A 54114-nucleotide genomic window follows, 5' to 3' on the forward strand; every position below is an offset into this window, starting at 1 on the left:
CATACAATCCATGCGAACCACCGAACACCCACATCCACAAACATACAATCCATGCGAGCTACCACGTCCCCAAACACACGATGAGATACAAATCATGGAACCACAACGATCGGATGTATTTTCTCTAACCCAGCCCAGCGTCTGTTGCTTTCAGCAACCTCCTCTGGCTGGGCTGTGGCACCTAAGCCCCTCACGGGGCATTATCAGCCGAGATCGGCTGATGGAGAATACGCCATCACTGCGGCTGCCATGATTCGGATTGTATCGAATCAGGCTGGATGGATCGATTTGGGACGCCCTGTATTCGCCTGGGCCGGCTTGAGCCGGCCCTTAAAACCATGGAACGGCAACGCTCTCCCGAACACGGTTCGGGGTAGAGGAAATCCTTTATAAATCAAAGCACGAGGTGATTGATTAAAAATAAAAAGTAAAAAAATCCCGTCTTCAACGCACGCAGCGAACATAGCCTGTACCGCCGATGCTAACCGTGTTGACGCTGCCATTACTGAAATCCACGCTCCACGCATTGGACGGGGACGGTTGATAAACAGTCGACGACCAAAAATAGTTCGCTGGCGTTCCCGGAAAAGCCGTCAGATCAATGGTGGCTCCTGAACTCACAGTCACGTCGACTAAAGTAGAAAGCTCCTTGATGGTCGGCATCCGCCAAGAGCCAGCGGCTTGACTCCCAATGACCAACTGAGCGCAATAGGCCTGCGCCGAACCGGCCGCAGCCGATGCGCTCCAAGTTCCTGTGCTATAAGCTCGCTGCCAAATAAGACCTGTCACGGTATCTTTGACCTGGGTGCTTCCGGCTGTCAGTGTCGATCCGGTTTCGTCCGTATAGCGACCCACCGGTGCACTCCCAAGCAAGCTTTGCGCCAAAAGAACCAGCATCATGGCCACGCTAAGATTTATTTTTAATGGCATCCTCATTTCCTTTTCGTTGAGGCTTCAACCAACGCACCAACGCGCGGGCTCGAATTCGCCCAAACGGAGTTGGCATTTCCAAGGCCAGAGCCACTGGCAACCCTTTTTGAAACGCTACATCCAACAGGCTTTGTAAACGCCGATACAAAACGCCCACGCGAAGCCGTCGACCTTTTCGATGATTAGGAGTGGGTAACCCCAAGCGTTCCCGATCTTGAAAGCGAGGAACTTCTGCGTAGCGACCTACCTTGACCACTAAAACACTTTTTTTGAGACCTTCCTGCAAACGATCCACCTGATCACGCCAACAAGCATCTATCTTAAAAAATGGAAAGCGCGGTTCAAAGCCCAGCGGAGACTTAAAATGAAACCGAGAAATCGTATGTTTTTGCCAAAGCCGCTTCAAGGCCGAACGACTGTCTGAGTGCACCAGGTGCCCATGATAGCTCATCCAAGTCGCTCGCAAGCGTTTAACTGCCTCCGATTGAATGGGCCAAGAGTCAAAACCTCTTAAACGTGAGCCCCGTAAAGGCTCCTCCAACTCTGCGAGGCGACGATCGGCCTGCTGTAAAACGCGGCGGCGCGAAAGAACGTAGTTAGGCCGAACGATATAGCCGACAAAGTCAACTCCCTCGCTCACCGGCCGCACAAGGGCGTCTTCATGTGCCACAAGATGCAGGCGTTCTGCTAAAAACTTTCGAATGGATTCTTCCAAAGAACGAAGCTTTTGAGCCGATAAATCTAAGATCACCCAGTCGTCCACGTAGCGCACATAGTGTCGTACTCCTAACGTACATTTCACAAACTGATCTAAGGCGTTTAGATACACGTTGCCAAAGAATTGGCTTGTCAAGTTGCCAATCGGCAACCCTCGATCGGGGCCTGAAGCGCCTAAACGCTTGTGCTGTGGAACGCGTTCAAAACGTTCTCGAGGCCCTACTCGTTGAGCCAAAGGAACTGGATCGTGATTCACAATTGTTCGAACCAAGGATCGAATGGATTCTGCATGTTCCATCGAACCCAGCTTTTTATCTAACAGACTCAGAAGCGTCGGCCGATGAATTGATGGAAAAAAAGCACGAACGTCCATTTTTAAAGCGTAGGCGCGTACTTTTCCTCCACGAGTCAGATGACGCATCTTTTGCTGAAGAGCATGCATGGCCGCGTGCGTACCCTTTCCAACGCGGCAGGCATAAGAGTCTGAAATAAAACTTTTCTCAAAAATCGGCTCCAGTTGAGCATGAAGCAGGTGATGAACCACTCGGTCTCTAAAGTCAGCAGCGTGTATCTCGCGATACTTGGGGCGGTCGGTCACAAACACCGTTCCGGGACCCGGAAGGTATCCTGAGTGAAGGCGTTTGGTTAAATCAAACACTCTCTCTCCATAGCGCATTCGAAACAAAATGGCATCGAGCCTCCCACGCTTGCGTTTCATGCAAGCCTGAGCGGCACGGTGCACATCCTCATACGAAGGCCATGAACTCATACTTTTGTTTCTCCCATCTTCAACGCACGCAGCGAACATAGTTTGTATTGCTGATGTTATTCGTGTTGACGTTGCCATTATTGAAATTCACGTTCCACGCATTGGACGGGGACGCCATTCGTTCGCGTGAGTTGCTTTTGCGCAGAGGTTTTTGAACAACCTCTGCTAGCCACACGGTGTCTTGTCAACAAGCGAACCGTTTGGCGCTTTTTTTTGCCAAGAACCCGGGTTCCTGGCGAACCCACCGCACGGGATCGAATAAGCACGCCCTTTTTCATACCGACTTTTGCAAACCGGCACTGGAAGGTTCTGGCTTTGACATTTTCAGTTTCTTCCGCCAACCCACTGCCTGCCGAGTTAAGTCTATCACCTGCTTCATGATCAACATAAATTCATTAAACGACGAAAATGCTTTTACCTCCTTGCCCACATTCATTAATAGCCTCATTGTCTCAACTTCTTCACAAAGCCTTGTCACTTTCTGTACGCGCTCCTCCGGCCGCATCGCTTCGCTGATGAGAATTAGAACGCTCAGCGCTTGATTTCGTAACTGCGTCCCTAATACGTAGCGATGGTATTGAGGAAATCCACGAACTACTAAATCCAATTTAACCACCAAGTCAATTGCCGTTCGATAGATCGGCAAACTTTCGTAATAACTCTTATCCACTCTTTCTCCCTTCGGTTCTTAGTAAAAAGTAAAAAATCCCGTCTTCAACGCACGCAGCGAACATAGCCTGCACCGCTGATGCTACCCGTGCCGACGTGGCCAGCATCGAAATACACGCGCCACGCAACGGACGGGGACGGCGCATAGACCGTTGAGGTCCAGTAAGAACTAGATTGCGTCCCAGGAAAGGTCGTTGTGTCAATCGAAGGGCTGCTGGTCGTGTAGTCCACCAAGGTCTGCAGTTCAATGCGTGTTGGTAGGCGCCAATGGTTGAATCCACCGGTTGCTTGGCTCGCACAATAAGCCTGAGCCGATCCAGCGGCTGCAAAAGCGCTCCAAGGATAAGCGCCCGTGCTCCCCGTCTGTTGCCAACGTAGGCCAGTATACGAATCTGTCACAACGCCATTCGACACGGAATAGCGTCCACCTTGATTCGCTAGGTTGGCGTATACCCCTATGATTTGAGCCCATTGAGACCACTCTGAGCCTTGAGGGATCGTACAACTTAACGATGGGCTCAGGCTGAGAGTTGAGCTTGAAGAAAGTGGTAGACTCAGTGATAGACTCTCGGTCAGACTATTCGTCCAAGAATTTCCAGGACTTAAGCTACTGGAAACACTCAAATCGTGCGAATCACTTTGGCTCAAACGAAGGGTCCGACTCTTTGTTCGCGTTGACGGAGCCGAGAAAGACCCGGTTTCACTCTGAGCGATCGTTAGGCTCGGCTTCGTGAGCGTATCGCTGCTAGACACACTGCAAGTTAAAGTACTGGACTCACTCAAATAACCCGAGTCACTTTGGCTCAAACGAGGGGTCCCACTCTTTGTTCGCGTTGACGAAGCCAAAAAAGACTCGGTTTCATTCTGAGCCCTCGTTGGACTCAGCTTCGTGAGAGTATTGCTGCTAGACACACTGCAGGTTGCGGTACGAGGGTAAGCCAGCATCGCGAAGTTTTCATCATACACACTCGTTTTACCCGTCCAGTCGGCGTAAATATTCAAAAGCACAATATGGCTTCGGGTGATTTCAGACGCGTGACCCTCAGGCAAACGGGTCTGATTCGCGAAAAAGGGCACCATAGCCCCCTCCGACGAACTGATATTGCAGCTCACTCGCTCTAACATCGTGTTCAGATACAGCGAACAGTTAGCCACAAAAGTCCCGGTATAGTCCGGCTGCGCTTTGATTTGAGGCGATAGAGCTTCTAAAACGCCCCGAACACCCTGCCCGGACAGCACTTCCGCGTCAACCTGAGTCAACGAGCGATTCTCAAACAATTGCGCCCAAGGGTCTGGAATCGTGTTGTTAACCCAAGTAAGGTTCATTTGGACAGCCCAACTCGAGAAAGCCATAAACCCAAAACACCCCAAAAACAGGATTTTACAACGCATTTCTTTCTCCCGTGGAATCCAAACCCAAAGCTTGCGAGATCTCTTCTGCCAGATTTAACTTGCCGTTGATTTGCGTTCTTTGAAGCTCGTAGTGTTCAGACGTACTCCGCCTTGTAAATGGCAATTCTAAGGGCTCCGGTATTTCTCGAATCGTCGGCTTTTCAAATGATAGCTTTAAAGGTTTCGGCAGGGCTTGAATGGCTGGAATCGTGCTCGTGGAGCTGCTGGCAGAACTGGATCTCGAAGAACTCCGGGATTCTAGTTCCACGCCTCCTGAGAGGCCCAACAAATCCAATGGCAAATCCATAGAAGGCTCCTCGAGGAGGGGCTTCGTCAATGAAGCAGGCTCGGGCAGAGGCTTTTTGACGAACACGCCATCGTACACGTTTTTGACTCGCAGGCCAATATCAAACAAGGTCTTCACCATCATCAAGTATTCGGTCGCCACCACAACCCATTGCGTGACGGATCGAACTTGTTGCTGCGTTTCCTCGGAAGCTGCAACAGAAGCAATCGCTTGCGTGGTCAGCGCTAAAGCTTGCAAGCCAGCTATGCCGCTAAAGAAATATTGGACATGGGGGTTGCGATTCGGACGTAGCCCAATTTGACTGAGCGCATACGCATCGTACACCCCTGCCGCAACCCACAAAAGCCGGCTGCAATCGGCTTGCAGAGACTGATACGATTTGAGAACCCCCACCGTAACGGAAGTGAAAAGCTCCGCGATAATATAGCCTTGGCGCGCCGGACCATAGGTATCAAAAAGCTCGCCATATCGATCAACCCAACCGCTGCCTGGCCAAACATCGACCCACTCTCGCTCTTCGATTTCCCAGTGCGCCCTAAAGAACCAGGGCAAGGTAGGCACTCCGGCCGCACCGACTCCCACCAAGGTTGCGATCAGCGAACAAGCGCCAAGGGTTTTTTGAGAAGCATCTCCTTGCCGCATGAGCGAGACCGAAGAGGTCGTAGTCGGAGAGATCAAGAATAAAACGGGCAAGATCAAGCTGCCCGGCAGATGAGCTTGGAAAACTCCGATCCGATAAGCAACGGCTCCCCAAACACTTGAAATGCCGAGCAACAGCGCCCAGTTCCCTAAAACGGCTCCTGCATGGTACTGCAGATCATCCGAACCCAGCGCGATCCGGGTCGGGCTGTCCTGCCAATCCAAAGCTCCTGTCTGTGCAGGCAAACGATCATCGCAGGCCAGAATGCCGAGCGTCAAACCTGTCCGAGCATTTTGAGCGACTTGAGTCAGCCCTACGGCCGTCACGGTGCCCAGCAAAGTCGAAACCGCAGCCCCCGTTTTGGCCGATTCTGTCACCTGCGGAGGAATGGCAGGCGGTGGTAAATCCAAGTGATTTCGAGCAACCACCTCCCACATGGGAAAAGGCTCTGCACAAGGCAGTGGTTCAGCCAGAGAATAGGCAACCTGTAGGCTGGCCAATGCAGAGAAAAAGAGGCCGTATTTCATTCCATAATCCCATTCGAGCAATCAATGGGGGGTTTTTAGCATCTGAAAGACTCGAGTGCAAGTTGAGGCAAACTTCGAAGTCTCATCGCCCTGCCGTTCTCAGGCCTATTAAGCCCGGATACTCGATTGATTAATCGGCGCAAGCATGAGAGAATAAGGCCCTATGCGCTACGCGATTGGCATCGATGACTTTAAGCAACTCAGAACTTCGCTGGATGACACAGGAACCCCGCTTTTCTATTGTGATAAAAGTCTTTTTATTCGCGACGTCATCCGAGACGGCTCTGCGGTTCTTTTACTGCCCAGACCCCGGCGTTTTGGCAAATCGTTGAACCTCTCCATGCTCAAGTATTTTATGGGCAGCGAAGAACCTTTGTTTGACGGCCTAGCGATCGAACAATATCCCGAGATTTTAGCCGGCTGGCGCGGTAAATTCCCCGTGGTCATGTTAGGGTTCAAGGGCCTCAAAGCCGACACCTTTGAAAATTTACAAGCTTCTTTGAAGACCTGCATACTCGATTGCTTCGAACAGTTTGCTTATTTGAGTGACTCTAAAGAATTGAGCGACTTGCAGCATCGGAAACTAGCTCCCTTCTTGAATGGGAGTTTGGATGCCATTCAGCTGACGAATTCACTGAAATATCTGACGGAGTTTTTGGAAAAGCACCACGGTCAAAAAGTCTGGGTGCTGATCGACGAGTACGACACGCCCTTGCAACATGCGTACTTAAATGGGTTTTTTCCGGAAGCGGTGGCGTTGTTTAAGCAAGTCCTGGGAGCGGTCCTCAAATCCAATACGTCTTTATACAAGGCGGTGATCACCGGCATTACGCGGATTTCCAAAGAAAGCTTGTTTTCAGACCTGAATAACATTCGAGTTTATGACATTACCCAAAACGCTTATGCAAATTATTTTGGCTTTACGGAAGAAGAAGTAGAAGCCGTTTGTCCATCGGAGCATTTGTCGGAGCTGAAATCCTGGTACAACGGTTATTCGTTTGGGAAGAACCGCCTGACCATCTATAATCCTTGGTCAGTCTTAAACTTCTTGAGCAACGATTTTGATTTAAAGCCCTATTGGATCAACACGTCTGGGAATGATTTGATCCAAGATTGCTTAACGGCCGATAAATTGCCGGATGTACACAAACTCATCCAACGGGAGAGTATCGGTATTCCCCTTGAGCCATACACGGTCATGAGCGACCTGAGAGAAAACGCTTATTCGTTTTGGAATCTATTGTTTATTTCGGGTTACTTAACGCTGGATGCGGAAGGCAAGATGATGATCCCGAACCGAGAGGTGACCTATTTCTTTGAAAAGACGGTGACTGCTTGGTTTGGGGGTAGGCAAAAAGAGCGTTTCTTAAACGAACTCTTAGAAGATTTGATTTGGGGAAATGCTCTTGAGCTGCAAAGTAAATTGCAACAGTTGATTTTGGAAACCCTGAGTTTCCATGATGTCACCGAACGCAAACAAGAATCGTTTTACCACGGTTTCTTGCTAGGCATGACGCTGGGTCTGCGGGGCCGTTACATCGTCAAGTCGAATCGAGAAAGCGGCTACGGGCGTTATGACTTGGGGTTGTACCCCCTAAACCCTCAGAAAGACCCAGGGATTTTGATCGAAGTCAAAATGGGCCTAGAGGCCTCGGCAGGCTTAGAGCAGATTGAAGAGAAAGCCTACTATCAAGACTTACAAACGGCCGGTTGTTCCAAGATCCAGACTTACTCGATTGCGTTCGATGGCAAACGCGTGAGCAGTTTGTACGCATGCAAAGGCAGCGATAGAGTGTTGCACCCACTCCAGAGTTAATTTGAGCCTGAGGGCCTGTCAATCAAACTCGATTGTGCTAGACTTCGAGCCTACTATGTTCGGTCGCATTCTGGATGGAAAACGCATTGCAGAGTTTCATTTGCTGGAGCTTAAAAGTCGAATTGGCTCTGCGCCACAAAAACCCTGCCTCTGCGTGATTCGCGTTGGAAATAACCCTGCTTCCGAAGTCTATGTGGCTCGAAAAGTCAAAGCAGCCTTAGCTGTTGGCATTGAAAGTCGATCCATCCATCTTTCCGAATCGTCGTCTCAGGCCGATTTGATTCAAGAAATCAGCCTGGCCAACCAAGACTCGTCGATTCACGGCATTCTCGTCCAACTGCCCTTGCCGTCTCATCTATCCACCCAAACCATCCTTCAATCCATCAACCCACTCAAAGATGTAGACGGATTTCATCCAGAAAATTTTGGACTTCTCTCCCTGGGAGCTCCGCGTTTTGTGCCTTGCACTCCCAAAGGGTGCCTGGAACTTCTGAAAGCCATTCCGGTCGATTTACTCGGCAAACACGCCGTGGTGGTTGGCCGCAGCAACATTGTTGGCAAACCCATGGCTCAACTCCTTCTGAATTCGCAAGCGACGGTCACTGTTTGTCACAAAAATACGCTTAATCTCGCGTATTTTACCTCTCAAGCCGATGTCTTGATCGTGGCTTCGGGTGTGCCAGGCCTGATCGGGCCAAACCATGTTAAAGAGGGTGCGATTGTTCTCGACGTTGGTATCAACCGCCTCTCAGATGGAAAACTGGTAGGCGATGTGCATACGGAGCAAGTTCTGCCAAAAGTTTCCTGGATAACACCCGTACCGGGCGGTGTAGGTCCGATGACCGTCGCCATGCTGATGGAAAATACGTTTCGAGCCAGCCAGTTATAGAGCTTGATTTTCCCAGAGCTTTACCCCACCCGTAAGCCCAGCAATGTTATGAGCCAGGATGACGTTGGGAGGCAGCTCAAAAGACACATTTTCCGCATTTCCTCCACCGATGTAGAGGCGGTCAAAATTGAAGATGGCGCTCAGCAAAACAATGGCCTCATGCAAATACTTGTTCCATTTCTTAACTCCGTGTTTCTCGAGAGCCTTTTTCCCCAGGCACTGCTCGTAAGTCTTCTCACCTCGAAAGGGGTGATGGCCCAACTCGAGATTGGGAATTAACACACCATTCATAAACAGAGCGGCTCCCATGCCCGTGCCCAAGGTGATGACCATCTCAAACCCTTTGCCGGAGACCAAACCATAGCCCTGAATATCTGCGTCATTGGCCACTCGTGCGGGCTTATGAGTCAATTTTTCCACTTCACTTTGCAAAGGAAAACCGACCCAGTCTCCATCTAAATTAGGAGCCGTTCGCACAATGCCCGACTGAATCACCCCTGGAAAACCAACCGATACGCGATCATAGCCAGCCTGCATGCGAAATAGCTTTTTCAGGCACTGCCAAACAGCTTCTGGGGTCGCTGGCCTGGGAGTTGCGGTTCGAGTCCGCTCGGAAACGGCCTCGCCTTTGGAATCAATTTGCATCATTTTGATGCCGCTCCCACCAATATCAACAGCCAGTGTCCGGGTCATCTGCCTAGGCTATCATAAATTTGTGTCTTACTCCATTTCTTGATACACCGAAGTGTATGCAGGAAAAGCGCATCGGTATTTTAAACGCTCAAACCACCATTAATACACTCAGAACCTTGGCCATGGACGCCGTTCAAAAAGCCAACTCCGGGCACCCAGGAACGCCCATGGCGCTGGCTCCTGTTGCCTACTCTCTTTGGCAATATTGCTTGCAATACGACCCCGCCAACCCTACCTGGATCAATCGAGATCGATTTGTCCTATCCAACGGACACGCTTCCATGCTCCTCTATGGCCTCCTGTATCTTGCCCAGGTTAAAGGCAGCGTTCGCTTGGAAGACATCCAACAATTTCGGCAATTGGGCAGCCGATGCCCCGGGCACCCGGAGTACCTTCACACGGCAGGCGTGGAAGTCACCACCGGCCCCTTAGGTCAAGGGCTCGCCAACAGCGTAGGCATGGCCTTAGCAGCGCAGTGGAAAGCCGCGCGTTACAATAAGGCCGATTTCGAGCTCTTTAACTACCAAGTTTATGCAATTTGTGGCGATGGCTGCCTCATGGAAGGCATCAGCAGCGAAGCGGCTTCCCTCGCCGGTCACTTGCAACTTCCAAACTTGTGTTGGATTTACGATAACAACCACATCACCATCGAAGGCTCCACGAATCTCGCTTTTACGGAAGACGTCCAAAAGCGATTTGAATCGTACGGTTGGGTGGTTCGACACGTCGCGGACGCGAATAACCTGGAAGCTCTTCACCACAGCTTGACTCAAATCCGAAACGAAACGAAACCTTGTTTGCTGATCGTTGACAGCCAAATTGGCTACGGCGCTCCGCACAAGCAAAATACCGCGGCGGCTCACGGAGAGCCTTTGGGTCAAGAAGAAATCAAACTGACCAAAAAAGCTTACGGTTGGCCCGAGGAAGGCGCCTTTGAAGTTCCGAAAGAGGCTTTAGACGATTTTGCTCAAGGGCTCGGGGCCCGAGGACACGCTCAAACACAGGCCTGGGACGCGCTCAGAAGCGCCTACGCAAAAACATATCCCGAATTGGCTACCGAACTAAGCCTTTTGGAAAACCAGCAACTTCCAGCCGACTGGGATGCCAACTTGCCCATTTTTCCAGCCGATTCCCAAGGAATGGCAGGCCGCGCAGCGTCTTCGAAGGTTTTGAACGCCATCGCAAAACAAATACCTTGGTTTTTGGGCGGTTCTGCGGATTTAGCGCCTTCCACCAAGACTTGGATCGAAGCCAGTTCGCCCATCAGCACCGGTGCCTTTGAAGGTCGAAATCTTCATTTTGGAATCCGAGAGCACGCCATGGGCGCTATCCTCAATGGGCTCGCACTCTCACACCTCTTGCCCTACGGGTCGACGTTCTTTACTTTCAGCGACTATCTGAAACCCAGTTTAAGACTCTCTGCACTGATGGGCCTGCCAGTCACCTATGTGTTTACGCACGATTCGATTGGCGTTGGAGAAGACGGCCCCACGCATCAGCCGATTGAGCACCTCATGGCTCTTCGAGCCATCCCCGGATTTACGGTTTTAAGACCCGCCGATGCGAACGAAGTGACCGAGGCCTGGCGCTCTATTTTGAGCGCGAGAGCCCCCACTGCCATCATTTTGACGCGACAAAATTTGCCTACACTGGATCGCTGCCGCTACGCCCCTGCCACTGGAGTTTCGCAAGGAGCCTATGTCTTAGCAGACTCCGAGAACCCACAAGTCATTTTGATGGGGACAGGCAGTGAAGTCTCTTTGTGCATTCAAGCCTTTGAAATACTCAAAACACAAGGGATCTCATCTCGGGTTGTCAGCATGCCCTCCTGGGAAATCTTTGCCCGGCAACCCGCTGAGTATCGAGAATCAGTATTCCCGAGCGCTTTAAGAGCACGCGTTGCGGTGGAAGCCGGCGCCACTTTAGGCTGGGAGCGCTATGTCGGTTTAGACGGAGCCATCTTAGGGATGCACGATTTTGGACAATCGGCTCCTGCTGACGTTTTGCAATCGCATTTTGGATTTACAGCCTCAAACATCGTGGAGCTTGCTCATGAGCAAATACGGAAACCTCGCCATCGCCTCTGATCACGCAGGATACCAACTCAAAGAACAGTTGATTGGCTTTTTGGCCAACGATGCTCATATTCTAGACCTCGGAACGGATCACACCGATGCCGTGGATTACCCCGATTTTGCCCTTAAATTGGGAAAAGCCATCCACGAAGAAAAAGCGCGTCGAGGTATTTTGATTTGTGGAAGCGGCGTCGGTGCTTCGATGGCAGCCAATAAGATCTCAGGCATTCGAGCCGGTCTTTGCCACGATACTTACTCCGCACATCAGGGGGTTGAGCACGATCACATGAATGTACTGGTTTTGGGTGCTCGCGTGATTGGCCTTGAGCTTGCGAAGGAAGTGGTCACGAGATTTTTGAATGCCACCGAATCGCAAGATGAACGGCATTTAAGAAGGCTTCAAAAAATGACTCAATTAGAGAATCCAACTTAAAAAGGCGAAAGCGTTTAAAATCCCGTTCCTGTCTCTTTCCAGGGATTCTTGAGCGGCTGCAACATTTTCTTCAAAAATGGAATATGAGGCTCGGTTTCAGCGCGTCCATGCTGAATGGCTCGCAGCAAGTCTTGAGGAGATGGAACGACCTTCATGGGCGATAACACCCGATGATACGCAATGACACAATCGGAGGCTTCGTACCCTTCTTTGCTGGTCTCAGCCGCGATCGCCATCATCGGAAGAAACATCCAATGACGCTTCCAATTCGGTGAAAACCCGTCCAGACTCAAGACAAAAGGATCCACCAACGAACGCCTGGCTTCCGCGGCTGGGAGATTGTCTGAAAACCCGCCATCCATCAAACGACTCACACCATGTTGGCGCATCATCTCACGCACCAAAGAAAGCATCGAAGCATCCTGAGGACATACCTCGTAGTGAAAAAGCCCTGGAACGGCGGCCGAGAATCCAACGGCGTCCAATACATCAAATTCGGCCGTCAGCTCATCGCCTCCCAAGTAAATCGCCTTCAGAGGCCGCTTAGCAAATTGAACCAGTGCTTTAACCAAGCTGGACTTTCGATTTCTGAGGGCTCGCTCTGGGTTAAACCACGGAACATCTAGGCCTCTCCATTGCGAATCCGCGATCCCGGAAACAGCCACACGCAGGGGAATCGGCAGTTCTTTCAAAGCGAGAGTCCGCGGCTCTTGAGGCGATCGAAACGGTTCTCTCAAAACGTCTAAATTAAGCCGAAACGTCGCCGGAAAACCGAATTGGCTTCCCTCTAAAGTAGGAGAGATGAGACGATTCCATTGCAATCGACTCCCCATTCGTTTCATCTCTTCGAGATCAAACGAACGACGAAATGCTCGATAAAGGCCTAGGATAGCTCCCATCGAACTGCCTGCAATGGCATCCGGCCGAATCCCGGCTTCTTCCAAAGCCGCAAAAGCCCCGATGAAAACATAAGACGTCCCACCTCCGCCCGACAGCGCCAACCCCAATGGCCGTGTCTGAACCGCGGCGTCGAGCGAAGTTTCGGACATTCGCCCCCGATACAACAAAAGCAAACGCTCTCGCTCAGCGCTCAGAAGCGATTGGATTTGCCCAATCTGCCGTCCCCGAATCAGCGTTTCATAGAGGCGTGTACGAAACAGATCGGTCGCCGTTCCGATTGGGACCCAGCCACCGTCCCAAACTTGAGAGACCCGAGCCAAGGAAAGAGCCCACCGCAAAATAGCCTCTTCTGCATCGGTAATTCGGTAAACACCCTGGAGTTGTTCTCGAACAATTTGACATTCTAGATGGGCGAGCTGCTTGATAAAAGCCCTATTGTCTGTGGACACCGCTTGGTTATAACGAACTTTGACTCATCATGACAACCCTCTCTTTTCTTTCCTTTCTTGACTTAAGGGCTCTGAAAGGTCCAAACCGGGGTATGCGTTATTCGATCCCAGAAGGTTATTGGCGCTTTGTCGGCCGATACGAATCTGGCTTCATCGCGGATGAACGTATCTTAAACCCCGAGCAACAAGAACGCTTTCTTCCATACAGCCCTAAACCAACCGTTCTTCGAGAAGGGCCTTTTATTCTGTTGGATGACCCGGAACTCTCAACCGCAGAAGGTTTCATTGCTTACACCGGAAAAGAGGCTTATTGGCTAAATTTAAGCCAAGGGCTCAAGCAGTCCTTGAAGTCTCAAGATTTAATTGTTATCGGAAACACAACCTTGGAAGTTTTATAAATCATGTCTCAAATGTCACTTTTCGAAAGCCTTTCAACCTCGAATTCGCCCGCACAAACGAGCCTCCCTTGGACTGATTTGCCCTTTTTGGTGGTCGATACCGAAACAACTGGGCTCGACCGAAATCAAAATCGCGTGATTGAGATTGCCTGGGTTTTCTTTGACAGCCGTCAAGAAATTCATGGAGAGGCTCGCTTTTGTCAGATTGATGAACCCGTTCCGGAACTCATCACCGGTCTGACCGGGATCAGCACCGACATGCTCACAGATCAACCCTACTTTGCGCAGCATGTGGATGATTTTCTCGAATTTGCCTCGAAAGCCGCTTACATCGTCGCTTACAACGCAAGCTTTGATCGCGAATTTTTGGAAGCCGAATTTCGAAGAGCCAACCGCGAACTTCCGGCTTTCACCTGGGTGGATCCTTGTGTCTTTATTCGTGAATTTGACCGATATCAAAAGGGCAAAAAATTAACCGACGCCGCTTTACGCTGGGGGGTTCGTTTGGACGGTGCTCATCGCGCGCTAGCCGATGCTAAAGCAGCTGGGCATCTTTTGCTGAAACTCATGCCTCGTTTAAAAGCGAACTCCTTATCGGAGCTCATCACTTTGCAAAACGCCTGGCAAATCGATCAAGAGCGACAATACCAAGCTTACGCGGCTCGAAAAGCAAAATAGCCGTCCGAAGATACGCGTCCAAGAATGGTGTTTTTTCAGCATTGCAAACTCGGACTTTTGTCGATTGCTTAATCGGCCGAGGCATGAGAGAATGAGCCTCTATGCGTTATGCGATTGGCATCGATGATTTTCAGCAACTGAGAACTTCGCTGGATGATACCGGAACCCCGCTTTTTTACTGCGATAAAAGCCTTTTTATTCGCGACGTCATCCGAGACGGTTCTTCGGTTCTTCTATTGCCCAGACCCCGACGTTTTGGGAAGTCGTTGAACCTCTCCATGCTCAAGTATTTTATGGGCAGTGATGAGCCTTTGTTTGAGGGTCTTGCCATTGAGCAGTACCCAGAAATTTTGGCAGGGTGGCGCGGTAAATTCCCGGTGGTGACGCTAGGATTTAAAGGCTTAAAAGCAGATACTTTTGGCGATCTGCAGGCTTCTTTAAAAGGATTGATTGCAAGCTGTTTTAGAGACTACGAGTACTTGACGGAGTCTGTTCAACTGTCTGATCTGAGCAAAAAAAGCATCTTGCCGTATTTTAGCCGCGACTTTCCCACCATCGATCTAGGCCCTTCCTTGATGCATCTCACCAAGCTTCTTGAGAAACACCACGGTCAAAAAGTTTGGGTGCTGATCGATGAGTATGACACGCCCTTGCAACATGCGTACTTAAATGGGTTTTTTCCGGAAGCGGTGGCGTTGTTTAAGCAAGTCCTGGGAGCGGTCCTCAAATCCAATACGTCTTTATACAAGGCGGTGATCACCGGCATTACGCGGATTTCCAAAGAAAGCTTGTTTTCAGACCTGAATAACATTCGAGTTTATGACATTACCCAAAACGCTTATGCAAATTATTTTGGCTTTACGGAAGAAGAAGTAGAAGCCGTTTGTCCATCGGAGCATTTGTCGGAGCTGAAATCCTGGTACAACGGTTATTCGTTTGGGAAGAACCGCCTGACCATCTATAATCCTTGGTCAGTCTTAAACTTCTTGAGCAACGATTTTGATTTAAAGCCCTATTGGGTCAACACGTCTGGAAATGATTTGATCCAAGATTGCTTAACGGCCGATAAATTGCCGGATGTTCGCAAGCTCATTCAAGGGGAGAGCATTGATATCCCAATTGAGCCGCACACGGTGATGAGCGACCTGAGAGAAAACGCTTATTCGTTTTGGAATCTGTTGTTTGTTTCGGGCTATCTAACCTTGGATGCGGAAGGCAAGATGATGATCCCGAATCGAGAGGTGGCCTATTTTTTCGAGAAAATGGTCACTTCGTGGTTTGGGGGCAAGCAACGGGATCTTTTTCTGGTCTATTTGTTGAATGATTTGATTCAGGGCAACGCCATCAATTTGCAAAAGCGATTGCAGCAATTGATTTTAGAATCGATGAGCTTTTATGACGTCAGCGAAACCAATCAAGAGTCGTTCTATCATGGCTTCTTGCTGGGTATCACGTTGGGTCTGCGAGGGCGCTACACGGTCAAATCGAATCGAGAAAGCGGCTACGGGCGCTATGACTTGGGGCTGTACCCCCTAAACGCTCAGAAAGATCCGGGTATTTTGATCGAAGTCAAAATGGGCCTAGAGGCCTCGGCAGGCTTGGAGCAGGTTGAAGAAAAAGCCTACTATCAAGACTTACAAACGGCCGGTTGTTCGAAAATCCAGACTTACTCGATTGCGTTCGATGGGAAACACGTGAGCAGTCAGTATCGTGCATTCATCTGCGAACAGCAAACGTTTTAAGTCTTATGCCGACTCAACTGTGACACCGAGTTCCAAAGCTCGCGAGGTGTTGAAAACAGCACGCGACCCTGTGTGCCGCAAGAAATCTTGCAGAGTTCATTGATATGGTGGGTGCTTGCTTGTTACTGTGTCATCATGATTCGATGGATTGCTGTCTTATTGGTCTCTAGCTGTATTTCTTGTTCCTCAAATAAGTCGAGTTCATCGACCGAAAGCTCAAAGCCCAATTATTGGTCTTTATACAATCCTGCGTCTCAACAATCGATTTTATGGGGGAGCGATATCAGCAACGAAGCTTTTGTGAATGCTTGGCTTGAAGAGGGGTTATTGAGTCAAGAAGACAACCAATTGACAGGTCCAATCCAAAGCATCGGGCAGACCAACTGGGAGGCTGGGATGGCATACTTGCAGTCCACTGCTTTCAAGAGTCAATTGCCTACGATCACTTCCTACACCTGTTACGATAGCAACCAGCAAGATTCTTTTGGAAACTACCTCAATCGAAACTGTATCCCAGTTGTGGGCTCTAAAAACTTTTTTCAATGCACAGTCTACGCTCAAAATACGTGTCCTACCTGCTCTCAAACGCTTCAACCGATCACTCAGACTTGCTTGATCAACCCAACCAAACCGGGAGGAGGTGTCTGCAGTCAAGGAGAACTGCCCTCAGGGTGTGACCAACCAGGGCCCAACTGCAACCCCTGCACAACTTCCAACGTGTTTGCAGGTTCTTGTACGATTCAAAATCAGACCCAGCAAAGCGGGCATGACCCCGTTTCTTCTGGGCCCTTTGTCGACGCTTGTTATCTGGATGGGGAAGGCCCAAATCCCGCTGTCCAACACAGTTCTGGATTTTATTGCTTAGGCTGGAAAGCAACGACTTACGACCTTCGTAAAGTGAATCTTCAGATGAAAAACCTTTATGGGAATAACGAGATTATGGGTTGCATGTCCCCAGGTACGGCGATGAGCGCGAATACGCGCTGGGGAGGACTTGGGATTGGTTCTTCTTGCGTTGCCGAAGATCCAGGCTTCCCGAACACCGGGGAGACAGCCATTTTGTTGCCGACTTATTTGGATCCCGTGATTTTATTTTCCAATCCTTTCAGCAATGACAACCTGAGTGGGATCCTCAACCCTTCTCAGAGCACGACTTACCCGAATGTGCCTTTTCCGCCCACTGGAATGGAAAATCAGTACTCGATTTACTCTGCTTGGGTGGGATTTTGCCAGCAAAACCCCAAATTCTGCCAAGCTCCAGCACTTGGAACGAGCACCTCAGGCTTAGCGCACCTCGTAGGCCAGGCGGGTCCGGTCTCGACCTCAGACTATGTGCTGGTTTTAAAAAAGAATAATCCAAAATCCTATTACACTTGGCAATACGATGATGGAGCCGGAACCCTTGTTTGCCAAGATCCAACCAGTCAAGTTTTGGCCTATTTCTGTGCGGGCACTCAGCTCAGTTCAAGCGCTGCAAAAGCCGTTTTCGCGAATGCTTCCGCTTCTCGACGCAGCTCGCGCTTTGCAGCGGTTAATAATTGCCCCTACGATATCTGGGTACAAATGAAATCGGCACCGGCTCCTGCCAATATTTGCCTATCATCGTTCGCTGTAAACGATGGGAGCGATTGCTTGCAAAAAATCTCTCCAGGAGGCACCTACGTGTACGATACGCCAGAGGCGGGTAAGCAAAGTGTGAATCTTTGGTCCAAAACAGGCTGCGATGCGACTGGGTTTAACTGCATAACGGGGGAAACAGGCGACAACAATGGTCATGAACGTTCATACGGTTCACAGCCCGATCTTGAGACAAAAGTGGAAGCTTCGTTTGGGTGCACGCTACCCCAGGCTCAACGCAATGGCTGCCAACAAGCAGGAGGGAAAGCATTGATTCCAGCCACTTTCTACGACATTACCTTTGTGGATGGCTATACCAGGCCCGTTTCATTTCAAATGATTCCAGGTCCAGAAGATTTGACAAATTCAAACTGCATGACACCTTCCTCTCCCAAAATCGACATCCGCGAATGCCCGATCGAAGCCGATCTCTCAACCAGGCCTTTTCCTTAAAGGCCCTCTCTAGTCAATTCGCTTAAAATCGATTATCACACCGCAGAATCATGCAAATTGCGCTTTGCCAGTTCAATCCAGTCGTTGGAGCGATTCGTGAAAATGCGGAGCGCTTGTTGTCGTGGGCCCATCGAGCCCTTCAACAAGAAGCTGAGTTGGTGGTGTTTCCGGAACTGGCTTTGTGCGGTTACCCGCCCAAAGATTTGGTTTTTTTACCGGATTTCCATCAAGCGGTGCAATCTGCTCTCAAGAGCTTGGCAGAACGCTTGCCCTTGCCGGCGATTCTAGGCGCACCAACGCCGAAACGTTGCAATGCTGCCTATTTTTGTTTTCAAGGTGAGGCAAAACCCATCGCCTTCAAACGATTGCTACCGAATTATCAAGTTTTTGATGAGGCTCGCTACTTTGTAGCCGGATCTGCTCAGCAAACAGCTCCTTTTAGCTGGAAGGGCAAACGCTTGGGTGTTCATATCTGCGAAGATGCTTGGTCTGAAGTGATAGGCTACTCAGAAAACCCGCTGCAAGACTTGGCTCTCCAAAACTGCGACGCATGGATTCATCTCTGTGCGTCTCCCTATGAAACCGGGAAACCCGCATTTCGCCAAGAGCTGTTTCGAAAATTAGCGATTCAGTATGCAAAGCCGTTCGCCGTCGCAGGACAGGTCGGCGGAAACGATGGGCTGATTTTTGATGGGGGTTCCATGGTTTTTGGAGCTTCGGGGCAAATTCTTTGGATGGCTCAACCTTTTGAAGAGCATCTAGGGGTGTTTTCATGCTGATTAGAGCTTTGCTTATGGGGATCCGGGATTTTGTCTCCAAAACGAAATCTCCGGGCGTGATTGTGGGCCTGTCGGGAGGCATTGATTCGGCAGTGGTTGGCACGCTCGCGGTACGTGCATTGGGCTGTGATCGGGTTTTAGGCGTTCGTTTGCCCAGCCGATTTTCTTCTGAGCACTCTTTAGAAGATGCCCAAGAGCTGGCCGATAATTTGGGAATCCAATTGAAAACGATTTCCATCGAAGAGACGGTTCATTCTCTCAGACAAGTCCTGGGGCTGAAAAGCAACCTAAGCGACCAAAATTTGCAGGCACGTGTTCGTGGAATCATTTTAATGGCGCTGGCCAACGAAACCGGTCGCCTACTCCTTTCCACCAGCAATAAAAGCGAACTCGCGATGGGCTATGGAACGCTCTACGGTGATTTGTGCGGCGCGCTCATGCCGATCGGAGATCTCTACAAAACAAAAGTATGGAAAATCGCCCGAGCCCTCAATCTCGAGAAAAACGATATTCCAGAGCGGAGCATTCTGAAGGCTCCAAGCGCAGAATTGGATGAGAATCAGTTGGACCAAGATTCTCTGCCCCCTTATTCGCGCTTGGATATCATTCTGGAACGCTATCTAGACCGTTATGAATCTTGCGAACAAATTGAACGGGAAACTCACTTTTCCAAAACTGAAATTGAACAGACCATCGATCAAGTGCATCGAATGGAGTTTAAGAGGAAACAGGCGCCACCCATTTTGATGGTGTCTCCGGGTGTGTTTGGCGAAGCCAGGCGTTGGCCGATAGTAGGTCATCTGCAAAACCATAAGCTCGCATCACCAACGATTCGTCTCCCTGAGATTGCCACGCCGCGGAACTCCTCCCAGTGACGCGTGACATACCCCTATAGCCGATCTGTACTCTTCAGCAGCTCACGGTACTGATTGCTGACGCGCTTGCTATTAAAAGCAATTGAGTAAGCTTGTATCTTGGAACAACCCGCCGTTTGTAGATCTTGATAATACGCTTTTACAAGACAAAATATTCCCACTCATTGAGACGATTTCAAAGCGGGCTAGCAGATCCGAGGCGAATTTGCTACAAGGCTCTCTTATGAATCTTAAATCCGAGGCTCACCTCCTCAAACCAGTCGTTCAGGTAGGAAAAAATGGCATCACAGAAGCTGTTTTATCCGAAATCGACGCTGCATTGAAAGCCCATGAACTGATCAAGGTTAAATTTCAAGGAGCCGCTCTTTCGGTTTTAAAAGAAGATCTGTCCCCTTGGATCCAAGCGTTGAGCGCACAGCATATCAACACGCAAGGCCATATTGTGACACTTTATCGAAAGCAGCCCAAGAAGAAAGCATGAAGACTCGATTTCTAGGCTACCAGGTCCCCTATGCCGAAGGCATGCGGATTATGCGGGAGGCCATTGACCAAATCGAGGTCGAAGGAAATCAGCTCCTTCTTCTTGAACATCGAGATACGATCACCTATACCCGTCAGCACGGCCTCAAGCACGTGTTTCGCACCCAAGAAGAGCTGGCTCAGCTCGGTATTGATTTATTTGAAACCGATCGAGGCGGCGATGTCACCTTTCATGGAACAGGCCAATTGGTTGGATACCCTATCCTAAAACTCTCACCGAACTGGGGCGTGGTGGATTACATTCGAGCTCTAGAATCCGCTTTAGTCAAGACCTGCCAGACCCTGGGTGTTTCAGGAGCTCATTGTTTGCCCGGTAAAACCGGTGTTTGGGTCAACAACCAGAAACTGGCAGCGATTGGCGTCGGAGTCTCTCAGCAAGTCACGCGTCACGGGTTCGCCCTGAACGTCTCAACTCATCTCGAACGCTTTACAAGCCATATGACTCCTTGCGGCCTCGAAGGCCATGGGGTTACTAGCTTAGAACGCGAGCTCAATTCAAGCGTGTCGATTTCCCAAGTACTCGAAATTTGGAAGACTGCGGAGACTTTGAGCAGTCTCTTGGCATTTTCAGGGAATCTGCTAAGATAGGCCCATCATGAAACAAAACGCTCATCCAGACTACAGTGCGGTTACGATTGCATGCGCTTGCGGAGCCAAGTACGAAACCCGTTCCACCAAGAACTACAACATCGATATTTGTTCGGCTTGCCATCCGCATTTTACCGGTAAGTCTAAGGTTTTAGATACAGAAGGTCGTGTGGATCGATTCCTTAGGAAGTATCAAACCAAAAAATAACATGCTTTCGCAAATCCTTTTCATGGTAACCAAACCTTTGGTCGGTGGGCAAGCAGTGGTGGAAGGCGTCATGATGCGCTCTCCTAATAGTTTTGCCGTTGCGGTTCGCAGACCCGACCACTCGATTGTTGTGCGAGAACGCCAGTGGTTGTCTTTTTCTGAAAAGCTACCGTTCTTGCGTTGGCCTCTTCTCAGAGGAGCCACTTTGTTGATTGAAAGCCTGTACAACGGTTTAAGCGCTTTGCAATTCTCAGCCGAGCAAGCTTTGGAAAAGGATCCTCTCACACGCCCCGCCATAGTTGAACCAAGCAAGAAAATGGATTGGGCTTTGATGAGCACGATGGCTTTCAGTCTGACTCTGGGCTTGGCTCTTTTTAAAGGCGTTCCTCATGTGATCGCCTTCTTGCTGGGAGAGCTTTTCGGGCAGAATGGCGAAAGTGCCCTTCCCGTTACCTCCGTTTGGTTTCACTTGGTCGATGGCTGCATCAAAATGTCCTTATTTGTCGCCTACATTGCCGCCATCTCAAGATTGAAAGACGTCAAACGAATTTTTATGTACCATGGAGCCGAGCACAAAGCGGTTCACGCATTTGAAAAAGATCTGAACCTGACCGTTGCCAATACGCGAATTCAACCCACAGCCCACCCACGCTGCGGTACCAGTTTGATTCTCTTGGTCATTGCCGTCTCGATTGTCGTATTTGCGTTTACGCTGCCTTTTGTTCCTCCTGTCACCGATAACAAGTTGGGAACAAACTTGTTCTTGATGATTCTGAAAATTCCTCTCATGCTGCCCATCGCAGGAATTGCCTACGAATTCCAAAGAGCCGCTGCGCGAGATCCCAAAAACTTTTGGGTGAAGCTGTTTATCACTCCTGGTATGCTCATGCAGCGTTTGACCACCCGTGAGCCAACAGACGATCAAATGGAGATTGCTTTGGCGGCATTGAAAAAAACGCTTTGGCGCGAACAAAATATCCAAGGATCGGATTGCTTAGACCAAATCGAAGTTTATCGTAACTTTGAAGAACTCAGCGCTGCTCTTGCTTCATGATTGAGTTGATTTACCCCATTTTTGCTTTTGTCATGGTCATTTGCATCCCTTCTGGGGTTGCGGTTTGGGCAATTTACCGAACTTGGAAGAAAGATAAGAAATGCTCGACAAACTAGAAGAAATGACCAAACGCCACGCCGTTTTAATGGAACAGCTGGCGAATCCAAGTCTAAAGCCTGCTGAATTGCAGACGATCAACAAAGAACGGACTCAGCTTGAACCCCTTGTCGAAGCTTACGAACGACTCAAACTCTTACACGTTGAACTGGAAGGAAACCAACTGCTCCTTCAAGATGCGGACCCGGATATCCGGGACATGGCACGAGAAGAAATCGGTGAGTTAAACGAATCCGTCGCTCATTTGGAAGGCGAAATCAAAATCTTACTCTTGCCCAAAGATCCCAACGATCAAAAAAACGTCATCGTTGAGATTCGAGCAGGCACCGGTGGAGACGAAGCGGCGCTTTTTGCCGGCCAGCTTTTCCACATGTATTCACGCTTCGCTGAAAGAATGCGTTGGAAAGTCGAACTCATGAGCCTTTCGGATGGCTCAAAAGGCGGCTATAAAGAAGTCATTGCCATGCTCAGCGGCGATCAAGTTTACGCCTGGATGAAATTTGAGGCCGGAGTGCACCGCGTGCAACGAGTTCCAGAAACAGAGACCCAAGGTCGAATTCACACCTCTGCCTGCAGCGTAGCGATTTTACCAGAAGCGGAAGAAGTGGATATTCAAATCGAAGAAAAAGATATCCGAGTCGACGTATTTCGCGCGGGAGGCCCCGGAGGCCAGTCGGTCAATACCACCGACTCAGCCGTGCGAATCACGCATATCGCTACGGGCCTCGTCGTGCAGTGTCAGGATGAAAAGAGTCAGCTTAAAAATAAAAACAAAGCCATGAAAGTTTTGCGTGCACGGCTTTATGAAGCGAAGCAAAGAGAAGTGGACCGAGAACGAGCCGAAGAACGAAAAGCGATGGTCAAAAGCGGAGACCGTTCCGACAAGATTCGAACCTATAACTTCCCTCAAGACCGCTGCACCGACCACCGCGTCGGAGTCACCGTGCATAATCTCCCGAAGCTTTTTGCCGGCGAATTAAACGAGCTCCTGAGCCAGGTACGTGCGCACTTTCAGGCACAGCAGCTTTCGGGCAGCGCTTCTTAAACCCGAAAAAGCAACTGCCTGCAAAGCAAATATTAGAAGCATTTTTCATCTTTTACTATAAACTGCTTAATGTAATTTTTGACTCCATTTTTCACATGAATTAGCAAGACAAAACAACCATCTGGGTCCAGCACAAAACCTACATCATCTCGGTCTGGTTTGAAATTTTCATACGCTAAAATAACTCGATCGACCGCTTTAAGTTTAATGATTTCCTTGCCTGATTTTGATCTTACCTTGATGCCTGAGGCAATCTCCATCAATTTTTCAGGCACTATGTAATCCGCTCTAACCATCGGAACAAACAAAACCAGAAAAAAAAGCAGTAAATAGATTCTCATAGAAACCTCGCAGCTTAGTTAATCAAGATTGCAGCCATCGTTCTCACAGTCACCCATGCCAAAACATCCATTAGCCCTGCTATTCGTTTTTAACAATTCCGTCACATCCGAAACACTTTTTGCATCGCACGCAACCATGAGAAGCCGATCAAAGCCCACGGCAATCCCCGCCGTGACTGGCATCGAAGCAAGCTCTTCAAGAAATTCATGATCTAATTCAGGGCTTCGTTTGCCAAGACTTTCACGGATCTGCTGCTCTTCTTGAAATCGCCTTCTTTGCTCTTGAGGGTCTGTTAACTCGAGAAAGGCATTCGCTAGTTCAACTTGCTGGTAGTAAATTTCAAACCGCTCTGCAAAGCAAGGGTCGTCCGCGCAATAGGCTGAAAGCGCCGCCATGGAACGAGGCCAACGGGTCACCACACAAGGAGTCTCTTGACCAATTTGGGGCTCAATCTGAGCCCACATCACTTGATGAAAAGCATCCGAAAAATCCGCCTCAGGTCTTAGCGCAAAACCTTTTTCGGTGACTTTCTGTGGCAGATTGGCTTCTTCAATCGAGCGTCTTAAATCGATTCCGACATGCTTTTGCCAAAGTTCTTGAAGCGATACGACCTCGAAAGGTCGATGAAACTTTTCCGGTGCTAATCTACGAAATAGCTCCTCACAATCAGCAACCAAGTCCATCAGACTGGCATGCGTTCGGTACCATTCCAAAAGTGTGAACTCACGCAAGTGCAGCTGTCCTTCTGACTCATCGCGAAATACATGCCCGAGTTCGTAGATTTTATCGTAACCTCTGGCTAAGAGACGTTTTAGGTATAATTCTGGGCTTGTTCTTAATTGCTCATCTTGAACCCAAATCGGGTCGATAAAAGCCTCCACCGCATTCGCTCGAATCAATACCGGAGAATCTACCTCTAGAAATCCCTGTTCGTCGAAATAGTGCCGAACGATTTTCTTAGCTTGATGCCGTCTTGTTAAGCGATTCAACTTCTTTCAAGCTCTTGTAGAAAAGGTTTGATTTTGGCGAGATAGTTTGGAAGCACACGATTGGGAAGCGGCTGACCCGCTGGGAAGCGTTGTTTGCCTGGATCGATGTAATTTTTATTGAGCATCATGCCGAAATGCAGGTGCGGACCTGTACTGCGACCGGTGGTCCCAACGTATCCGATGATCTGCTTTTGTTTGACACTCGCTCCTGCTCGAATTCCAGGCGCAATCCGAGAAGCGTGAAAATATTCCGTGACATAGCCTCCACGGTGTCGAATCCGAACCATCCGACCGGCGGTCGGGCTGTAGCGAGCTTCAAGAACCGTGCCATCAGCAATGGACCAAAACGGCGTCCCCGTAGGTGCCCCATAATCCACGCCGTTGTGCTTTTTCTGCCGCATGAGCACAGGATGAAAACGCTGACCAAACCGAGACGTAATGCGCGCCAGAGCCATAGGAGCTTTCAAAAAGCCTTTCTCAACGGATTGGCCCTGCTCATCAAAAAAGCCGCGGTGTTTTAAGTCATCCGATTGATAATGAAACCCACGGAACAAACGACCTCGATTGTTGTACTGAGCGGCTAAAAGGTTTCCGTAACCGATCCATTTTCCATCCGCGTATCGGCTTTCAACAATTAACTTAAACGTATCGCCACGCTGAGCGTCTCGATAGAAGTCCAGCTGCCAACCAAATAGTTCCGAGAACTGATTCACCAGTCCCGCATCCCCACCCGCAGCCAAAATTCCTTCATACAAACTATTGGAAATCTTACCGCTCAGAATCGCTTGCTTTTGCGAAACAGGTGTTTGATGTCGATTGAAATGAGTCAGCCCTTCTGATTTAAAAACTTCAAAACGAATGGGCACTCCATGAGAGTCTTTCTGAATCAGCTCAAATCGAGAGAACGGATGCCAATTCTCCAAGAGGCTAAAAGGACGCTCGATCACAAAAACATCGCCCGATCGAACTTTTTTCATGTCCACATCGGGCTTCAAAGCCTCGACGATTTCCTGAATTTCTTGGCTAGATAAACCCTGACGAATCAATGCCTGCGATAGAGTTTCTCGAGCAAGCAATCGATCGGTCGTTCGCGTCCAAATGGGGGTGTGAAAAGCCCCCTCTTGTGGAGCTTCTAACTCTTCGTCACTTAAGCCCTGTCGCTGCCAACTGAAATAAAAGCCAACAGCCAATGAAACCACGAAAAGCACAAGGCCTAAGGGCAAAAACAAGCGGTTTTTCTTCACGCAATCTCCCTTAAGTCAAATAGCCTATTGTATACAGTTTGTACGATTATGCAAGCAAAGACTGAAGCTTAAGCGCAAGCCCCATATCTCCCTGCACTTTTATTTTTCCTTGCATGAACGCCATCGTAGGATTCATTTTTCCTGTAGCAATCGCTACCCAGTCTTCTCCTTTGGGAACACAGATCACGCATTGAGCGGCTTCGTCCTGATGGGTTTCATGGATCCAGTCGCTTTGTTTCGTGAGATCAACATGCCATTTCCCACCCTCTTCACCGCCGATATCAAACAAATAGCTCGCGTTCATTCTTTGGGCTTTCTCAAGCGTCAGTCGTTGTTTCATATCGTCAAAAATTTGCGCAATGGTTGGCATAGGATCCTCCAAAAGCGATCGTTTAGCACGAGGCCGGTCAGAGCTCAAGCAACGCGCTAGGACAATTGCAAAGTCGGATGTTTCAGGTGTGCGGCCGGGCCCATAGGCGACACTCAGACACTCGATTGATTAATCCGTTAGAGGGTGAGACAATCGGCCTCTATGCGCTACGCGATTGGCATTGATGACTTTAAGCAACTCAGAACTTCGCTAGACTCTAAGGGCAATCGCAGCTTTTATTGTGATAAATCTCTTTTCATTCGTGATGTCATAGACGACGGCTCTGCGGTTCTTTTACTGCCCAGACCTCGACGTTTTGGCAAATCATTGAACCTATCCATGCTCAAGTATTTTATGGGCAGCGATGAGCCTTTGTTTGAGGGTCTTGCCATTGAGCAGTACCCAGAAATTTTGGCGGGGTGGCGCGGTAAATTCCCGGTCGTGATGTTGGGATTTAAGGGGTTAAAAGCGGATACTTTTGGCGATCTGCAGGCTTCTTTGAAAGGATTGATTGCAAGCTGTTTTAGAGACTACGAGTACTTGACGGAGTCTGATCAACTGTCTGATCTGAGCAAAAAAAGCATCTTGCCGTATTTTAGCCGCGACTTTCCCACCATCGATCTAGGCCCTTCCTTGATGCATCTCACCAAGCTTCTTGAGAAACACCACGGTCAAAAAGTTTGGGTGCTGATCGATGAGTATGACACGCCCTTGCAACATGCGTACTTAAATGGGTTTTTTCCGGAAGCGGTGGCGTTGTTTAAGCAAGTCCTGGGAGCGGTCCTCAAATCCAATACGTCTTTATACAAGGCGGTGATCACCGGTATCACTCGGAGTTTCAAAGAAAGCCTGTCTCCAGACCTCAATAACATTCGAGTTTATGATATTACCCAAAACGCTTATGCAAATTATTTCGGCTTTACGGAAGAAGAAGTGGGGGCGGTTTGCCCAGCAGAACATTTGCAGGAGCTCAAGTCTTGGTATAACGGTTATCACTTTGGAAAAAGTCGGTTAACGATTTATAACCCATGGTCGATTTTAAATTTTTTGAGCAACCATTTTGATTTAAGGCCCTACTGGATCAATACGTCCAGCAACGACTTGATTCAAGATTGCCTGACAGCCGATAAATTGCCAGATGCACACAAACTCATCCAACGGGATAGCATTGATATCCCGATTGAGCCCCACACGGTAATGAGCGACCTGAGAGAAAACGCTTATTCGTTTTGGAATCTGTTGTTTATCTCAGGCTATTTGACCCTGGATGCGGAAGGCAAGATGATGATTCCGAATCGAGAGGTCGCTTATTTCTTTGAAAAGACGGTGACTGCTTGGTTTGGCGGCAAGCAAAAAGAGCGTTTCTTAAACGAATTCTTGGAAGATTTGATTTGGGGAAATGCTCTTGAGCTGCAAAGTAAATTGCAACAGTTGATTTTGGAAACCCTGAGTTTCCATGATGTCACCGAACGCAAACAAGAATCGTTTTACCATGGTTTCTTGCTAGGCATGACGCTCGGTCTTCGAGGCCGTTACACGGTCAAGTCGAATCGAGAAAGCGGCTACGGGCGCTATGACTTGGGGCTGTACCCCCTAAACCCTCTGAAAGACCCGGGGATTTTGATCGAAGTCAAAATGGGCCTGGATGCAGCAGCCGGCTTGGAGCAGGTTGAAGAGAAAGCGTACTATCAAGACTTACAAACGGCCGGCTGTTCCAAGATTCAGACTTACTCGATTGCGTTTGATGGCAAACGGGTGAGCAGTTTGTACGCATGCAAAGGGCACTAACCGGGCACCTAGAGCGGTCACTGACTTTGCGATTGCCTTGCCAACCTATCTATGCGAATGAAGTGGGGATGCCTACCCTTTTGTTTTTCGCCCTCTTCATGGCATTCGGCTGCGCTCATGATAAAATGGTTTCTGTGCAACCATCGAAACCCATCGAAGTCCTGAGTCTGTCCCAAATCGGCCAGGAAAATCACCATCTGATTGGGCACTTTAAACTTCAGGCGACCGGACTGAAACGCTTTTGGGGCAGCTTCGAATTTGATGTCGTTGCTCAAGATCCGCATTATCTCTATCTGGCAGTCGACTCTTTTTTCCGGCAACCTGCCCAAATTGTACGTTACAACGGAATCTCTCCTCCAGGCTCCTCGAAGCATGACCTTCAAAAAGCCTTAAACCTTCCCATTGAAGCCAGCGAGTTGGTCGACATCTTTCTCAGACGAATCGGCACCGACCTTGAATGGGCTGAAGCTCGTCGTGAATCCGGCCGCATCCAGATTCCCCTCCCGAATCAACAAAATTTGTGGATTGAACTGGAACAAAATGGAAGCCTTCGAAAACGCACGCTGACAAAAGGCAAAGACCATCTTGTCTATTCAGTGACCTACACGCGCTATCCGTTTGAATTTGAACTTGAAGTTAGCTACCAAAATCAGATTCATAAGGCTATTTTGAGCAGTCACGATGCCAAACTGAACCAAGGTCCCATAGATGAACAACTGTTCCATCGATAATCTCTGCATTGAATTTTTCACAGACCAAGGAACGCTTCGAGCCGTGGATGGAGTCTCTTTCGACATCCCCAAAGGCAAAACCGTTGGGCTTGTTGGAGAGTCTGGGTGCGGAAAAAGTGTCACCGCCCTCAGCATCATGAGACTGATACAGACTCCGCCCGGTCGATACACTTCTGGCCAAATTCGATACGAGGGAAAAGACCTTCTGCAACTGCCGGAATCCGAGATGAGAACCTTGAGAGGCAATCGGATTTCCATGATTTTTCAAGAGCCGATGACCTCTTTGAACCCTGTCTTTACAGTTGGAAACCAAATTGCCGAAGCAATCTGTCTTCACGAAAAACTGGGCTCCAAAGCGGCGTTTCAGAAAACCATTCAGCTGCTTGAGCGGGTTGGAATTCCTTCTCCCAGCGACCGCGCCAACGCCTATCCGCATCAGCTCTCTGGGGGCATGAGACAGCGCGTGATGATTGCCATGGCTCTGGCCTGTAAGCCTGATTTGTTGATTGCAGACGAACCCACGACGGCTCTGGATGTCACCATTCAAGCTCAGATCCTCGAGTTGATGCAAACTTTGCAAAACGAAATGGGCATGAGCATGCTTCTCATTACACACGATCTCGGTGTGGTCGCAGAAACCTGCGATGAGGTGGTGGTCATGTACGCCGGACGAGTGGTTGAAAAAGCAGACGTCCAAACACTCTTCTCGACTCCAAAGCACCCCTATACCGTTGGACTGCTTGCTTCTGTGCCAGGGGCACATACCCACAAGAGGCTTCAAACCATTCCCGGCCTGGTTCCAAACTTGCTCGAACTCCCCAAAGGGTGTCGATTTCAAGATCGTTGTTCGCGCTCAACATCCCTCTGTACCCAACTCGAACCAGAGCTTTCTTCGATTCATTCGCATTCCTTTCGTTGCCACAATCCTTACTAGGAACTTTTTATGTTGACTGTCACGGATCTCAAAATGCATTTCTCGACACAGGGCAAACGCGTCCAAGCTTTAGATGGCGTCAGTTTCAGCATCGCGAAAGGAGAAACATTGGGGCTGGTGGGTGAATCGGGATGCGGAAAATCCACGCTGGGCAGAACTCTTCTTCGACTCTATGAGCCTAGCTCTGGCAAGATTGAATTTCAGGGTCAGGATATTACTCATTTAAGAGCGGGCCAACTCCGATCGTTTCGACGGAACATGCAGATTATCTTTCAGGATCCTTACGCTTCGCTGAACCCTCGAATGACCATTGGCAACATCATTGGCGAAGCCTTGGAAATCCATGCCTTATTTCCCAATCGATCCGAGCGCCTTCATCGAATCGAAGAGCTCATCCAGACGGTTGGACTTCGACCAGAAGCCATGAACCGGTATCCTCATGAGTTCTCGGGAGGCCAACGTCAACGCATTGGAATCGCGCGAGCGCTCGCGGTTGAGCCCGAATTCATCGTATGCGATGAACCGGTATCCGCCCTGGACGTTTCGATCCAAGCGCAAATCGTCAATCTTCTTCAAGATCTTCAAGAACAGCTCCAGCTCACGTATCTCTTTATTGCCCACGACCTTATGATCGTTCGGCACATCTCAACCCGCATTGCCGTCATGTATTTGGGTAGCTTGGTTGAAATTGGGCCGGCTCGTGAAATCTACGAGTCCCCCAAGCACCCCTATACCCAAGCCTTACTCAGTGCGGTACCGATTCCAGACCCCTCAGCAAAACGAAAGCGGATTCGCCTGGAAGGGGAAATCCCCAGCCCATTAAGTCCCCCCTCTGGCTGCAAATTCCATCCACGTTGCCCTCAAGCGATGGCTATCTGTGCAACCAAAGTCCCCACGCTCCTTTCTACCCGTTCAGATCGACAAATCGCTTGCCATCTATACACTTCCTAGTGTGAATCTGATACAAAGCTCTTTGTGTTCAAAGCGATTTGCCTGCTGGTCTTTTTAATGTGGTTTGTTCCATGGGTTGGGCTTTTGAAGCTAGGCTTCGTTCTTTACCGACCTTATGAGTCCAATGGCCAAGATCGGTATTGGCGAATGACGGGTCCTATGTTTAGCACCTGGACGCCGGAAGATCGAATTCCCAAAAGCTGCAAGCATGCCCTGATTCTGCAAGAAGATCAAAATTTTTACAAACATCCAGGATTTGATCTCCAAAATATTCAGCAAGCTTTAGAGCACAACCGAAAGATCGATCACGTGGTACTCGGAGCCAGCACTCTCACCCAACAACTTGTCAAAAACTTGTTTCTATCACGAGAAAAGAGTTACCTGAGAAAAGCACGGGAACTCATCGGAGCCATCCTGCTCGATCGCATGGTCAGCAAGCCAGATCAACTCACCTGGTACTTCAATGTTGTTGAATTTGGCCCACGCATCTACGGCATTCAAGATGCGTCTCGTACTTACTTTCACAAAAGCCCTGCCCAACTGAGCACAGCAGACTGCAAAGCGCTTGTCTCCCTGCTCCCCGCCCCCGTTCAACGCTCTCAAAAGCTTTAAAACGCTATTCCAGCCAATACTTGCAAAGACGAAGCCAATCGAGCAGTCCCAAAGTCTGTGTAGAGAGTTCCTGGAACTTGGCTTGTGCTATGGTTGAGCCCCGAGAAAGGCACCAGCAAACCGTATTGCAGCCGTGCAAAAAGGCCGTACTCCGATTGATAAGTAGCGGATGCGTCAAACTCAAGGCCAAGCAAACGACTCTGGCCCGGGGTAGATTCCGCAAAATGGCTAAATGAAGAAATCACGTCAAGCCTTAAACCAAACGATTTGTTCAAATCGTAAGCGATGTGAGGCCTCAGGTAGAATGCATCCGTAATCGTCCCGATCACCTCTCGAAACAGAATCATATCCACTTGATAAGCGGGGTTGAAGCGAAAATTATTCAGGGTGGTATCGCTTCCACCAAATTGCGAGCCGTCTGCATCGCCTTTTTGCGTCGTTTGCTTCAAGCCAGGTCGAGCGCCCATACCGTAAGCTCTGTCTCCAGAGGCCCATCCGGCATCCAAACCAAGGCCTAGCTTATTGGCCATCAAACCGTAGCGCGACCGAAACGCAATGCCTCCTTGCAAAATCGTGAGCGGGGTTGATTGATTCGGATCTGCCCAAAGACCGGTTGAATTCTTAATGCCTCCGATCATCCCAACCGCTTCCGCTTCCATGTGAAGCGTATTCCAGTAATAATCGGCCCAAAGCGAGGCAGAGCCAACACGTGAGTCACGCGTTTGAATTTGATCCTTCAGCCATGCATTTTTTTGCATCCGGTAAGAAGCCAAGGCTCCATAATTCAGAACCCAACGTTTATCTTGAATCAAGGCCTCAAGATCCGATTGTTTGTCTATTTTGGCAAAACTCATCAAAAACGTGTATGTTGCCACAGAGGGATCGAGGCTGTAACGTTGCCCCCACTCGGTGTTTTGATAGGGGACTCCGGCATCGCCCAGAGAACCCGTACCACCACCACGCTGAATGGGTGAAACGGTTGAAACCAAAAAACCCGGCGTCAAATAGTGGCCCCACACTTGGGTCGTAAACAAAAGACCGTCCACATTATCGCCATAGTCGTTGGTCATGGAATTTCCACTGTTGTACAACAGACCCATCCCGAAATGCATGGGCATTCGTCCAAAACGAAACTGCCCAACCGGGTTGTCGATTTCAGCCCAAACCCGTTTGATATTCAGATAATGATTCGGAAGCTCAAACTGCGTCGCCGTTAAGAACGAGTCCGGGTAGCTTGCACTCCCGCTAAGCCCTGCGGAATGCCCTAGGACGAGATTATCGAAAATATCGAATGTTCCTTTGATGCGAATATCTTCATTCACATGAATCGTTGGGTCTAGCCTGAGGCGCAGGTCTCCGGAAAGAAGGCTGCTAGGGCGATCATTCGAATTCTTCCCTGCGTTCTCAGCGCTATGATAGGAAGACGGCACCGGACAGTGAGAGGTTCCCTGGCCCATTCGAGTTCCTACCGGCAAACGATCCATCGGGATATAGGTCCCAAGATCGCAGCGGTTTAAATAATTCATCCGGGCTCGAAAATACCCATTCAACTCAAAGAAACTTTGCTTGGATACAGATTCTTCTTTCCAATCTTCTGCGAAGGAATTGAGAGACAGAGCAAAAAAAACAAAAAAAATTCGTCTCATACCGATCTATCGGCTAACGTTTCACGCAACCTTTGTCAAATCCACACGAAACTCTCTCGGTAGCCAATCAAAACGGGAGAGATGCGATGCTTAGAGATCCGCAAATGCTATTGTCTTATCGAAACGGAGAAGAATCCGCTTTTTTGGCGCTCTACGAAAAATATGCCTGCTCGTTGCATCGCTTTCTTCAAAGCGGATTTAATTTTTCAAGCCAAGGCAAAATGTGTCGCTTCCGCGGAGCCGATAACGGCTTAGACGCAGAATCACTGGTTCAAGAAACATTTGCCCGTGCTTTTGCCAAGACAACACGCGAGCATTACGATGGTGTGAGGCCTTTTCAAACCTATCTATTCTCGATTGCCAAAAACCTCGTTCTTCGTGAAAGCCTTCAACGAAATCGAATGATTTCCACCGAATGGATGGATGAAGCGGAAAATGGAGAGAGTCTCTTTACCGGGGCACTCGATAGCGACATTGGGATCAGCCCTGAAAAACACGTTGAGAACGAACAACTGAAAAACATTATGCAAGCCTTCATTAATCGACTGGACGCTGAGGAGAAGGCGTTTTTCTCGATCCGCTTTGTCCAAGGCCTGACTCAAGAAAGCACTGCCGATCGCATGGGAACAACTCGTGCACGAATCAAGCTGCTCGAAAAAAATATGCGCAAGCGTTTTCTTGAAACGCTCCGTAAAAATGGATACCTCACGAGCTATTCCCCCAATCCACGCTGGAAGCGCGTGGAAAAATTGCCCTACGAACTTGAAACCCAACGAGCCGCTTGTTGGTGAAAAGCTTGGCGGATCGATAGGAGATCCGAAGCGCGTTCACCCGCGTCCAAACGACTGAGCAAGAGAATATAAATGGCTTGAGATTCGGGATCCAACCACACACTCGTTCCGGTAAAACCCAAATGGCCCACCGAACGAACAGACAAGACTCCAATCGTGGATCCCGTTTCGCTGGGTTTATCAAAACCCAGTGCACGCAAACCAGGCTCGTTTGCGAAGCTTTGAATCTCCAACTCGAGCAAAGAATGAGGCCTGTGCAAACAGCCTAATAGAAATTGCGCTCGCTGCTCGACGCCTAAGAGAGTTCCAAACAGACCCGCATGCCCTGCAACACCGCCCAGCGCTCGGCACCGCGGATCGAAAACAGGTTCAGGCCCTCCAAAATGCAACTGCGGAAAGCAAAGGAGCTGGTCCAGCTTTCGGCCCAAGCGCTGCTCAAGCAAATCTCCAAGCGCGATAAAACCGATATCGGAGTAAACGGTTTGCGTTCGAGGAGGGTATTTTAGCGGAATTTGATAGACATCTTCCCTCTGAGCAATCTCGACAAACGGCGGTAACCCTGCTTGATGCGCCAACACATCACGAACACGAACGCCTGGCCAAGCGCTCCAGGGTTCTTCGTCCAATAACAACCGATCGGTAATAACAGCCTGAGCAGCCAAAACAGTCGTGCACAAAATCTTGGTTAGACTCGCCAAATCGAATAAGGTGTCCCGATCGGCCTCACCGCCATAGAGCTCGATTCGTCCTTTGGGGCAAGACACAAGCGCCGCTGCTTTTTGGGTAAAGCCCTCGGCAATCGCGTTCTCCAAAACCGTTTCCAAATCATGCATATTGGCAAATTCCTTGATTATATTTTCAAGAACAATTCTTCATAATGTAGGTGTTTGGGGAAAACCCTGTTGGTCTCAACTCCTCTTTCGTCATTCCCATTCTATGGTCGCCGGAGGTTTGGAACTAATATCGTAGACGACGCGCGTAATCCCAGCGACCTCATTCATGATGCGGTTTGAGATTCGTGCCAGCACTTCACGAGGCAAGTACGCCCAGTCTGCGGTCATTCCATCTTCGCTTTCAATGCATCGCACGCAAATCGTTTCGCCGTAGCTCCGGGCATCGCCCATCACGCCTACGCTTCGAACCGGCAGTAAAACGGCAAAAAATTGCCAATAGCCTCCGCGGATTTCTTCTCGAACAATCCAATCGGCCTGAGCGAGCAATTCACAACGCTCGGGCGTTACTTCGCCTAAAATACGGACTGCCAAGCCTGGACCTGGAAAAGGCTGACGATTGACCCAATATTCCGAAAGCCCCAAAAGCTTGCCCAACTCTCGCACCTCATCTTTAAAAAGACTTCGCAACGGCTCCAAAAGTTTCAAATTCATCTTCTCGGGCAGCCCACCTACATTGTGATGACTCTTGATGACAGCACTCGGCCCTCCGTAAGTCGATTGAGACTCAATGACGTCAGGATAGAGCGTTCCCTGCCCCAAGAAAAGCGCTCTGGGGTATTTCTTGGCTTCTTCATCAAACACCTCAATAAACGTTCGGCCAATGATCTTGCGCTTCTGTTCTGGATCTGTGACTCCTTTGAGAGCGGTAAAAAATCGGTCGCGCGCATCGACCATATGAGGCTTGAGAGCTTCGATTTCGGAGATTTCTCCGATTCGATGCAATCCATGGTTTACGTAGATGGAGATGAGCTGATCTCCAATCGCATTCTGAAGCAACTTGGCTGCGACAGAGGAATCGACGCCTCCCGACAACGCCATGATCACCTGGTCATCGCCCACTTGGTTTCGAATGCGCTCAACTTCCTCGTTTAAGAAATCCTGAAGCGTGTAGTCCCCTTTCAAGCCTGCTATCCGAAACAGAAAGTTCGCTATGATCTGTTTACCTGGCTGGGAATGCGTCACTTCCGGATGGAATTGAACTCCAAAAATCGCTCGTTCCTTCGCAGCCACGACCGCATAGGGACAAGTAGGCGTTTGACCCAAGACTTCAAAGCCTTGTGGCAGATCAGAAACTTGGTCCCCATGGCTCATCCAAACTTCTGAAACCGCTTCAATGCCTTCCAAAAGAGCATGTGGGCGAAGGATGCTGAGCGAAGTCGAGCCAAATTCCCGCTTACCACAGCTTTTGACAACTCCTCCTAAAGCGGTTGCGGTCGCTTGCAACCCGTAACAGATACCCAGAACTGGCAAACCCAACTCTAAGAGACCCCTGGGGACAACAGGCGCATTTTCTTCGTAGACACTGGCAGGACCGCCCGATAAAATCAGCGCTTGCGGGTTTTTGTCCAAAATCTGCTCCAAAGAAACCGTACAAGGGACAATTTCTGAATAAACCCGCAACTCTCGACAACGACGAGCAATCAGTTGAGTGGTCTGGGATCCAAAATCCAATATGAGTACTTTTTGAGAAGACATGTCTGCTGGGGCCTCTAACATTGATCCGATTCCCGTACAATGCGCGGCCACTTTGGCGTTGTTGAACGGATTCGAGCAAATTCGGGTTCAAGACAAAAGACTCTCCTTGATCAACTTCGCGATAAAGTTCTTGGTACTTCCCGCACGGGCTTCCGTAAAAGCTTCTGCAACATTCCAGCGGCTAATGGCACAAACCATGTTGAAGTGTTTAATGATTGAGCCGGCTGACATAGGAACAGACATGGGGTCAACCTGAATTATATCTCCTGGTTCTGCTCCTAAAGCCTTTGACCTCTCTTTGATCGAGGCCGCGCACGATCTCCGCGGCTATCCACACTCTCGCTCGTTCAGACTCTTCTTACTTATAGAGTGTTCACGACAAAATGGAGTCATTCGGCCTTGATACACAACACAAAATCAAAGCCTCTAGGAGAGATATAGCTCGGAAATGGCGCTTGTTTAAAATCCAAAACCTTGCGGTCGTTCGACTCACACATCGAACCAACTCGCATGTAGCTGCCCGGATGGTGATCCGTAAACTTCGCAAACTGAATCCAATGATCCAGAATTCCGCTTTCAGAAATATCTGTGTTTTGATAGCGACGATAGTTCTGGCACGAAGGCTCTAAAAAGCCCTCCACCAAAGCGCCTAAGCTTCCACCAAACAAGGTTTTGTCGAACCAACACAGACGCTCTAACCCACTCCAATTCCCAAAATTCCTTCGGATTGCTCTCAATTCCGTGCTGTAATCGACCCCTGCCATCGACGCAAAATCAGCCACTGAAAGACCTTCCATCGACGTAGCTCTCAGCGAACTGGAGTCCTTGTAGTGCTGATGAACAGTTTGAAACAGTCCCCTATCACCCGTCAAGATCGCCATTTGCAGCAAATTAAAATTCCACTGGTTCGAAAAGGGCTCGAGTGGATATTTTCCCAAAAGCGGCTTTAATTGAGCGCTATCTTTCCGGGCAATCGCTTCAAAAATTTGGGCCACGCCATCTAAGTGTTTTAATTCAGGCAGCCCCTTCTTCGTGAGTAAAGCTTCTAAAAAGTTCCCATAAGCACGTGCAATTTCTCGATTCGGAATCTTTAAATCACAAACGATACCGCTCGTCTCCTCCTCCAGCTGGCAATCCACGACCGTCAGATAACCGGCGTATAAAAGCAAAGGCCATAAAGCTTTCGGATTTTGTTCAAATTTAAAAAAATCAATATTCTTATCAAAGCTCTTACGAATAACTTCCCGGCTTCGAAGCTTGGCCAGATCCTCCTGGATATCCTCGCTCACTAAAGCGCGATCAATCAACTGAGTACTTCCTGAAGCAACCCAGTAAGTTTCCAACTTGCCATTCTTAAGATAGAGAATAATCGACCAAGGATTGTAAATCGTAATGCCACCAATATTGTAACCATTGTACCATTCTTTCACTTCTGCCTTGTTATCCCTCTGTGCCTTCACCAAAAGCTCATCGACCTCTTCTTCTGTAAAACCGTAGTAAGGGGAATAGCGATTCGAGAAGAGGCTATCTTCGAAAAAGTTGTTCATGCCGGAAAAAAGATTCACTCCACCGACCCGAAGAACACCGGTCAAGATGGCTCTCTCTAGGTGAGGATTGCCTTTCAACGTTGGAGTGAGAATACTCCTAAGCAGTTCGATCGCTTCTTGAGCATAACCCTTTGTAGAGGCCACATTGATCGGCGTATCGTATTCGTCAATCAGAAGGTAAATCCTCTTCCCATGGTGCTGATGGAGCCAACTCATCAGAGTCTTGAGCGATTGTCTCAGCCCAATGGTTGGACTCTCAATCACTTTTTCTCGAATTTTCTCTAAAAAATCAGCTTGCTTTCTTCGGGAAGATTCCCACCAGTCTGAAATTTGATCCAGATACCGATACTCTGCGAATAAACGCACGATTGCCGATTCTAAATCGGCTTGCATCTGGGAGTAGGTTGTTCCCTGAACATCCTGAAAATTGAGCAAGAGGGTGGGATATCGGCCCTGATATTGCTCAATGAAACCCGGCTCTCTGGAAATCTTCAGATTTTCAAAAAGACGTTTATGAGGCTGCGGCTCTAATCTTCGACCTTCCGCATTCATTTCTTCTTTAAAAAAGTATTTTAGCATGTCCATATTGGTGGACTTACCCCAACGCCTAGGACGCGTAATCAAGATCACTTTTTCTTGTTGAGTTAATAGATCTTTGATCAATAGCGTCTTATCCACAAAGAACTTATTATCATCGGTCAACTCTTCAAAGGTCTCGGTTGCGACATAAGACTTAGAATGCGCTTCAAGCCCAAGAACAGAGAAACTCGCTGAAACAAATAGCGCAATTAAAATCGAATTCTTCACAGCAATCTCCGCTCAAACCAAAACTGATTTGGACAATTGTATTCTACACACGCGTTTAACTTTGGCAAGTGTCCTGGTTCAATACAATTGAGACTGGAAGGGCTCACTTGAATACCTAAACCCTGTAGAAAATGTTGGGACGTTTGTAAACCAATCTCCTCATGAGGCTGGCTTGAATCTGCCGGATTAGAAAAGACCTTTGCAGAGCTACTGGATCATTTGCATCCAAGGGACTCCTTTTGGCTTGTGTTCCTAACTCCCAACAGTCCCATCTAATCTATTCAGCGAACAGGTACCACCGGAACTCGAAGAGATTCTTGAAGGAAGAGTCGACTAAACAGGCATCTGCCCTAACTCTGCTTTGGGATCAGCACCATTTGATTTTCAAACCCAACTAAGACCGGGCGGGCTTCTTTGCTTAAAGTCTCCAACAAGACCTTCAGTTTCCGGTGTACCATCCGATGGCACGTGTCCAAAACAGCACTGGCATCAACCAATCGACCATCGCAGACATTGACGGAACCGAGGTTCTCCGTATAAGACTTGGCGCAGTTTTCTAAGCGCAATTCAAATCGATGCTCCACACATCCCCCCTCGTATGCAACATCGATTTCTAATTGATCGTGTGCTGGATTGTAGTAAACCTCTACGACCTCAAGGGCTCGCATCGAATAAGAAAAAAGCAAACTGATAAACCACAACGCTTTCATCGCAAACCTCACGTTTCTTGATTTCGGTTGCCCGTCACAAAAGTTGCTTTTTTTAAGCCAACAAAATAGAAAGAAGCCTGTATGAGTGCGAGCGTTCACGATGTCATTGTAATCGGCGGAGGTATTAACGGGGTCGGCATTGCTCGAGATTGCGCATTGCGAGGCATTAAAACCCTCCTCGTCGAAAAGCATGATTTTGCCAAAGGCGCTTCTGGAAACAATACCGGCATGATCCATGGCGGAATCCGTTACATGCGCTACGACGTTGGCACTACCCGATCAAGCTGCCGAGATTCGGGCTACATCCAAAGAATCGCCGGTCATCTGTTGCATCGCGTCCCATTTTTGTTTCCTGTCCTTAAAAATGACTTGGGAGGATCTTTTTTGCTCGAAGGGGCTGAAATTTTTTTTGAAGCCTACGACCGCTTTCAGCCTCTCAAAAACGGAAAAAAACACACGCGACTAAGCAAGGAAGAAGCCTTGTTCTTGGAACCCGGCTTAAGCGATCAAATATTAGGAGCCGTAACGCTGGATGAATGGGCCATCGACTCGTACCGCCTCGTGGTTGAGAATGCTGTGGATGCTCAGTTAGCCGGCGCAACCGTCCGCAATTATTGTGAATTCACACGATTTCTTCGAACCCGCACCCATCGAATCGCTGGCATTGAACTATTCGATCACGTTACTCAGCGCACCGAACACCATGAAGCCCAATGGGTCATCAATGCAACAGGCGCTTGGGGAGCTGAGCTCTCCACACAGACACAAACGCCTTATCGCCTCAGGCCCAGCAAAGGCGTTCACATTGTCTATCCCCATCGCATTTCCAATTATGGACTCATCATGAGAGCCATTGATGGGCGCCAAATGTTTTTTCTGCCGCACGACCATGCTACCTGGATCGGTACCACCGACGATGATTACTACGGAAACCTCGATTCGCTACCGATTTTAGAAGATGAAATCCGTTACCTCATCGAATCCGCTCGTTCCATATTCCCCAGCATCGACCAATACACGCCTGATCACGCGTACGCAGGAGTCCGCCCAACTTTGTACGAGTGGGGCAGAAATGAAGACGAGCTGAGTCGAGAACACCTGATCATTGATCACGATAACGGCGTTTTGTCGATTGCAGGCGGCAAGCTTGCTTCTTATCGAGAATTATCGGAAGAGGTCACGAATCTTTTAGCCCAGCGTTTAGACATCAAAACACCTTGTGAAACCCATACACGCCCCTTGCCTGGCTTTCATCCTCGACCTTCCACCGAAGAAGTCTGCTTATGCGAAAACATCAGCAAAGAACAACTAGAGTACAGCATCACGCATGAATTGGTGCAACACTTAAGCGATCTCCGAGGCCGTTGCCATTTGGGTCAAGGAGCTTGTGGGGGAGCCCACTGTGCAAGGCGAGCCGCCCAAATTTTTGCCGAAGCCAAAGGTCTTTCGGGACAATCCCAACGTGAAGAACTCGAACGGTTTCATCAACTTTGCTCTTTGGAAAGGAAACCCGCGCTCATCGCAAACAACCGGGCTCGGGAAGAACTTCGACACATGCTTAGCTGACGGGCTCTGAAAACGGTGCTATTTTGGAAGCTGTATGGTATTGATTGCACCCTCTATTCTATCCGCTGATTGGGCACGCTTGGAACAGGAAGTGAGAGCCGTTGAACAGGCCGGTGCGGATTGGATTCATTTGGATGTCATGGACGGCCATTTTGTCCCCAATCTCAGTTTTGGGCCCAAGATGGTCAGCTCGGTTCGAAAATTGACCCGACGATTCTTAGACGTTCATTTGATGATTGAACACCCTGAAAACTGGCTGGAACACTACGCGGAGGCTGGCGCGGATCAGATTACCGTTCACGTAGAAGCTTGCACCCACTTACAACGAACTCTGGCTCACATTAAAAGTCTTGGCAAAAAAGCGGGCGTCGCTTTAAATCCAGCCACGTCCGAAAGCGTTTTGGATTACGTTTGGCCTTACCTCGATTGCGTTCTCGTCATGACGGTCAATCCGGGTTTTGGTGGACAGTCTTTTTTGCCCGAATCCGTCGAAAAAATTCACCGCATTAAACAAAAAAGCAATTGTTGGGTTGAAGTGGATGGAGGCATCAATGCTCAGACCGCATCAAGGGTCGTCCAAGCTGGAGCCGATATTTTAGTGGCGGGCTCAGCCGTATTTGAGTCTTCAAACTATTCTCAAGCAATTTCGAAGCTGAGGTCTTGACTCAAAGCCATGGCTGCTTACCTTGTTCAAGCGACAAGGAGTTCTATTTTTATGGGAAAAATTATTGGTATTGACTTAGGAACCACCAATTCAGTGGTAGCAATCATGGAGGGCGGTGAGCCCAAAGTCATTGCCAACGAAGAAGGCGCGCGCACCACCCCTTCGGTTGTAGCCTATACCCGAGACGGTGAAATTTTGGTGGGACAAGCGGCCAAGCGTCAAGCGATCACCAATCCGGAAAACACGATTTTTTCGGCCAAGCGCTTCATTGGACATCGATTCGATGAAAGCCAAGCTGAAATCCAAAAACATCCCTTTCATTGCATCCGAACCGACAACGGAGACATCGGATTCAAAGTCCAAGATAAATCCGTCACCCCTCCGGAAGTATCGGCCAAAGTTCTTCAAAAACTGAAACGAGCGGCAGAAGCTTACTTGGGCCAAGAAGTCACCGAAGCGGTGATCACCGTTCCAGCCTATTTTAACGATGCCCAACGCCAAGCCACACGAGACGCTGGTAAAATTGCCGGTCTTGAAGTCAAGCGCATTGTCAACGAACCGACCGCAGCCGCACTGGCTTACGGCATGGACAAGAAAACCGAAGAAAAAATTGCGGTCTACGACTTAGGCGGCGGAACTTTCGATATTTCCATTTTGGAAGTCAGCCAGAACGTTGTGGAAGTGATTTCAACGAACGGTGATACGCATTTGGGTGGCGATGACTTCGACAACATGGTGATTGAATACTTAATGGCGGAGTTTAAAAAAGAATCGGGCATTGACATTTCCAAAGATAAAATGGTCATACAACGCCTGAAAGAAGCGGCAGAAAAAGCCAAAATTGAGCTTTCTAATGTCAAGGAAACGGAAATCAGCTTGCCATTCTTGACTGCCGATGCCTCGGGCCCCAAGCACATGAGCCATCGCATGACTCGAGCCAAACTCGAGCAGTTGCTTGAGCCTGCAATCCAAAAGACACTGGTGCCTCTCAAGCAAGCTTTGGCAGATGCTAAGCTCAATGTGGCTGATATCAACGAAGTGGTTCTGGTCGGAGGCTCTACCCGCATCCCCAGAGTCCAAGAGTTGGTGAAGAACTTCTTTGGGAAAGAGCCCAATCGTTCGGTCAATCCAGACGAAGTGGTGGCTTTAGGAGCAGCCGTTCAAGCCAGTGTTTTGGCCGGTGATGTCAAAGACATGTTGCTGTTAGACGTAACCCCACTCAGCTTAGGAATCGAAACTCTCGGCGGGGTAACCACTGTCTTGATCCCCAGAAACACCACCATTCCGACGAAGAAGTCCGAAGTCTTTTCAACGGCGGCTGATAATCAAACTTCCGTGGAAGTCCACTGCTTGCAAGGTGAGCGGGATATGGCCCGAGATAACCGAACCTTGGGTCGCTTTCATTTAGAAGGCATCCCACCCGCCCCTCGCGGAATGCCTCAGATCGAAGTCACTTTTGACATTGATGCAAACGGGATTGTGCATGTATCGGCCAAAGATCGAGCGACAAACAAAGAGCAGCGCATCACCATCACGGCAAGCTCGGGTCTGTCTGACGCCGAAATCAATCGCATGGTTCAAGACGCTGAAAGCCATGCTGAAGATGACAAACAACGCCGCGAAGTGATCGAAGAGCGAAATAAGTTGGATAGCATGATTTACAGCGTGGAAAAGATGATCACAGATAACAAAGACAAACTGTCTGCTGAAATCACGGGTCCCGTAGAAGCCGCTCTGGTAGATGCTAAGACCAAGTTGGATTCCCAAGATGCCAGCGAACTTAAAGCGGCGTTGACTGCATTGACCACCGCGAGCCATCAAGTAGCCGAAGAACTCTACAAAAACGGTGGATCCTCGACTGTAGAAGAACCGAAGCCCGATGACGGTGCGAAGGTCGTTGAAGCCGAGTTTGAAGAAAACTAGCTTGTATGGCCCGACTGCGTTCGGGCCATTTTTAAATCATTGATTCGCCATCTTGCGGCCCCCTAGCATAGGACTCATTTTTAAGCTATAAGGAAAGGCATGATTTTAAGCAGCAAGCAGCTCGAAGAACTAGAGCATCTGCACGATAGCGTCGCAGATTTTGATGACGACTCCAACGTAGGTGGAGATAACGAAGAGTTTGACGAAGCCTCCGAAGGGGCTCTTGCCTGGCGCAGAGGGATGCTTGAACGAGCAACCGCTACCGTTCGAAAGTACGAGAAAAATCCCCTCAACAGCGCAGAAAATTACGCGGTAGGCTCTCTCGTATTTGACACGCAAAATCAACGTTTTGCCCGCATTCGAGAGAGTTCATCGGCTCAAGCAACACTCGTCTATGTTTCGGGAGGGGAAGCCATTTTAAAGGGAAGCATCCTTGAAGTCACCCAGTCGCTTAAACCGATGCCGAGTCTGAGCAAAAAGAAAACCGAAACCAAAGCAGCGAAAGCGCCTGCGGTTAAATCAGTCCCCGCAAAGGCTTTGATAAAGAGCAGCGAAAAGCCCCCTCACAAAAAAGACAAAGCGGTAGCCTCGACTAAAGCTCCGTCAATTCCAGTGACGCCAGCTAAAAAAATCGCGAAGCCTGTATCGGCTAAAAAGAAGCCCGTCAAAGAGACTCCGAAAAAACCGGCTAAAAAAATCGTAGCGATTCAAAAGAGTGCTCCGAAAAAACCAGCAACCGAAAAACCGAGCGATACGAATGGATTTATCAAGAAAAACTACAAAAAAATGAGCAACAAAGAATTATCAGAACTTACAGGTCTTTCCGAGCATACGATTCGGAGAAAGCTGGGTGAATGGGGTTTAAAACGCCTTAGCAAGTGAGTTTTTTTGAAAAAATCAAAATACAAAAGGATGCATTCTTAGTGAAAGATACTATCTTTGGAGCACATGCCGTTTTAGGGGTGCTCCTACATCAGCCCAAGCGAGCTATTCAGCTCCTGTGTCTTGAAAAAAGCGCGCATGTCGAAATTATGGCTGTTGCAAACCGTCTAGGTCTTCCTATTCGGACTTGGAACAAGGCCCAGTTTCAAGAGCAATTGGGCCACGAAGCCGTACATCAAGGGCTTGCGCTGCAAGTGCGTGAATTTCCCTACGTAGAGCTGGAAGATGCGTTGCGTGGGCGCCCAAAACTCTGCGTGGTACTCGACAGCATCGAAGATCCTCGCAACTTGGGTCGTGCTGCTCGTTCTGCTTTTGCCATGGGTGCTGAATTATTGGTCATTCCCAAAGATCGAGCCGTACAAGTCACCAGTTCAGCTGAGAAAGCCTCGGTCGGAACGCTGTCACGGATTCCGGTGGCGCGCGTCACCAACCTCAATCGCGCACTCGATAAAATGCGAGACGCTGGGCTTTGGATTATTGGAACCAGCGATCAAGCCAAGCTCAAACCCTGGAAGTGCGATCTCACCAAGCCCATCGCTTTAGTGGTTGGCAATGAAGAAAAAGGCATTCGAAAACAAGTGCTGGAACATTGTGATGAGATTATCCAAATCCCTATGGCAAGCAAGGATATGAGCTTGAATGCTGCCGATGCAGCGACGGTTATGCTCTACGAAGCACTCCGACAACGTCAAGGAGCGTCTGCTTAAAAGTGTTTAAACCATTTCAAACCGGAACCACTCTAGCAAGAATCTCCTCCTGCTCGGTTACCTATTAAAGAAAGCTGCACTTAGAAACGCGTTTTGCAAGCTTCAAAGCATTGCCAGGCCAACGCAATAGAGCGTCTACATTTTTTTTCGCTTCTGGATGAAGGCTTTGATGTGCAGGAGAACCCGGGCAAAAATATTTCTGAAAACGTGCAACATACAAAATAGTAATTGCATCACAAACGTCATTTTCAGTCGCAATCTGCATCATTTTAGTAGAAAAAGCTTTGAGCTCTGCTTCCTGCCATGAAGAATGAGCGATTGATGCATATGGCGGTTCCTCACTCTCCTTCAGATCTATCAATTGACTCAAATAATACCTTTGCAGATGCTCAAGCGCTCCTAACCTATCTCCGGATCTATCTCGAGGGGCTATAGATTTTTCTGCGATATCTTCATCGGAAAAACGAGTCGGAGCGCAATGAGGTAGAGCCGCTAGATCAAGAACTTCGTTGGGTACCTCAAAGGCTTCGACGATAGCTGGAGCACAAACTAATCCAATGACCAATGAATAGAGATATTTTTTCATTTTTTTCTCCTTAGGAAAGCTCTAACCAGATAGCATGTCTCTCAATAGTTGCGTAATTAAATGTGGGCCACAAGATTAGATATCCCGCATGATAACAAATTTTCAGAAAGAAGTTCCCTTCCTTGAGCAGCAATTCCCGTCAAAATAAGTTATGTCGTTTAGACGCGCTATAATCAATCAAGTGAGTTTTTTTGAAAAAATCAAAATACAAAAGGATGCGATTATTGGAACCAGCGATCAAGCCAAGCTCAAACCCTGGAAGTGCGATCTCAGCAAGCCCATCGCTTTAGTGGTTGGCAGCGCTGGAACTCAGAAAAGACGATTTACGTCTATTCTGGATGTAAAAAAGGGCCTTTCGGCCCTTTAATCCATCAAACAAGCGGGGTTTTTAAGCCACAACTTCGACGCTACCGCCTTTTTCTCGCACCTTCGCAATCGCCGATTCGGAAGCGGCGTGAACCTTCAGTGTCAAGGCGTGTTCAATAGTACCTTGGCCTAAAAGCTTAATTTGGCAACGCATGTTAGGTGCCAAACCAGCGACCACTAAAGCAGCTTGATCAACAACCGCTCCAGCTTCAAAATGCCGATTCAAACGAGCCAAATTGACTGGATGATAGTCCTTACGGAAACCGTAGTTCGTAAATCCACGCTTAGGGGTACGTCGAGCTAAAGGATTTTGTCCCCCTTCAAACCCGATTCGGACATTACCGCTCTTACGAGCTTTCTGACCTTTGTGCCCACGACCGGATGTTTTACCATGACCGCTGCTTTCTCCGCGGCCCAAACGTTTGCGATTCTTGGTCGCCCCAATAGGAGCTACTAGATTATGCAGTCCTAAAAAATCTTTCGATGGCATTATTCTGCTCTCCTTGAACGAGCACCCGTCAATGCAATTTGACCTTGTCGAACTTGAATATCGACCAAATGCTGAACTCTCTGAATCATGCCTCGAATCGCTGGCGTGTCACGAAGTGTTCTTTCATCTCCAACGCGTTTCAACCCAAGACCTTGCAAAATAAGCTTTTGGGATTCGGGCTTCCCAGCCTGTCCCTTCAATTGTTTCACCCAAATATGCGTACTCATACAATCCCTCTGCGTCGCTCAGTTTCTTCACGCGTGCGAAGTGCGAGCAAACCCTCTAAAGTTGCTTTGACAACGTTATGGGGATTCTTACTCCCTAGCGACTTCGTCAAAATATCGTGAACTCCCGCCGCTTCTAAGACCGCTCGAACCGTACTCCCCGCAATACAGCCGGTACCTTCGGAAGCGGGTCGCATCAAAACGCGTCCTGCACCAAAAACCCCTATCACCGGATGAGGAATGCTAGCCCCCTTCAAAGAGACTCGGCGAACCGATTTACGGGCTTGTTCAGTACCTTTTCGGATGGCTTCTGGCACTTCGCCCGCTTTTCCGAATCCGATACCGACTCGACCTTTCCCATCTCCTACCACCACGAGGGCGCTAAATGAGAAACGACGACCTCCTTTTACCACTTTCGCAACGCGTCCAACGTGAACCACTTTTTCCGAAAGCTCACCGGATTCTTCATTATGATGCTGAGCCATTTTTTCTACCATTCCAAACACCCTTAAAAATTCAAACCCGCTTCACGAGCTCCGGAAGCTGCGGCAGCCACACGCCCACGATAGCGATAGCCATTGCGATCAAAAACTGCTTCGAGAACACCCTTCTCTTTCAAACGGTGCCCTAAAAGTCCACCGACTTTGGATGCCGCATCCATCTTCTTAAGACCGGTCAAATCGGCCTTCAAAACCTTGTCAACCGTACTGGCGGCAGCCAAAGTTGTGCCCGACTCATCGTCAATTGCTTGAATGTAAAGATGTTTCGCGCTCTTAAAGACGGTTAAACGCGGACAAACAGCTGTTCCGTCCATCTTTTTGCGAACGCGTATTTTACGCCGTTCATGCAAAGCCTGCTTTAAATTTCGTTTACGTAAAGATTGAATCGTTGCTTTCATACTACTTACCTGCTGACTTGCCTTCCTTACGCTTAATCACTTCATCGGAGTAACGAATACCCTTTCCGCGATATGGCTCTGGTGGCCTAAAAGATCGAATTTTTGCGGCAGTTTCACCCAAAATTTCTTTGTTAATACTCTCTAGCTTGATGGAAGTCTTAGCCGCATCCGTATGGGCTGTCACTTCATCGGGGAGTTTAAACACCACGGGGTGTGAAAATCCAAGAGCTAAGTGAATCTCACGGTCTTTGGCTTCTGCACGATAACCCACGCCTGTAATCGCGAGCTCTCGAACAAAGCCGTGGGTTACCCCATGAACCATGTTGCTGACCAAAGTACGAGACAAGCCATGAATCGATTTTGATTCATTGGTATCGTCTTGACGAGTCACCAAAAGTTGAGCGTTTTCCTGGGTCACCGTCACGGCAGAATGCAACTCACGTTCCAACTGCCCTTTAGGTCCTTCTACTTTGATACGATGTCCCTGAATAAGCACTTTGACTTTTTCAGGAATTTCAATCGGTTGTTTTCCAATTCGAGACATATAACACCTACCAAACTGTACAAATTACTTCGCCGCCTACTCCTTGTTTGCGAGCATCCGAGCCGGTCATTACCCCTCTGGAAGTCGAAACAATGGAGATCCCTAGGCCGCCTCGAACGGATGGAATTTCCGATTTACCGGTATACACTCGAAGACCTGGCTTGCTAACTCTTTGCAGGCCTTCGATCACGGGAGCACCGTCTTCGTCGTACTTCAGCTTCACGACCAAATTTTGATCTTCTTGAGCAAAATCGGTAATGAAACCACGCGCTTTTAAAATGCCTAAAATGCTCTCACCCATACGCGACGGCCTCAAACGGACGTCTGTCTTGCGCACCATCAATGCGTTTCGAATTCGAGCTAATAAATCACTAATCGGATCGGTCATCATATCTTTTTTTACTTCCTAAAGGGAACACCCAAATGTTTCAATAGGGCTTTACCTGCCTTATCGTCACCTGCTGAAGTTACCAGACTCACATTAAAACCTCGGATCTTATCTACTTTATCGTAGTTAATTTCCGGAAAAATAATATGTTCCTTGACCCCTATTGAGCAATTGCCCTGCCCATCAAATTTACTGCCAATTCCTCGAAAGTCACGTACTCGAGGCAAAGCAATATTGACAAAACGATCCAGAAACTCCCACATGCGTTCACGGCGTAAAGTGACGGAAACACCAATGGGCAATCCTTGACGCAGTTTATAAGTTGCAATCGACTTCTTCGCTTTGGTAATCACAGCCTTTTGGCCTGAGATAGTTTCCAAAGCTTCTTTCCCAGCTTCAATTGCTTTTGGATTCGCAACAGCCTCTCCAAGACCCATGTTTAGCACGATCTTTTGAAGCTTAGGCGTTTGCATGGGGTTTTTCAATTCAAGCTCTTTCATCAGAAGCGAGACGAGCTCTTTATCATAATATTTCTTTAAGCGAGCCATCTTTCTATTCCTTTACCAACTTGACGTTCGAAACGTGAATCGTACCGAAATCATTGATAATTCCACCCTCTGGGTACTTTTTGCTTTTTTGCGGCTTGATATGGCGCTTGACGGGCGCTACATTCTCAATTTTGACGCGCTCACGTTCGCGATCCACTTCCAAAACCTTACCAATTTGACCTTTTCGATCTTTTGAGCCGGTGATCACTTGAACAGTATCGCCCTTTTTAATTTTCATTACAGCACCTCCGGTGCCAAAGAAACAATTTTCATAAAATTCTTACCACGCAGCTCACGTGCAACTGGACCAAAGATACGAGTCCCAATTGGCTCATCATCTTTGTTTATCAAAACAGCCGCACAGCTATCAAAGCGAATATACGTTCCATCCGATCTGGCAAGTTCTTTTGCAACTCGAACAACGACTGCTCGAACAACCGAACCTTTCTTCACTTTGGAAGTTGGACTTGCTTCTTTGACGCTGCCAACAAAAATATCACCAACAGATGCGTAGCGGCGATGGGAACCTCCCAAAACCTTGATACACATTACTTTTTTAGCACCACTGTTATCGGCTACTTCCAATACGGATTGTGTCTGAATCATCTTACGCCTCCACCGCCTGGACGACTTCTTTCAAACGCCAGCGCTTGGATTTTGAAAACGGTCTCGATTCCACAATCGTTACCACATCCCCTTGCTGACAACGTTCTTGTTCATCGTGTGCGTGATACTGATCATTGCGCTTCAAGAATTTGTGATATTTGGGGTGGCGAACCGTACGAGTTACTTCCACCGTGATGGTCTTACTCATCTTGGTGCTTGTCACTACGCCTTGCATGACACGCTTTTGCCTATCCATTATTTTGCCTCTTCAAAGTTAAAATTCGTGCGATATCCCGGCGGGTTTTTTTTAAAGAGGCTGTATTGGTCAATCGGCCATTCTTCAAATCAAAACGCATCTCTAAAAGTTGCTTTCGAAGCTTTAATTCTTCGTGATTTATTTGCTCTTTCGTCATTTTAAAGCTCCATCGATGCCATGATAATTTTTGTTGGGAAGGGTAACTTGGAAGCAGCTAACTGCATGGCCCTCGTGGCAACATCATCCGCAACACCTTCTATTTCGTACAAAATACGCCCTGGTTTGACAACCGCCACGTATCCCTCGACAGCGCCTTTTCCTTTACCCATTCGAACTTCTGCGGGCTTTTTGGTAACGGGCTTATCTGGAAAAACGCGGATCCAAATTTTACCGCCACGTTTGACATGACGCGTCAAGGCAATACGAGCTGCTTCAATTTGTCGCGCGGTCAACCAACCACGTCCGGTACACAATAATCCGACGGTACCGAACGAAAGAGTGGAGCCACCCTTCGAATCGCCACGGACGCGTCCTTTATGCTGCTTTCTAAATTTTGATCTTGCTGGTGATAACATGACTCTTAAACACCCTTAATTACGAGACGAAGTGAGTACTTCGCCTTTAAACAGCCAAACCTTACAGCCAATTTGTCCATAGGTCGTATGCGCTTCAGAAAATCCGTACTGAATGTCTGCACGCAAAGTATGCAAAGGAACTCGTCCTTCACGGTACCATTCTCTACGAGACATTTCAGCGCCGCCCAAGCGACCCGAAACCGCTACTCGAATTCCCTTAACCCCAAACTTCTGAGCGGTTTGCATAACTTTTTTCATGGCTCTTCGAAAAGCTACACGACGTTCCAATTGCTGAGCCACATTTTCAGCGATCAATTGGGCATCGACTTCCGGTTTACGCACCTCATGAATGTTCAAAAAGACTTCGCTTTTCGATTTTTTTTGAAGATCGGCCTTGAGCTGCTCAATACCAGCTCCTTTCTTACCGATAATCAAACCAGGCCTTGCAGCGTAAACACTGATTTTACACTTACTGGCTGCACGCTCAATATCTACCCGACTAATACCTGCGGACTTATGCTGTTTTTTAATCAGCTCACGCATGTTCATGTCTTCTTTGAGCCACCCAGCATAACCGGCTTCACTAAACCATTTCGAATCCCAGGTCTTATTGATCCCAAGACGAAAACCTATTGGATTAACTTTCTGGCCCATACTTACTTGCCATCCCTTGTTGAAAGACGAACATCAATGTGCGTTGACTGTTTGCGAATCGGCGTTGCCCGTCCTTGAGCACGAGGCATAAAACGACGACCAATCTCCCCTTTGTGCACTTGTATCTCTTCCACCACCAAACTGTCTGCTTCAAATCCACGATTCACAGCGTTTGCCGCAGCGGACATTAACAATGCTCTCAAAGGCTCGCTGGCTGCGCGCTTTTGAAACGCCAAATGAACATAAGCATCGCCTAAATTCTGCCCACGAACCAAATCTGCCACCACGCGCGCCTTACGTGCACTCGTTCTCAGCTTCCTCAAAGAAGCTGTGGCTACTTCCAGACTTCGAGCCTCTCGGCGTGCTTGTGCTTTTTTACGTTCTCTTGTTGCCATAAGTTAACCTTTTTTCACCTTTTTGTCGGTTGGATGCGTCACAAAATATCTTGTAGGCGCAAATTCCCCTAACTTATGACCCACCATATTGTCCGTAATAAATACGGGAATAAATTTTTTACCGTTATGCACCGCAATGGTTCGACCAATGAAATCAGGCGTAATCGTCGAACGCCTCGACCAAGTCTTAATCACCTGTCTTGGATTGACTACCGCATCACCGGCTACTTTTTTCCACAAATGAGAGTCCACAAAGGGACCTTTTTTTAACGAGCGTGTCATTCTTACTTCCTACGCTTCACAATCATGTTGTTGGTACGTTTATTGTTACGAGTACGATGACCCTTGGTTGGCTGACCCCATGGAGAAACAGGGTGTCGTCCACCTGATGTCCGACCCTCACCACCTCCGTGTGGATGGTCAACCGGGTTCATAGTAACCCCTCGATTATGAGGCTTCCTGCCCAACCAACGCTTACGGCCTGCTTTACCCAAACGAATCAACTCATGCTCTACGTTGCCCACTTGTCCAATGGTTGCGGTACAATCAATCAACACCAACCGATTTTCACCGGAAGGAAGCCGAATGTTTGCATAGGCACCCTCTCGAGCCATAAGCTGAGCAACACCGCCCGCACTTCGAACCATTTGAGCGCCTTTTCCAGGTCGCAATTCGATATTGTGGATGCTGGTTCCAATCGGAATATTTTTAAGAGGCAAGCAGTTTCCTGGCTTGATGTCCGCTGTCGCACTTGCCAGGACTTGATCACCAACGGAAAGCCCGACTGGAGCTAGAATGTAGCTCTTGACGCCATCTGCATACTGCAAGAGCGCCAATCGCGCGCTTCGGTTGGGATCGTATTCGATCGCCTTCACCACCGCTGGAACTTCTAATTTAGAGCGACTAAACTCAACATCTCGAAGTTTTCGTTTGTGAGCGCCCCCGCGAAAACGCACCGTAATGCGTCCCGTAGCGCCTCGCGCAGAAATCGCTTTACGTCCTTTGGTCAGACGCTTTTCGGGCTCTTTCTTTGTGATTTCTGAGAAATCAGAACCTGTTGTTAACCGACGAGCCGGACTCGTAGGTTTATAGTATTTTATACCCACTTTTTTTTACCCTTCTAGCCCTAGCAACAAATTTTATCCCTAAAACTTGTTTTATCGGCTAAAACATGAACCTACGCAGCAACCTGATCTTCTGAGATCATGGGTCCCTGCCAAACTCCAAATACGTCTAAATCAGAATCAGAGGAAAGCGTCAATACCGCTTTCTTCCAATTCGACTGCTTTCCCATGGTGCGACCGACACGCTTTGTCTTACCACGATAGATCGCGGTGTTAACCGATTGGACTTTCACGCCAAACAAGCGCTGAGCAGCAGATTTGATCTGCTTTTTATTCGCCGCGCTTAAAACTTCCAAAGTCACCTGTCTGGAATTTTCTTTGAGAAAATTCGACTTTTCGGTCAAAACAGGTTTTCTTAAAATATCGTACTCTGTAATCATTGCATTCTCTCCTGCAAAGCCAAAACCGCTTTCTGAGTCATCATCAGAACAGGGTAGCGCAAAATGTCATAAACATTGACGCCTGCTTCTTCAAGGTATTTTGAACGATCTAGATTCCGCATGCTGCGTTTCAAGAGATCATTTTCCAAATCCACCACCAAAGAACGTTCTGCAGAAAGACCTTTTAGAATCTGAGCTGCCTTTTTGGTTTTTGCTTCCGGTATCGGAAACTCGCTCAAAATTTTTAAATTGTTCTCTTTCAAACGTGCACTCAGGGCTACGGCAAGAGCCGCACGACGTTTGGCTTTAGGCATCTGGTACGAATAATCACGCGGCTTTGGAGCAAACGCAACTCCCCCACCAATTTGATGAGGACTTTTGAGCGAACCCTGACGCGCCATACCACGGCCCTTCTGTGGAGAAGGCTTCTTGGTCGTCCCGTTTACTTCTGCTTTGGTTAAAGCAGACTGGGTACCCGCTCTTCGGCAAGCACGTTGCCAGTGAACGACTTCAGAAAGCAAATGCTTACGAATGGGTGCAGCGAAAACATCCGGGCTAAGCTCCATCGTTCCCACTTTTTCATTGTTTAAATTGACTATATCGACTTGAGGCATGTTCCTTACTTCCTAGCTTCGCAGCTCAACATCAACGCCGGCGGACAAATCCAACTTCATCAGCGCATCCAAAGTAGCTTGAGTCGGGCCCAAAATTTCAAGTACACGCTTATGCGTACGAACCTCAAACTGTTCCCGAGACTTTTTGTCAATGAACGGACTTCTTAATACCGTATAACCCGTAATCTTTGTAGGCAACGGAATCGGTCCTACGATTTTTGCTCCGGTACGGCGAGCGGTTCCTACAATCTCTTCTGCGGACTGATCCAACAGTTTATGATCGTACGCTTTTAAACGAATGCGAATCTTATTGGCCGACATGACTTACTACTCCAAAATCTCTGAGACAACGCCCGCGCCTACGGTATGACCGCCTTCACGAATCGCAAAACGAAGTTCTTTATCCATTGCAATCGGTGTGATCAAATCCACCGTGATGGTCACGTTATCACCCGGCATAACCATTTCCGAGC

At 48.6% G+C, this 54114-nt stretch carries 65 protein-coding genes; 27 read left to right on the forward strand and 38 right to left on the reverse strand.

The features are described 5' to 3' along the window. Positions 1-444: 444 nt before the first annotated feature. From I8H75_06215 to I8H75_06240, 6 genes are all read right to left on the reverse strand, one after another. On the reverse strand, positions 445-930 hold the full coding sequence (locus tag I8H75_06215; GenBank protein ID MBH2006909.1) for a DUF1566 domain-containing protein: 486 nt from the start codon (positions 928-930) through the stop codon (positions 445-447). Beyond that, positions 908-2416, reverse strand: a complete 1509-nt coding sequence (locus I8H75_06220) for a group II intron reverse transcriptase domain-containing protein (GenBank protein ID MBH2006910.1) — start codon at positions 2414-2416, stop codon at positions 908-910. Before I8H75_06220 ends, I8H75_06215 begins: the two co-directional genes overlap by 23 nt. Before the next feature lie 77 nt (positions 2417-2493). Continuing rightward, positions 2494-2694 (reverse strand): hypothetical protein, encoded by a 201-nt coding sequence (locus tag I8H75_06225; GenBank protein ID MBH2006911.1) that lies wholly within the window; start codon positions 2692-2694, stop codon positions 2494-2496. Further along, positions 2691-3086, reverse strand: coding sequence for a four helix bundle protein (locus I8H75_06230; protein MBH2006912.1), 396 nt, complete (start codon positions 3084-3086; stop codon positions 2691-2693). Before I8H75_06230 ends, I8H75_06225 begins: the two co-directional genes overlap by 4 nt. A gap of 44 nt (positions 3087-3130) precedes the next feature. Further along, positions 3131-4411 carry a DUF1566 domain-containing protein gene (locus tag I8H75_06235; protein ID MBH2006913.1) on the reverse strand — a complete coding sequence of 427 codons (1281 nt, stop codon included), beginning with the start codon at positions 4409-4411 and terminating at the stop codon, positions 3131-3133. A 55-nt stretch (positions 4412-4466) separates the two neighbouring features. After that, positions 4467-5951 (reverse strand): hypothetical protein, encoded by a 1485-nt coding sequence (locus tag I8H75_06240; GenBank protein MBH2006914.1) that lies wholly within the window; start codon positions 5949-5951, stop codon positions 4467-4469. 163 nt (positions 5952-6114) lie between these two features. On the opposite strand from I8H75_06240, the gene I8H75_06245 reads away from it, so the two are divergent. Further along, positions 6115-7767 carry an AAA family ATPase gene (locus I8H75_06245; protein ID MBH2006915.1) on the forward strand — a complete coding sequence of 551 codons (1653 nt, stop codon included), beginning with the start codon at positions 6115-6117 and terminating at the stop codon, positions 7765-7767. Between the two features lie 55 nt (positions 7768-7822). After that, on the forward strand, positions 7823-8656 hold the full coding sequence (locus I8H75_06250) for a bifunctional 5,10-methylenetetrahydrofolate dehydrogenase/5,10-methenyltetrahydrofolate cyclohydrolase (GenBank protein MBH2006916.1): 834 nt from the start codon (positions 7823-7825) through the stop codon (positions 8654-8656). On the opposite strand, the gene I8H75_06255 is transcribed toward I8H75_06250, so the two are convergent. Further along, positions 8651-9304, reverse strand: coding sequence for an ROK family protein (locus tag I8H75_06255; GenBank protein MBH2006917.1), 654 nt, complete (start codon positions 9302-9304; stop codon positions 8651-8653). The genes I8H75_06250 and I8H75_06255 overlap by 6 nt on opposite strands. A 101-nt stretch (positions 9305-9405) precedes the next feature. Here I8H75_06255 and tkt point away from each other — a divergent pair, with 101 nt between their 5' ends. Continuing rightward, positions 9406-11436 (forward strand): transketolase, encoded by a 2031-nt coding sequence (tkt, locus tag I8H75_06260; protein MBH2006918.1) that lies wholly within the window; start codon positions 9406-9408, stop codon positions 11434-11436. Next, complete coding sequence (gene rpiB, locus I8H75_06265; GenBank protein ID MBH2006919.1) at positions 11402-11857, forward strand: ribose 5-phosphate isomerase B; 456 nt, start codon at positions 11402-11404, stop codon at positions 11855-11857. The genes tkt and rpiB overlap by 35 nt, the downstream gene beginning before the upstream one ends. 14 nt (positions 11858-11871) lie before the next feature. Here the strand turns inward: rpiB and I8H75_06270 are convergent, their stop codons facing one another. Then, complete coding sequence (locus I8H75_06270) at positions 11872-13206, reverse strand: patatin-like phospholipase family protein (GenBank protein MBH2006920.1); 1335 nt, start codon at positions 13204-13206, stop codon at positions 11872-11874. 92 nt (positions 13207-13298) lie between these two features. Here I8H75_06270 and I8H75_06275 point away from each other — a divergent pair, with 92 nt between their 5' ends. From I8H75_06275 to prfA, 11 genes are all read left to right on the forward strand, one after another. Next, positions 13299-13604 (forward strand): hypothetical protein, encoded by a 306-nt coding sequence (locus tag I8H75_06275; protein MBH2006921.1) that lies wholly within the window; start codon positions 13299-13301, stop codon positions 13602-13604. A 3-nt stretch (positions 13605-13607) separates the two neighbouring features. After that, the gene (locus I8H75_06280) at positions 13608-14282 is read left to right on the forward strand and encodes a 3'-5' exonuclease (protein MBH2006922.1); all 675 of its coding nucleotides are present in this window, start codon (positions 13608-13610) and stop codon (positions 14280-14282) included. 101 nt (positions 14283-14383) lie between these two features. Next, on the forward strand, positions 14384-16024 hold the full coding sequence (locus tag I8H75_06285; protein ID MBH2006923.1) for an AAA family ATPase: 1641 nt from the start codon (positions 14384-14386) through the stop codon (positions 16022-16024). A 135-nt stretch (positions 16025-16159) separates the two neighbouring features. Then, positions 16160-18094 (forward strand): hypothetical protein, encoded by a 1935-nt coding sequence (locus I8H75_06290; protein ID MBH2006924.1) that lies wholly within the window; start codon positions 16160-16162, stop codon positions 18092-18094. Between the two features lie 50 nt (positions 18095-18144). After that, complete coding sequence (locus I8H75_06295; protein MBH2006925.1) at positions 18145-18873, forward strand: hypothetical protein; 729 nt, start codon at positions 18145-18147, stop codon at positions 18871-18873. Further along, the gene (nadE, locus tag I8H75_06300; GenBank protein ID MBH2006926.1) at positions 18867-19748 is read left to right on the forward strand and encodes an NAD(+) synthase; all 882 of its coding nucleotides are present in this window, start codon (positions 18867-18869) and stop codon (positions 19746-19748) included. The genes I8H75_06295 and nadE overlap by 7 nt, the downstream gene beginning before the upstream one ends. Before the next feature lie 223 nt (positions 19749-19971). Then, entirely contained in the window at positions 19972-20229 is a 258-nt protein-coding gene (locus tag I8H75_06305; GenBank protein ID MBH2006927.1) for a YhbY family RNA-binding protein, read from the forward strand. Then, positions 20226-20876, forward strand: a complete 651-nt coding sequence (lipB, locus tag I8H75_06310; GenBank protein ID MBH2006928.1) for a lipoyl(octanoyl) transferase LipB — start codon at positions 20226-20228, stop codon at positions 20874-20876. The genes I8H75_06305 and lipB overlap by 4 nt, the downstream gene beginning before the upstream one ends. Positions 20877-20883: 7 nt before the next feature. Then, positions 20884-21084, forward strand: a complete 201-nt coding sequence (gene rpmE / locus I8H75_06315) for a 50S ribosomal protein L31 (GenBank protein MBH2006929.1) — start codon at positions 20884-20886, stop codon at positions 21082-21084. 1 nt (position 21085) lies between these two features. Then, a complete protein-coding gene (locus I8H75_06320; GenBank protein MBH2006930.1) occupies positions 21086-22138 on the forward strand; it encodes a DUF1385 domain-containing protein in 1053 nt (350 codons plus the stop codon). A 100-nt stretch (positions 22139-22238) separates the two neighbouring features. Further along, positions 22239-23300, forward strand: a complete 1062-nt coding sequence (prfA, locus tag I8H75_06325; protein MBH2006931.1) for a peptide chain release factor 1 — start codon at positions 22239-22241, stop codon at positions 23298-23300. Between the two features lie 32 nt (positions 23301-23332). Here the strand turns inward: prfA and I8H75_06330 are convergent, their stop codons facing one another. Genes I8H75_06330 through I8H75_06345 form a run of 4 tightly spaced genes read right to left on the reverse strand, consistent with a single transcriptional unit; the run spans position 23333 to position 26245 of the window. Continuing rightward, on the reverse strand, positions 23333-23641 hold the full coding sequence (locus I8H75_06330; GenBank protein MBH2006932.1) for a hypothetical protein: 309 nt from the start codon (positions 23639-23641) through the stop codon (positions 23333-23335). Positions 23642-23659: 18 nt separating this feature from the next. Beyond that, a complete protein-coding gene (gene genX, locus I8H75_06335; GenBank protein MBH2006933.1) occupies positions 23660-24631 on the reverse strand; it encodes an EF-P lysine aminoacylase GenX in 972 nt (323 codons plus the stop codon). Then, positions 24628-25875 (reverse strand): peptidoglycan DD-metalloendopeptidase family protein, encoded by a 1248-nt coding sequence (locus tag I8H75_06340; protein ID MBH2006934.1) that lies wholly within the window; start codon positions 25873-25875, stop codon positions 24628-24630. The genes genX and I8H75_06340 overlap by 4 nt, the downstream gene beginning before the upstream one ends. Positions 25876-25921: 46 nt before the next feature. Continuing rightward, entirely contained in the window at positions 25922-26245 is a 324-nt protein-coding gene (locus I8H75_06345; GenBank protein ID MBH2006935.1) for an SCP2 sterol-binding domain-containing protein, read from the reverse strand. Between the two features lie 162 nt (positions 26246-26407). Between I8H75_06345 and I8H75_06350 the strand changes: the two genes are divergently transcribed. Genes I8H75_06350 through I8H75_06370 form a run of 5 tightly spaced genes read left to right on the forward strand, consistent with a single transcriptional unit; the run spans position 26408 to position 31261 of the window. Next, on the forward strand, positions 26408-28033 hold the full coding sequence (locus I8H75_06350) for an AAA family ATPase (protein ID MBH2006936.1): 1626 nt from the start codon (positions 26408-26410) through the stop codon (positions 28031-28033). Further along, the gene (locus I8H75_06355) at positions 28018-28764 is read left to right on the forward strand and encodes a hypothetical protein (protein MBH2006937.1); all 747 of its coding nucleotides are present in this window, start codon (positions 28018-28020) and stop codon (positions 28762-28764) included. The genes I8H75_06350 and I8H75_06355 overlap by 16 nt, the downstream gene beginning before the upstream one ends. Continuing rightward, complete coding sequence (locus tag I8H75_06360) at positions 28742-29698, forward strand: ABC transporter ATP-binding protein (GenBank protein MBH2006938.1); 957 nt, start codon at positions 28742-28744, stop codon at positions 29696-29698. The genes I8H75_06355 and I8H75_06360 overlap by 23 nt, the downstream gene beginning before the upstream one ends. Before the next feature lie 9 nt (positions 29699-29707). Then, entirely contained in the window at positions 29708-30649 is a 942-nt protein-coding gene (locus tag I8H75_06365) for a dipeptide ABC transporter ATP-binding protein (protein ID MBH2006939.1), read from the forward strand. A 57-nt stretch (positions 30650-30706) separates the two neighbouring features. Next, positions 30707-31261 (forward strand): transglycosylase domain-containing protein, encoded by a 555-nt coding sequence (locus I8H75_06370; GenBank protein MBH2006940.1) that lies wholly within the window; start codon positions 30707-30709, stop codon positions 31259-31261. Here I8H75_06370 and I8H75_06375 read toward each other — a convergent pair. After that, positions 31258-32907, reverse strand: a complete 1650-nt coding sequence (locus I8H75_06375; GenBank protein ID MBH2006941.1) for a TIGR04551 family protein — start codon at positions 32905-32907, stop codon at positions 31258-31260. The two genes, I8H75_06370 and I8H75_06375, sit on opposite strands and share 4 nt — an antisense overlap. An 86-nt stretch (positions 32908-32993) precedes the next feature. Here I8H75_06375 and I8H75_06380 point away from each other — a divergent pair, with 86 nt between their 5' ends. Next, positions 32994-33698: a sigma-70 family RNA polymerase sigma factor gene (locus tag I8H75_06380; protein MBH2006942.1), complete on the forward strand. Its 705-nt coding sequence runs from the start codon at positions 32994-32996 to the stop codon at positions 33696-33698. Here I8H75_06380 and I8H75_06385 read toward each other — a convergent pair. From I8H75_06385 to I8H75_06400, 4 genes are all read right to left on the reverse strand, one after another. After that, a complete protein-coding gene (locus I8H75_06385) occupies positions 33662-34531 on the reverse strand; it encodes a beta-lactamase family protein (protein MBH2006943.1) in 870 nt (289 codons plus the stop codon). The genes I8H75_06380 and I8H75_06385 overlap by 37 nt on opposite strands. 90 nt (positions 34532-34621) lie before the next feature. Beyond that, entirely contained in the window at positions 34622-36127 is a 1506-nt protein-coding gene (gene guaA / locus I8H75_06390) for a glutamine-hydrolyzing GMP synthase (GenBank protein ID MBH2006944.1), read from the reverse strand. Positions 36128-36516: 389 nt separating this feature from the next. Continuing rightward, on the reverse strand, positions 36517-38481 hold the full coding sequence (locus tag I8H75_06395; protein ID MBH2006945.1) for an AAA family ATPase: 1965 nt from the start codon (positions 38479-38481) through the stop codon (positions 36517-36519). Between the two features lie 350 nt (positions 38482-38831). Then, complete coding sequence (locus I8H75_06400; protein ID MBH2006946.1) at positions 38832-39191, reverse strand: hypothetical protein; 360 nt, start codon at positions 39189-39191, stop codon at positions 38832-38834. Positions 39192-39272: 81 nt separating this feature from the next. Here I8H75_06400 and I8H75_06405 point away from each other — a divergent pair, with 81 nt between their 5' ends. The 5 genes from I8H75_06405 to rlmB all read left to right on the forward strand — a co-directional run bounded on the left by I8H75_06405 (position 39273) and on the right by rlmB (position 44993). After that, positions 39273-40757, forward strand: a complete 1485-nt coding sequence (locus tag I8H75_06405; GenBank protein MBH2006947.1) for a glycerol-3-phosphate dehydrogenase/oxidase — start codon at positions 39273-39275, stop codon at positions 40755-40757. Positions 40758-40791: 34 nt separating this feature from the next. Beyond that, positions 40792-41421, forward strand: a complete 630-nt coding sequence (locus I8H75_06410; protein ID MBH2006948.1) for a ribulose-phosphate 3-epimerase — start codon at positions 40792-40794, stop codon at positions 41419-41421. A gap of 51 nt (positions 41422-41472) precedes the next feature. Then, the gene (dnaK, locus tag I8H75_06415) at positions 41473-43344 is read left to right on the forward strand and encodes a molecular chaperone DnaK (GenBank protein MBH2006949.1); all 1872 of its coding nucleotides are present in this window, start codon (positions 41473-41475) and stop codon (positions 43342-43344) included. A 99-nt stretch (positions 43345-43443) separates the two neighbouring features. Further along, positions 43444-44226: a hypothetical protein gene (locus tag I8H75_06420; protein MBH2006950.1), complete on the forward strand. Its 783-nt coding sequence runs from the start codon at positions 43444-43446 to the stop codon at positions 44224-44226. A gap of 41 nt (positions 44227-44267) precedes the next feature. Next, positions 44268-44993 (forward strand): 23S rRNA (guanosine(2251)-2'-O)-methyltransferase RlmB, encoded by a 726-nt coding sequence (gene rlmB / locus I8H75_06425; protein MBH2006951.1) that lies wholly within the window; start codon positions 44268-44270, stop codon positions 44991-44993. A 64-nt stretch (positions 44994-45057) separates the two neighbouring features. On the opposite strand, the gene I8H75_06430 is transcribed toward rlmB, so the two are convergent. Further along, positions 45058-45579 (reverse strand): hypothetical protein, encoded by a 522-nt coding sequence (locus tag I8H75_06430; GenBank protein MBH2006952.1) that lies wholly within the window; start codon positions 45577-45579, stop codon positions 45058-45060. Positions 45580-45730: 151 nt separating this feature from the next. Here I8H75_06430 and I8H75_06435 point away from each other — a divergent pair, with 151 nt between their 5' ends. Continuing rightward, entirely contained in the window at positions 45731-45946 is a 216-nt protein-coding gene (locus tag I8H75_06435; protein ID MBH2006953.1) for a hypothetical protein, read from the forward strand. 21 nt (positions 45947-45967) lie between these two features. Here I8H75_06435 and rplO read toward each other — a convergent pair whose 3' ends face one another. From rplO to tuf, 20 genes are all read right to left on the reverse strand, one after another. Then, the gene (gene rplO / locus I8H75_06440; GenBank protein ID MBH2006954.1) at positions 45968-46435 is read right to left on the reverse strand and encodes a 50S ribosomal protein L15; all 468 of its coding nucleotides are present in this window, start codon (positions 46433-46435) and stop codon (positions 45968-45970) included. Further along, the gene (gene rpmD / locus I8H75_06445; protein MBH2006955.1) at positions 46435-46662 is read right to left on the reverse strand and encodes a 50S ribosomal protein L30; all 228 of its coding nucleotides are present in this window, start codon (positions 46660-46662) and stop codon (positions 46435-46437) included. Before rpmD ends, rplO begins: the two co-directional genes overlap by 1 nt. After that, a complete protein-coding gene (gene rpsE, locus I8H75_06450; protein MBH2006956.1) occupies positions 46659-47144 on the reverse strand; it encodes a 30S ribosomal protein S5 in 486 nt (161 codons plus the stop codon). Before rpsE ends, rpmD begins: the two co-directional genes overlap by 4 nt. A gap of 23 nt (positions 47145-47167) precedes the next feature. After that, positions 47168-47557 carry a 50S ribosomal protein L18 gene (locus tag I8H75_06455; protein MBH2006957.1) on the reverse strand — a complete coding sequence of 130 codons (390 nt, stop codon included), beginning with the start codon at positions 47555-47557 and terminating at the stop codon, positions 47168-47170. A 1-nt stretch (position 47558) separates the two neighbouring features. Then, on the reverse strand, positions 47559-48101 hold the full coding sequence (gene rplF / locus I8H75_06460) for a 50S ribosomal protein L6 (GenBank protein MBH2006958.1): 543 nt from the start codon (positions 48099-48101) through the stop codon (positions 47559-47561). A 7-nt stretch (positions 48102-48108) separates the two neighbouring features. Then, complete coding sequence (rpsH, locus tag I8H75_06465; GenBank protein ID MBH2006959.1) at positions 48109-48492, reverse strand: 30S ribosomal protein S8; 384 nt, start codon at positions 48490-48492, stop codon at positions 48109-48111. Between the two features lie 8 nt (positions 48493-48500). Next, positions 48501-49037 (reverse strand): 50S ribosomal protein L5, encoded by a 537-nt coding sequence (rplE, locus tag I8H75_06470; GenBank protein ID MBH2006960.1) that lies wholly within the window; start codon positions 49035-49037, stop codon positions 48501-48503. Between the two features lie 4 nt (positions 49038-49041). Then, positions 49042-49275, reverse strand: coding sequence for a 50S ribosomal protein L24 (rplX, locus tag I8H75_06475; GenBank protein ID MBH2006961.1), 234 nt, complete (start codon positions 49273-49275; stop codon positions 49042-49044). Beyond that, positions 49275-49643, reverse strand: a complete 369-nt coding sequence (gene rplN, locus I8H75_06480) for a 50S ribosomal protein L14 (GenBank protein ID MBH2006962.1) — start codon at positions 49641-49643, stop codon at positions 49275-49277. Before rplN ends, rplX begins: the two co-directional genes overlap by 1 nt. A gap of 1 nt (position 49644) precedes the next feature. Next, positions 49645-49899: a 30S ribosomal protein S17 gene (rpsQ, locus tag I8H75_06485; GenBank protein MBH2006963.1), complete on the reverse strand. Its 255-nt coding sequence runs from the start codon at positions 49897-49899 to the stop codon at positions 49645-49647. Beyond that, positions 49892-50056, reverse strand: a complete 165-nt coding sequence (rpmC, locus tag I8H75_06490) for a 50S ribosomal protein L29 (protein ID MBH2006964.1) — start codon at positions 50054-50056, stop codon at positions 49892-49894. Before rpmC ends, rpsQ begins: the two co-directional genes overlap by 8 nt. 1 nt (position 50057) lies before the next feature. Then, positions 50058-50474, reverse strand: a complete 417-nt coding sequence (gene rplP, locus I8H75_06495) for a 50S ribosomal protein L16 (GenBank protein ID MBH2006965.1) — start codon at positions 50472-50474, stop codon at positions 50058-50060. Between the two features lie 15 nt (positions 50475-50489). Continuing rightward, positions 50490-51128, reverse strand: coding sequence for a 30S ribosomal protein S3 (rpsC, locus tag I8H75_06500; GenBank protein MBH2006966.1), 639 nt, complete (start codon positions 51126-51128; stop codon positions 50490-50492). Between the two features lie 2 nt (positions 51129-51130). After that, a complete protein-coding gene (gene rplV, locus I8H75_06505) occupies positions 51131-51523 on the reverse strand; it encodes a 50S ribosomal protein L22 (protein ID MBH2006967.1) in 393 nt (130 codons plus the stop codon). Positions 51524-51526: 3 nt separating this feature from the next. Beyond that, the gene (gene rpsS / locus I8H75_06510) at positions 51527-51805 is read right to left on the reverse strand and encodes a 30S ribosomal protein S19 (protein ID MBH2006968.1); all 279 of its coding nucleotides are present in this window, start codon (positions 51803-51805) and stop codon (positions 51527-51529) included. A gap of 2 nt (positions 51806-51807) precedes the next feature. After that, positions 51808-52629, reverse strand: a complete 822-nt coding sequence (gene rplB / locus I8H75_06515) for a 50S ribosomal protein L2 (GenBank protein MBH2006969.1) — start codon at positions 52627-52629, stop codon at positions 51808-51810. A 71-nt stretch (positions 52630-52700) separates the two neighbouring features. Further along, positions 52701-53027, reverse strand: coding sequence for a 50S ribosomal protein L23 (gene rplW, locus I8H75_06520; protein ID MBH2006970.1), 327 nt, complete (start codon positions 53025-53027; stop codon positions 52701-52703). Further along, complete coding sequence (gene rplD / locus I8H75_06525) at positions 53024-53641, reverse strand: 50S ribosomal protein L4 (GenBank protein MBH2006971.1); 618 nt, start codon at positions 53639-53641, stop codon at positions 53024-53026. Before rplD ends, rplW begins: the two co-directional genes overlap by 4 nt. A gap of 12 nt (positions 53642-53653) precedes the next feature. Continuing rightward, positions 53654-53962: a 30S ribosomal protein S10 gene (gene rpsJ / locus I8H75_06530; GenBank protein MBH2006972.1), complete on the reverse strand. Its 309-nt coding sequence runs from the start codon at positions 53960-53962 to the stop codon at positions 53654-53656. 6 nt (positions 53963-53968) lie between these two features. Then, on the reverse strand, positions 53969-54114 hold a 146-nt coding region (tuf, locus tag I8H75_06535), incomplete at its 5' end, for an elongation factor Tu (protein MBH2006973.1).

Source organism: Myxococcaceae bacterium (assembly GCA_016000045.1).
Classification (GTDB): Bacteria; Myxococcota; UBA727; order UBA727; family JABDBI01; genus AER2-1.

Excerpts from the sequence above, each read along its gene's own strand:
- dnaK (MBH2006949.1), top strand. The coding sequence starts at position 41,473 with ATGGGAAAAATTATTGGTATTGACTTAGGAACCACCAATTCAGTGGTA.
- rpmC (MBH2006964.1), bottom strand. The coding sequence starts at position 50,056 with ATGACGAAAGAGCAAATAAATCACGAAGAATTAAAGCTTCGAAAGCAA.
- I8H75_06375 (MBH2006941.1), bottom strand. The coding sequence starts at position 32,907 with ATGAGACGAATTTTTTTTGTTTTTTTTGCTCTGTCTCTCAATTCCTTC.
- I8H75_06235 (MBH2006913.1), bottom strand. The coding sequence starts at position 4,411 with ATGAACCTTACTTGGGTTAACAACACGATTCCAGACCCTTGGGCGCAA.
- rplP (MBH2006965.1), bottom strand. The coding sequence starts at position 50,474 with ATGTTATCACCAGCAAGATCAAAATTTAGAAAGCAGCATAAAGGACGC.
- rplE (MBH2006960.1), bottom strand. The coding sequence starts at position 49,037 with ATGGCTCGCTTAAAGAAATATTATGATAAAGAGCTCGTCTCGCTTCTG.
- I8H75_06240 (MBH2006914.1), bottom strand. The coding sequence starts at position 5,951 with ATGAAATACGGCCTCTTTTTCTCTGCATTGGCCAGCCTACAGGTTGCC.
- rplF (MBH2006958.1), bottom strand. The coding sequence starts at position 48,101 with ATGTCTCGAATTGGAAAACAACCGATTGAAATTCCTGAAAAAGTCAAA.
- rplN (MBH2006962.1), bottom strand. The coding sequence starts at position 49,643 with ATGATTCAGACACAATCCGTATTGGAAGTAGCCGATAACAGTGGTGCT.
- rpiB (MBH2006919.1), top strand. The coding sequence starts at position 11,402 with ATGAGCAAATACGGAAACCTCGCCATCGCCTCTGATCACGCAGGATAC.
- I8H75_06405 (MBH2006947.1), top strand. The coding sequence starts at position 39,273 with ATGAGTGCGAGCGTTCACGATGTCATTGTAATCGGCGGAGGTATTAAC.
- I8H75_06305 (MBH2006927.1), top strand. The coding sequence starts at position 19,972 with ATGAATCTTAAATCCGAGGCTCACCTCCTCAAACCAGTCGTTCAGGTA.
- rplD (MBH2006971.1), bottom strand. The coding sequence starts at position 53,641 with ATGCCTCAAGTCGATATAGTCAATTTAAACAATGAAAAAGTGGGAACG.
- prfA (MBH2006931.1), top strand. The coding sequence starts at position 22,239 with ATGCTCGACAAACTAGAAGAAATGACCAAACGCCACGCCGTTTTAATG.
- I8H75_06320 (MBH2006930.1), top strand. The coding sequence starts at position 21,086 with ATGCTTTCGCAAATCCTTTTCATGGTAACCAAACCTTTGGTCGGTGGG.
- tkt (MBH2006918.1), top strand. The coding sequence starts at position 9,406 with ATGCAGGAAAAGCGCATCGGTATTTTAAACGCTCAAACCACCATTAAT.
- rpmD (MBH2006955.1), bottom strand. The coding sequence starts at position 46,662 with ATGAGTACGCATATTTGGGTGAAACAATTGAAGGGACAGGCTGGGAAG.
- rpmE (MBH2006929.1), top strand. The coding sequence starts at position 20,884 with ATGAAACAAAACGCTCATCCAGACTACAGTGCGGTTACGATTGCATGC.
- I8H75_06430 (MBH2006952.1), bottom strand. The coding sequence starts at position 45,579 with ATGAAAAAATATCTCTATTCATTGGTCATTGGATTAGTTTGTGCTCCA.
- nadE (MBH2006926.1), top strand. The coding sequence starts at position 18,867 with ATGCTGATTAGAGCTTTGCTTATGGGGATCCGGGATTTTGTCTCCAAA.
- I8H75_06285 (MBH2006923.1), top strand. The coding sequence starts at position 14,384 with ATGCGTTATGCGATTGGCATCGATGATTTTCAGCAACTGAGAACTTCG.
- rpsQ (MBH2006963.1), bottom strand. The coding sequence starts at position 49,899 with ATGGATAGGCAAAAGCGTGTCATGCAAGGCGTAGTGACAAGCACCAAG.
- I8H75_06245 (MBH2006915.1), top strand. The coding sequence starts at position 6,115 with ATGCGCTACGCGATTGGCATCGATGACTTTAAGCAACTCAGAACTTCG.
- I8H75_06435 (MBH2006953.1), top strand. The coding sequence starts at position 45,731 with ATGTCGTTTAGACGCGCTATAATCAATCAAGTGAGTTTTTTTGAAAAA.
- I8H75_06360 (MBH2006938.1), top strand. The coding sequence starts at position 28,742 with ATGAACAACTGTTCCATCGATAATCTCTGCATTGAATTTTTCACAGAC.
- rplW (MBH2006970.1), bottom strand. The coding sequence starts at position 53,027 with ATGATTACAGAGTACGATATTTTAAGAAAACCTGTTTTGACCGAAAAG.
- I8H75_06410 (MBH2006948.1), top strand. The coding sequence starts at position 40,792 with ATGGTATTGATTGCACCCTCTATTCTATCCGCTGATTGGGCACGCTTG.
- I8H75_06400 (MBH2006946.1), bottom strand. The coding sequence starts at position 39,191 with ATGAAAGCGTTGTGGTTTATCAGTTTGCTTTTTTCTTATTCGATGCGA.
- I8H75_06355 (MBH2006937.1), top strand. The coding sequence starts at position 28,018 with ATGCAAAGGGCACTAACCGGGCACCTAGAGCGGTCACTGACTTTGCGA.
- I8H75_06215 (MBH2006909.1), bottom strand. The coding sequence starts at position 930 with ATGCCATTAAAAATAAATCTTAGCGTGGCCATGATGCTGGTTCTTTTG.
- I8H75_06225 (MBH2006911.1), bottom strand. The coding sequence starts at position 2,694 with ATGAAAAAGGGCGTGCTTATTCGATCCCGTGCGGTGGGTTCGCCAGGA.
- I8H75_06290 (MBH2006924.1), top strand. The coding sequence starts at position 16,160 with ATGATTCGATGGATTGCTGTCTTATTGGTCTCTAGCTGTATTTCTTGT.
- I8H75_06455 (MBH2006957.1), bottom strand. The coding sequence starts at position 47,557 with ATGAAAGCAACGATTCAATCTTTACGTAAACGAAATTTAAAGCAGGCT.
- I8H75_06380 (MBH2006942.1), top strand. The coding sequence starts at position 32,994 with ATGCTTAGAGATCCGCAAATGCTATTGTCTTATCGAAACGGAGAAGAA.
- I8H75_06370 (MBH2006940.1), top strand. The coding sequence starts at position 30,707 with ATGTGGTTTGTTCCATGGGTTGGGCTTTTGAAGCTAGGCTTCGTTCTT.
- lipB (MBH2006928.1), top strand. The coding sequence starts at position 20,226 with ATGAAGACTCGATTTCTAGGCTACCAGGTCCCCTATGCCGAAGGCATG.
- I8H75_06420 (MBH2006950.1), top strand. The coding sequence starts at position 43,444 with ATGATTTTAAGCAGCAAGCAGCTCGAAGAACTAGAGCATCTGCACGAT.
- I8H75_06280 (MBH2006922.1), top strand. The coding sequence starts at position 13,608 with ATGTCTCAAATGTCACTTTTCGAAAGCCTTTCAACCTCGAATTCGCCC.
- rplX (MBH2006961.1), bottom strand. The coding sequence starts at position 49,275 with ATGAAAATTAAAAAGGGCGATACTGTTCAAGTGATCACCGGCTCAAAA.
- I8H75_06255 (MBH2006917.1), bottom strand. The coding sequence starts at position 9,304 with ATGATGCAAATTGATTCCAAAGGCGAGGCCGTTTCCGAGCGGACTCGA.
- guaA (MBH2006944.1), bottom strand. The coding sequence starts at position 36,127 with ATGTCTTCTCAAAAAGTACTCATATTGGATTTTGGATCCCAGACCACT.
- rpsJ (MBH2006972.1), bottom strand. The coding sequence starts at position 53,962 with ATGTCGGCCAATAAGATTCGCATTCGTTTAAAAGCGTACGATCATAAA.
- rpsE (MBH2006956.1), bottom strand. The coding sequence starts at position 47,144 with ATGGCTCAGCATCATAATGAAGAATCCGGTGAGCTTTCGGAAAAAGTG.
- I8H75_06275 (MBH2006921.1), top strand. The coding sequence starts at position 13,299 with ATGCGTTATTCGATCCCAGAAGGTTATTGGCGCTTTGTCGGCCGATAC.
- I8H75_06330 (MBH2006932.1), bottom strand. The coding sequence starts at position 23,641 with ATGAGAATCTATTTACTGCTTTTTTTTCTGGTTTTGTTTGTTCCGATG.
- rplV (MBH2006967.1), bottom strand. The coding sequence starts at position 51,523 with ATGGCAACAAGAGAACGTAAAAAAGCACAAGCACGCCGAGAGGCTCGA.
- I8H75_06350 (MBH2006936.1), top strand. The coding sequence starts at position 26,408 with ATGCGCTACGCGATTGGCATTGATGACTTTAAGCAACTCAGAACTTCG.
- I8H75_06345 (MBH2006935.1), bottom strand. The coding sequence starts at position 26,245 with ATGCCAACCATTGCGCAAATTTTTGACGATATGAAACAACGACTGACG.
- I8H75_06385 (MBH2006943.1), bottom strand. The coding sequence starts at position 34,531 with ATGCATGATTTGGAAACGGTTTTGGAGAACGCGATTGCCGAGGGCTTT.
- rpsS (MBH2006968.1), bottom strand. The coding sequence starts at position 51,805 with ATGACACGCTCGTTAAAAAAAGGTCCCTTTGTGGACTCTCATTTGTGG.
- I8H75_06250 (MBH2006916.1), top strand. The coding sequence starts at position 7,823 with ATGTTCGGTCGCATTCTGGATGGAAAACGCATTGCAGAGTTTCATTTG.
- I8H75_06295 (MBH2006925.1), top strand. The coding sequence starts at position 18,145 with ATGCAAATTGCGCTTTGCCAGTTCAATCCAGTCGTTGGAGCGATTCGT.
- rplO (MBH2006954.1), bottom strand. The coding sequence starts at position 46,435 with ATGCCATCGAAAGATTTTTTAGGACTGCATAATCTAGTAGCTCCTATT.
- rpsH (MBH2006959.1), bottom strand. The coding sequence starts at position 48,492 with ATGATGACCGATCCGATTAGTGATTTATTAGCTCGAATTCGAAACGCA.
- rpsC (MBH2006966.1), bottom strand. The coding sequence starts at position 51,128 with ATGGGCCAGAAAGTTAATCCAATAGGTTTTCGTCTTGGGATCAATAAG.
- I8H75_06220 (MBH2006910.1), bottom strand. The coding sequence starts at position 2,416 with ATGAGTTCATGGCCTTCGTATGAGGATGTGCACCGTGCCGCTCAGGCT.
- I8H75_06365 (MBH2006939.1), top strand. The coding sequence starts at position 29,708 with ATGTTGACTGTCACGGATCTCAAAATGCATTTCTCGACACAGGGCAAA.